Here is a 46,514-nt window from a genome sequence, read left to right as displayed (position 1 = left end):
CCATCTGTATGAAATCCCGAGCGGCAGCCTCGTTTTCGAGGAAAAGGGCATGCAGGTCGCGGTCGTGGATGCCACCAGCCATGTCCATTACGTCAATGTGCAGGTTGGGCGCATGGCGGACAGCTCGACGGAAATCCTGAGCGGTCTCAAGCCTACCGACCGGCTCATCAACAATCCGCCTGCCGACCTGCTGGAAGGCGATGTGGTGCATGTCGTGACCCCGGCGCGGGGCTATAATGAAAGCGGCTTCGCGTCCGACGCGGACTCCTCCGACAATGACGGGGACGAATGATGATCCCAGCCACCTTCCGACGCCTCGTCCTCACCGGTGGATCAGCCCTTGCGCTGATCAGCCTCTCGGCCTGCGATCTGGCCCCGACTTACAAAACCCCGAACTTTGTCGTCCCCTCAAGCTGGCAGGGACAGGCGCCTTTTGCCGTGGCGACGCCTGCGGATACGGCCCTGCCTGCTGACTGGTGGACCATGTTTCAGGACCCGCTGCTGAATAATCTTGAAGCGCGGGCCACGGCTGATAACGGCGATATCCAGGCGGCAGCCGAACGCTTCATTCAGGCGCGCTCGCTCGTTGTGGCAGCACGGTCCGAACTGCTGCCCCATGCCAGTCTGGATGCGGGAGCTTCGGACAACAAGCAGTCCGCCGACCGGCTGTTCCGCAATGGCGCAACCCTGACGCAGACCAGCGAGGATTATGGGGGGCTGGTGTCGTGGGAGCCTGATTTCTGGTCGTCCATCCGCAACCGCGTGCGGGCGCAGAAGCAGTTTGCCCAGCAGCGTGCCGCCGATTTCGCCATGGCGCGTCTGAGCACGCAGGCCGAACTGGCCCGCGATTATATCCAGCTGCGCGGTTATGACGCGCAGGATGCGATTTATGAGCAGTCCATCGGGTATTATGAGCGTGCCGTCAGGATTACGGAAAATCAGGTCCAGAACCAGGCGGCCCCTCGCCTTGATCTGGCGCGGGCGCAGGCGCAGCTCTACACCACGCAGGCTGCACGGCTGGATATTCAGGCGGCGCGGCAGGTCATGGAACATGCGATCGCGGTGCTGACCAATACGTCGCCGTCGAGCTTCCATATTCCTGCCAGTCCGGAATTCCATTTCATCCAGCCGACGATCCCGACGAACGTGCCTTCAACCCTGCTTCAGCGTCGCCCGGACATTGCGGCGTCCGAGCGTGAAATGGCGCAGGCCAACCGGGAGATCGGCATTGCGCGTGCGGCGTTCTATCCGCATATCGCGCTCAGGCTGAATGGCGGGTTTGAAGCCAACGGGTTTGATCTGGCCAATCTTGCCAACTCGCTGTGGACCTATGGAGCGAGCCTGCACATGCCGCTGTTCGATGGCGGGCTGCGCCGGGCGGAGCTTCAGAGAACATGGTCGGCCTATCGCGAGACCCGCGATACGTATCGGATGAAGGTTCTGTCAGCGTTTCGCGAAGTGGAGGACGGTCTGTCCCTCACCGAGCGTCTGACGAAGGAAAACGCGGCGCTGGAGCAGGCGGTGAAGGCCAATCTCGCCACGCAGAACATGACCATGACGCTCTATCAGGGCGGTGTTGGCACCTATCTTGAGGCCATCGTCAGCCAGGAAAACACGCTGGAAAGCCGCATCCATCAGGTTGAGGTCGCAACCCGGCTGTATCACGCGGATGTGGACCTGATCCGCAGCCTTGGGGGCGGCTGGAACGTGAAGGATCTGCCGACCATGGACCAGACCCTCTCGATCACTCCGCTGCAATACGACAACCTGCACCACCCGAAACCGGTTGGAGACGTCACGGCGTCCCAGCATCCGGAACAGTTCGAAAACCTGACGCTCCCTGCCGAGACCTCCGGTTTTCAGCCCCGAGACCGGATTCAGACTCCCTGATTTATTGAACCAGACCGCGCACCCGGCTTTCCTTTTTTCAATGGAACGCCGGGGCGACAGGACTTTTTGGGGAAATAGTCCCGCCAACTATCCCCCCTACTGGTACAGGCCCGGTGTGGGGTTCCAGCCGGTCAGGAGGTGGCGGCCGATTTCTTCGTGTTTCCATTCCACGGGATCGTGCAGCGAGAGTGTTCTTGCGTCGCGCCAGTAGCGGTCGAACCCGTACGTCGCATCCGTTACGCGCGCACCGAGGGCTGACATGAGGTCTGATCCTGCCCGCAGGGAGGCCCGGGATGCCGAGGAGCGCGCGGCGTAGACGGGGATGGCCACATCCGTCCGCGAGCAGCCGCCATGTTCGAAAACATCCAGCAGTCCGGCTGCTGTCCGCGCACTTGCGCAGGCCGCGGCCAGTTCCGCGCCGATCTCTCCGAACAGGCGACGGGCCAGAAGATCATCCGCAGCTTCATTCACCCCGGCAGACGCCCAGGGGCGGCTGTGTTCGCGCACGAAGGCCGCCGCCGCCTCCAGCGCGGCCAGTCCGATCCCCACGAGGATCATCGAAAATCCGTTCTGATAGCGCAGGGGCGCATGGACCTGGGGCGCGGACCGGGCGGTCAGTACCGACCATTCCGGTCTGGTCTGGACACGGTCCAGAACGACGCTGCCGGATTCCGTTGCCCGCTGTCCCAGCCGGTTCCAGTCTTCCTCGAAGCTTACGCCCGGCGTTCCGGCGGGCAGAAGGTCCAGACGCATCGACTGCGCGACCACGTCATAGGACGACACCAGCAGCAGGTCCGCGCCCACGGCACCTGTGGCATAGATCTTGCGGCCGTCGATGAGGTGGCCTTCGCCTTCGGGTCGCGACACGACATGCCCGAAATCGACCGCCCGCTTTCCGTTTTCCGCCAGCGCCATGCCGATCATGGCCTGATCCGTACAGATCCGCTCTGCCAGATGGCGGCACATTTCCGGCGTGGCCACGGACAGCAGTTCCCGCACTGCGTCGTCATGCACCTTGTAAATCTGCGCCACGGATGGGTCCGCCATGCCGAGTTCCAGAAAAATCTCCTGTGAGAGCGCCTGCGACAGACCGAGGCCTCCGAGCGCCATGGACAGGGGCGCTTTCATCAGGCCGCAGTTTTTCAGCGCCTGAATGGAGGCGCGGGGATAGCGTCCGAGCCGGTCGTTTTCCGCAGCACGGGGGGTAATTTCGGATCGGACCACGTCTCTGAGGGTTCGGAAAAACGCTTCCAGAGCGGGCGGGATGGAGCAGACCGGCACAAGACTGCGCAGTCCGCCAAAAACATTCTCACAGGAGTGTCGCATCAGTCCGTCTCCGTTTCTGGCTGTTTCGCCGGGCCATCATGCACCCTGCATGGCGTCCGTTCCAGCCGGGCTGGTCGCGGTGCAATCTTCACAGAACTGACGCGCCTCTCTGGACATCGACCCGGATACAAGTTTTCCTGCCCGAACGACGCGCCCCGACCGGGCGTTCATGCGTTACGGCCGTTAACCGACGGCAATGCCCAATGGCGAATGCAAGGATTTTGAAGTAATGGCCCATCTCAGCCCCCTGGCCGGCAAAACGCTTCCCTCCGACCAGCTGACCGATATTCCCGCCCTGATCGCGGCTTATTATGACCGCAAGCCCGACCCTTCGATTGCCACGCAGCGCGTTTCGTTCGGCACTTCCGGCCACCGGGGCTCTTCGTTCCATACCAGCTTCAATGAAAACCATATCCTCGCCATCTGCGAAGCCATCTGCCGCCATCGCAAGGCCGAGGGCATCGACGGTCCGCTCTTCATCGGCATGGACAGCCATGCCCTGTCCGGCCCGGCGCAGAAATCCGCCATCGAGGTTTTTGCAGCCCACGGGATCGACGCCCGGATTGACGAAAATGGCGGCTACACGCCGACCCCCGTCATTTCCCATGCCATCCTGACCTACAACAAAGGCCGCACCACGGGTCTGGCCGATGGTGTGGTCATCACGCCGTCGCATAATCCGCCGTCCGATGGTGGGTTCAAATACAACCCGACCAATGGTGGACCGGCTGATACGGCCATCACCAAGGCCATTCAGGACATGGCCAATGACTTCCTCGCCAACGATCTGAAGGACGTCAAACGCCTGCCTTACGAGCAGGCACGGCAGGAAGCCTGCATCAAGGGCTATGATTTCATCACGCCTTATGTGAACGATCTGGACTCGGTCATCGACATGAAGGCGATCCGCGATGCTGGCGTGAAGATCGGCATTGATCCACTGGGCGGGGCTGCCGTGGCTTACTGGAAGCCCATCATTGATCGCTACGGCCTGAATGCCACCGTCGTCAGCGACGTGGTGGACCCGACCTTCTCCTTCATGACCGCTGACTGGGACGGGCAGATCCGCATGGACTGTTCTTCGCCTTACGCCATGGCGCGTCTGATCGAGATGGGCGACCGTTTCGACGTTGCTTTTGCCAATGACACCGACGCGGACCGTCACGGCATCGTTGCCATGCCCGACGGGCTGATGAACCCGAACCACTATCTTGCCGTGGCGATTTCCTACCTGTTCCGGAACCGCCCGGACTGGAGCCCGGAACTCGGAGTTGGCAAGACGCTCGTCAGCAGTGGCCTGATTGACCGCGTGGCAAAGGACATGGGCCGCAAGCTCGTTGAAGTGCCGGTCGGGCTGAAATGGTTCGTCCCGGGCCTGATGGATGGCTCGCTGGGCTTTGGCGGTGAGGAAAGCGCGGGCGCCACGTTCCTGCGTCGCGACGGCACCGTCTGGACCACCGACAAGGATGGCCTGATCCTGGGTCTGCTGGCAGCGGAAATTACGGCCAAGACCGGCAAGAACCCGAGCGCCCATTATCACGAGATCATCGCTCGCCTCGGCACGCCCTATTACGAGCGCATCGACGCCGCCGCCAATCCGGAGCAGAAGGCCAAGCTCAGCAAGCTCACGCCCGAACAGTTCCCGCTGGAGACGCTAGCGGGCGACAAGATCATCAGCAAGCTGACCCGTGCGCCGGGCAATGACGCGCCGATCGGCGGCCTGAAGGTCGTGACCGAGAACGGCTGGTTCGCCGCCCGTCCGTCCGGCACGGAAGATGTTTACAAGATCTACGCCGAAAGCTTCGTCAGCGAGGAGCATCTGCGCGCCATCCAGCAGGAAGCGCAGGACGCCATCTCCAAGGTTTTTGCTTCTTAAATCACGCCTCTCCCCGGGACATGACGCATGTCCCGGGTCACACCTGCCTGATCGCGCGCCTGCGTCTCCGCAGACCGGCGACTCCCCTTTTCGACTCTGAAAACCTGTCCTGCGCCCTCTGAAGGCGCGACCCGATCCTCTCCTGCGGTGAGAAAATCCCGCATGGCTGGACGATCGGATTTTCTGCGCATTTTCAGCGGTCTTGCATTTCCTGCCCCCCCTCCCGGTCCCCGGTTCTGCCGCTGAGCCTCACACCCATGTGATGCTCGCGCTCTGGTCATCATCCGCGATTTGGATAATACCCGTTTCTGGCACTCGGTGTCATATCTTGACAACAACCTGTTTCTCGACAGTCTATCTGTTTTCAATCCGGATAAAGGACGAAATGGATGTTGAAGATCGGCCATAATCCCGTGGGGTACTTTTCCCCACGACATGATCTTCGTCGCTCCATTATTCCATCCGGGGCCGCGTATACTGTCCTTTTCCAGCATAAAATCCAGAAACAGAGCCTCTCACGCCCGGACGCCCTGCGCCCTGTCGCCTTCTCCCAATCGGTAACGAGGTAAAAATGGCCTACGCAACGACAAATCCCCTTACTGGCGAAGTCCTCAAGACCTTCCCCAACGCAACGGATGAAGAAGTCCAGGCAGCCCTCTCCGAAGCGCATGCGGCTTTCGAAAGCTGGCGCGACACCCTCTTTGCCGAGCGGGCAAAGATCATGAATGCCGCCGCTGCCATCCTGCGCCGCGACATCGACAAATACGCCCGCCTCGGCACGCTGGAAATGGGCAAGCTGTTCACAGAGTCGAAACTGGAGATCATTCTCTCCGCCGAGATCTTTGAATATTACGCCAAATATGCCGAAGAACTGCTGAAGCCCGAGACGCTTCCGGTCGCCAATCCGGCCGAGGGCAAGGCTACGCTGGTTCACGAACCTCTCGGGATCGTGCTGGCCATCGAGCCCTGGAACTTCCCGTTCTATCAGGTCGTGCGCATCATCGCGCCGCAGCTTTCGGCCGGTAATGCCGTGCTGCTCAAGCATGCATCCAACCTGCCGCAGTGTGCCGCCATCTGCGAGGACCTGATGAACGAGGCCGGACTGCCCAAGGGCCTGTTCCGCAACCTCTATCTTGCCCGTCCCCATACGGAAATGATCCTGAACGATCCGCGCGTCTGCGGCGTGGCGCTGACGGGGTCCGAAGGGGCTGGCGTCATCATCGCAGGCACGGCCGGCAAGGCGCTGAAGAAGGCTACGATGGAACTCGGCGGCGCCGATGCCTTCATCGTGCTGGATGATGCGGACGTTGAGAAGGCCGCGAAATGGGCCGTCATGGGCCGCCACTGGAATGCCGGTCAGGTCTGCGTTTCGGCCAAGCGCATCATTGTCGCGGATGCGATCTATGACCGCTTCCTGGAGCTCTACAAGAAGGGCGTTTCCGAGCTGAAGGCCGGTGATCCGATGGACCCGTCCACCACGCTTGCCCCGCTCTGCTCGCAGGGTGCGGCGGATGATCTGCGCAGGCAGGTCGAGGAAGCCAAGAAGCATGGCGCGACGGTCGAACCCATCGGCGCTCCGGTTCCCACGAAGGGTTCCTTCTTCCAGCCGCTGCTGATGACCAACCTGCACGAGAATAATGAAGCCCGTCACTGGGAATTCTTCGGCCCGGTCACACAGCTCTATCGCGCCAAGGACGAGGCCGATGCCATCCGCATCGCCAATGACTCCCCCTATGGTCTGGGTGGTGCGGTCTTCACGAAGGACGAGAGCCGCGGTGCGCGGGTGGCGTCGAAGATCCGCACGGGCATGGTCTACATCAACCATCCCCTGATCCCGAAGGCCGATCTTCCGTTCGGCGGCATCGCCCGTTCCGGCTATGGCCGCGAGCTGGTGGGGCTGGGGATCAAGGAGTTCGTGAACCACAAGCTCATCAACATCGTGGATATCGACGCCCCGATCTGAGGACAGCGGGGATGTGCCGGGAGACTCCTTCCCGGCACATCCCGCCCCTGGCACATCACGTTCATTTGAGTTCTTTACTGAATTCCGGAAAGAATTCGCCGGTCTTTATTACAGTCACCTGAATATGATTTTCGGCATATCCGGAATTCCCATAACAGTCTGTGCGGACTCTGCCGTTTAATAAGCGCGTTTACTACCGCCATGCGCGGTAAACGTCTCTTCCCTCGTGTCTTTTTCTGTTGCCCACCCCCTGAACGGAGGCCTGAAAACCGATGGCGTCTCGATCTGAAATTCTGATTGTCGGTGGCGGTGTTGCCGGTCTTTCCCTTGCAACCCGCCTCGGCAAGTCGATGGGAAAATCCGGAAAGGCGCGCATCACGCTGATCGACAAGAGCTTTTCCCATGTCTGGAAACCGATGCTGCACTGCTTTGCCTCCGGCACGGTCAGCAACGAAAACGACAAGGTGAACTTCATCTCCCAGGCCAGCGGACACCATTTCGAGTTCTGGCCCGGCGAGGTTGCCTCCATTGACCGCGAGAACCGCGAGGTCGTTCTCAGCCCGCTTCTGGAAACCGACGGCACCGTCATTCTGGAAAGCCGGCGCATGAAATACGACACGATCGTCATCGCGATCGGCAGTACCGCCAATGATTTCGGCACGCCCGGCGTCAAGGAACACTGCATGTCCATCGACAATCTCGTGGACGCCAATGCGTTCAACGAGAAGTTCCGGATGGAGCTGCTCCGCGCCTTCGCCAACAATTCCGAACTGGACATCGCGATCGTCGGCGGCGGGGCCACCGGTGTGCAGCTCGCCGCCGAGCTTCACAAGGCGCTGGAAATCGTGGGGCCATACAACCTGCATGCTTTCGGCAAGGCCCCGCCCAAACTGCATGTCACGCTGTTGCAGTCCGGCCCGCGCATCCTGCCCGCTTTTCCGGAATCCGTCTCGGCGGCAGCCCAGCAGGAACTCGAACATATCGGCGTTACCGTCCGCACCAATGCGCGCGTCGCGGCGGCCGATGAGCATGGTTTCACGCTCAAGGACGGGTCCTATGTTTCGGCCAAGCTGCGCGTCTGGGCGGCTGGCGTCCGAGCCCCTGAGGTCACGACTGCCTATGGTGGCCTGACGATCAACAAAACCGGTCAGATCCTCGTCAATCCGAACCTGTCCTCCATTGATGACGAGCGGATTTTCGCCATGGGAGACTGCTCCTTCATCCAGGACGATCCCCTGCCCGCCACGGCGCAGGTTGCCCGGCAGCAGGCCCGGCATCTGGCGCGCCATCTGCCGGCCTGGATCGAGCATGGCCAGAAGGTTCCGGGCTGTATTTTCCACAACAAGGGCGCGATCGTGGCTCTGGGAAAATACAATGGCTGGGCGGCTCTTCCGGGCGGTACGGTCTGGGGGGGAGGCATTTCGCACGGCTTCTCGGCGCGGATGGCCCATCTCATGCTCTATCGCCAGCACCAGATCGAACTGTTCGGCTATTACCGGGGGCTGATGTCCTTTTATTCCGACTGGGTCGAGACCTTCGTCCGGCCTTCCGTGCGGCTGGACTGAGCATCATCCGCGCCTGAGGAACCCGCCTGACAGCAAAAAAAGCCCGCGGCCTACGCCACGGGCTTTTTGTCCTAGAAGTCCGCCCGTACGCTGCCGAAGAACATCCGGGGTGCTCCGATCTGCATGGACTGGTCCGTCAGCGCGCCCGAGGCGATATCCGCCGGGTTACCGTTCTGACCCATCGTGGAAATGTAGCGCTTGTTCGTCAGGTTGGAGCCATTGAACGCGACCGTCAGGTTTTTGATGGCGCCCAGATAGCGATTGTACTGCTTCATGTTTCCGAAGCTGTACTGCACGCCCACATTTGTCAGCCAGTAGCCGGGGCTTTTGACGTCTCCCATGTAGCTGTAATTGCGCGTTCCGGTATAGCTTCCATCGGCATAGGCCGTCATGCCGTGCCATTCGTAAGACACGCGCCCCTTGTACATGAAGCGCGGATAATTGACGATCTGCTGGCCTTTCGTCGCGTAGACCGTGGAGCCGCTGACAAGGTTCTGATCATAGACGCCATGGTTGTAGCTGACGGAGTTGGTCAGCGCGAAACCGCGGAACGGCATCAGCGTCAGGCCCGCATCCACACCGTTCATCGTCACCCCGCCCACGTTCGAGACGGCCGAGATCGGGTTGACGACCGGCCCTTCCGTGATCTGCTGCAGGCGGTTGTTGTAGTTCGTGCAATAGGCATAAACCGTCGCGGCGACCAGTTTGCCCGTGTAGCGATAGCCGATCGCATAGGTCCAGGCCGTCTCGGGGCGGATCGAAGACTTCGTATCGTCATAGGCGGTCTGGGAGACGGCAAAGGGCGAATTCGAGAGCTTGTAGCCGGACTGCGGATAGGTCCGGGCATTTTCCGAAATATCGAAATACAGCTCGTGATCCTTCAGGAAGTGCCAGTCCGCGCTGATATGCGGCAGGAACGGCTTGGCCACAGTGAGGCTCTCCCCGCTCGTGATGGCAGCACCGGCGCCGTAATAGTCCTGGTTCAGATAACCGTCGCCCACGCGCGTCGTGCTCAGCAGGGACTTGAAGCCGAAATGCAGGGCCAGGTTCGGCAGCACGTTGTACGTGTCCTGCACGAAGGCCGTGAACGTGTTGGTGTTGTAGTTCTGGTTGAAGATCTGTGCGAACGGATCGCGCCACTGGGTCAGCGGATCATGCACCTTTCCCTGAACCACACCATTCACGACCGCCGGCTGCGCATAGGCGTTCATGGGCGACATGTAGCTGTTGTTCTCGTACCAGACACCCGCGCCGATATGATTGCGCGCGATATCGTAATGCAGTGCCGAGACGATACCGAAACGTCGGATTTCCGGCTCTTTCAGCAGTTCGCTGACCGGCGATCCCGTAGGTGACGGATAATATGGCGTCGCCCAGGAGGTCTGGTTTCGCTCGCCATGCCCGTAAGCCGTGGTGTTCCAGGTCAGACGGTCTGTCAGGCGCAGATCGGCCTTGATGCCGCCGAACGTATCGACCGTATTCGCGCTGCCATCATAATAGGCTGCATCCTCCGGATCATCGAGCGTGCCGATCTTTCCCGAATAGATCCCGTTCGCCGCGTTTACGGCTGCGATATAGCCGGAATTGCTGCCGTTCTCGTAGCTCGGCAGGCCATAGCCCACCCGGTTGATGATCTGCGGCGAGACATCCGGGTAGGTGTTCTGGTGCAGGTCGCTCCAGTCGAAGAACGCAGAAATCGAGCTGTCATGGCCGATTGGCTGCACGAGTTTGGCGTTCACCTGCTGCATGAACTGCTCGCCATAGCCCTTCCACATCCCGCTGTCGTTGCGCATGTAGGACGTGTAGAACTTCGTACCGCTGGAATTGAGCTTCCCGCTCTCGAAGCGCAGGAAGGTGTGATAGGTGCTGTAGCTGCCGAAACCCGCCGCAGCCGTGCCGCCCATCTTGTCCGACGGGGTCATCGAGACATAGCTCAGCCCGCCGCCCAGATTGTTGCTCGCGGCCATGCTTTCCGCACCGGCTGACTGCGACACGTCAATGCGCGCCACGTTCTCCGACGAGATCGCCATGATCGGGTTCAGACCGTTATAGTTTCGGAACGTCATTTCCCCGAGCGGCATTCCGTCGAGCGTCATGCCGATTTCCTGCTGCTGGAAGCCGTGCATGAAGACCTGCATGCTCCATGTGTCGAGGCCCTGGGCATCGCCGGACTGGAACACGACGCCCGGAAGCTGGGCGATGACCTTCATCGGATTGGTCCCGGCCGGTGCTTCCGCCAGCATTTTCTGGCTGACCGTCTCGACCGTGCCCCGTGGTGGATGCTGCGCCACGACGGCCATGTTTTCCGCACTCTGGCTGACATAGGGCCCGGCCTGACGATGCACGTGTGGAGCCGGAGCCGCGGCCCGGGGGGCATGTTTATGCGCAACGGCCGGATGACGGGTCGCGGCCATGAGGGACGGAGAAAAAACGGCAGACAGCATCGTCGTCACCGAAAGTGCGAAGTGCAGGACGCCGGATCGTTTACACATAGACAGTCCACCTGAGCGGGCTAGCAGGGATGGCGCGGAAACGGGTTCGGATCAGTATCGGAAGTCGGAAGTTGATCGTTCCGGGACAACACCGGGCCCGATCCCGGAGGCGGCACGATATGCGCTGCGCAACCGGACGGCAAGCGTCCTGATAAACCCGGCCTTCAGGCGGGCTGGCTCTCGCGGATCAGGCGATGGATGAAGGCCAGCTTGTGCATGATCCCGGCGGTCAGCACGAACGGATAGAAATCCGCCAGCCCCATGGAGCGGTTCAGACTGTTTACCGCATAGGTCAGCGGCAGCCAGGCCTGCATGATGTCTTCGAAGGGGGCTTGCGTGTACGGGTCACCCAGTGTGCGGCCCGAGGCATGGCCGATCCCGGGCACCCGCGGATCCACGCTCACGCCGAACGCACAGGCTGTCTCCAGCGTGGAGACGATATGCAGGTAATGCGCCCAGGTCTCGGCAAAGTCCTCCCAGGGGTGGGACGTGGCGTAGACGCTGACATGGCTGTCCTGCCAGTCGGGCGGTGTGGGGCTGTCGTAATAGACCTGGAGCGCCTTCTGGTAATCCGCGCGGTCATCGCCGAACACCGCCCGGCACTCGTCGAGGCGTCCGGCGTCGCGCACCAGCACATTCCAGTAATAATGCCCGATTTCGTGCCGGAAATGCCCCAGAAGGGTGCGGTAATACTCCCCCATCTCAACGCGCATGCGCTCACGCGACGCATCATCGGCTTCGCGCATGGCGATGGTGATGACGCCGTTGGCATGTCCGGTCATGACGGAGGATGAGCCGTCCGGCGCATCGTCGAGGAAATCGAACACCAGTCCGTTTTCGGGGTCCTGACGCCGGTCCTTCAGCGGCAGTTTCAGGCGCAGCAGCGTGTAGAACAGGCGGTGCTTGGCGACCTCGATCTTCCGCCAGCGCTCAAGATTTCCGGGGATGTCGAGGTTCGGGATCGTCCGGTTGAACCGGCAGGCCAGACAGAACGACCTGCCCCCTGTCGCATCCGGCGTCGTCAGCCAGTTGCAGACGTCATCGTCATGATTGGAACAGTACAGGACCTGTTCGTGTTTCACCGATGGCTCCAGCGGATGCCACAACCGGTCCCCGGCCGGGTCCAGCGCCGTCAGCAGCGACTGCTCGGGCAGATATCCGACTGCACGGCGGCAATGCTCGCAGACCGTATTTTCAAAAAAGAGGATCTGGCCGCAGGACTGGCACTCAAAGAGCTTCATGGGATCGCATTACACCGGGTTGCCCGATCATCGCCAGTTCCGGGGCCAGTTCCGGGGCCTCGCGCCCGGACAGAAGGGGCTCCGCGCGCATCGTCACGTCGAACGTGGCGCGGCAGCGGTCCAGCATTCCGGAAATGGGCGCGGCTTCCTCGGGCCGGCCAGCCACCGCCAGCGGAATGTGACGCTGCGCCACCACCAGCCCCGAGGTCGTATCAAAGCCGATCCAGCCCTCTCCGGGGATCCAGGCTTCGGCCCAGGCATGCAGATCGCAGTTCAGACCCTCGGCGGCATCCGACTGGATCAGGTAGCCGGACACGAAGCGCGCCGAAAATCCCAGATGGCGCAGAACCGTCACCAGCAGCCACGCACTGTCCCGGCACGATCCGCTTTGCCGCTGCAGCGTCTCTTCGGGTGTCCAGACTCCCGGCTCAAGCCGGCGCTGATAGGTCAGGTGCTCCGCCACGGCGCGGTTGAGATCCGCCACGGCTTCCGAGGTCTTTTCCGCTCCCGCCATCCGCCAGGATTCGACGAAGCGCGACACCTGCGCGCCGGCCGCGTCCACATCGCGATAGGCGGTACAGACCGGCGCTTCCGCAAGCGCGGACAGGGTTGGCCGGGCGCCCAGATCCACGTCCATGCGGACCGAAACGTCGAAGCCCGTCACACGCTCCGGGACCCGCACTTCCGCCACCCGGTTGCCATAGGCATCCTGCCGCCAGGTTACGTCCACGTTCTCCGGGGAGACCTCGAGCGCGTAATCGCGGATCGCGGATCGCACCCGCGGCACCGGGCACAGGCGCACGGTCTGACGCCCCAGGAAGACGGGCCGGTCATACTGATATCGGGTCTGGTGGCGCAGTATGACGCGGGAATTCATGCTCAGGCGGCCCTGTGGAAACGGTTTCAGATACTCGTATTCAGACACGTGATTTTCGGGCCATCCCGTTCCGGCAACCATTGGGTCTGACAGCAGTCGAAACATTACCCTATCAGTCTTCCCGGGAACCGCAACAATTTCCGCCGGACTTTTCCCGGTCCGTCCAAATGGAAAATTTCACGCTTGGCAAAGCGCTGGAATCTTGCTCCGTTAATAAAATATCGTAATGAACCGGCACGGCTGATCGGGTTTTCCATCGGCACAGGGCCGGCGATGAACAGGGTTGTGAGGCAGAGAATGAACAGGCCGGTTTTGCAGTCTCCCAGTCCCGCTTCTGCCAGCGCTTCTCCGGCCAGTGCTGCTCCCAAAAGTGCGGCCGGGATGTTCGCTGCCTATGACACGCCGGATTTTTTCTGCGAACTCATGAACCGGACAGATGCGCTCCCCTCGAGCCTTCAGACCGTTCGTGACCGTCTCGCGGGGTTCGATCTTGCCGAACTGCGCCATCGCACAAACACTGCGGAAGCGCAGCTCTATCGTCTGGGCATTACTTTTACGGTCTATTCCGACCGCGAAGCGATCGACCGCATCCTGCCTTTCGACATAATCCCCCGTGTCCTTACGGCTGCGGAATGGGACCATATCGACCGTGGCGTGCAGCAGCGCGTCAAAGCGCTCAATCTGTTCCTGCGGGACATCTATCATGAGCGCCATGTCCTGCGGGACGGCATCATCCCCGCCGATCTGGTGCTCAACAATCCGAATTACTGCGAAGCCATGGTCGGCGTGCGCGTGCCTGGCGACGTCTATGTCCATATCAACGGGACCGATCTGATCCGCGACCGCAGCGGGCGTTTCATGGTGCTTGAAGACAATGCCCGCACGCCATCGGGTGTGTCTTATGTCATCGAGAACCGGCACATGATGCTGCGGCTGATGCCGGATCTGGCGTCGGGCATGCCTCTGCGATCGGTCGAAGAATATGGGCTGAGGCTGCACCAGACGCTGTGCGAGGTCGCACCCGAGGGCGTGAGTGATCCGCAGGTCGTGCTGTTCTCGCCGGGTATCTATAATTCCGCCTATTTCGAGCATGTTTTTCTGGCGCGCGAGATGGGAGTGCCGCTTGTTGAAGGGCGGGATCTGATCGTTGAGAACCATCGCGTCTATATGCGGACCGTGGCAGGACTTCGCCCGGTCCATTCGATCTACCGCCGCCTGAACGACGAGTTTCTGGACCCGCTGGCCTTCAACCCCGACAGCATGCTCGGCGTGCCGGGGCTTGTGGAAGCCTATCGGCGCGGGAATGTCACGCTGGCCAATGCGCTCGGAACCGGTGTGGCGGATGACAAGGCCGTTTATGCCTATATGCCGCGTCTTATCCGTTACTATCTGGGCGAAGATCCCATTCTCGACAGCGTACAGACCAATATCTGCGCCGAGGAGGAAGGTCTGGCCTATACGCTGGCCAATATGGACAAGCTGGTCATCAAGCCGGTTGGCGAGTCCGGCGGCTATGGTCTGCTGATCGGCTCGCAGGCCACGCAGACCGAACTGGACGAGTTCCGCGCCAAGCTGCTGGAGGACCCGTCCAACTATATCAGCCAGCCCGTCATCGATCTGTCCGTCTCCCCGACGCTGTGTCCCAGCGGGGTCGAGGCGCGGCATGTGGATCTCCGGCCGTTCGCCCTGACCGGACACAACACATGGGTTCTCCCCGGCGGACTGTCCCGCGTGGCCCTGCGCAAGGGCTCGCTGGTCGTCAATTCCTCTCAGGGCGGCGGCTCGAAAGATACATGGGTGATGGCCCGATGACACAGACCGGCACACGTTTTCCCGCCATGCTCGCCAATCTGAACATGCTGCTGTCGCGCTATGGCGAAAGCATGATGTGGCTTGCCCGCTACATGGAGCGGATCGAGAACCTCGCGCGTCTTCTGGAAGTCACGGAAGCCTTTGTCCGCAACCCCGATGGCAGCCCTGGCTGGGATTCGATCCTTCAGATCAATTCGGACGAGGAGTGCTACGCCGCGATCTATCCCCTGCCCGCGACGGAAGAGAACATCCTCGCCTTCTACATTACCGAAAGCGCGAACCCGACCTCCATCCGCGCCATGGCGCACATGGTCCGCGAGAATGCACGCTCGGCGAGGCCGCTGATTTCCACCGAGATGTGGATGCAGCTCAACGTCTTCACCCGGAGCATGATGGAGCTTTCCACCCCGGACATCCGGCGCCATGGCCTATCTGGGCTATGCAACCGCCTCAAACAGGACTGCCAGACCCATTTCGGCATTACCGAAGGCACGCTCTACCGCGATCAGGCCTGGCTGTTCTATCTGCTCGGGAAATATCTGGAGCGCTCCGATCAGATCACCCGCCTGATCGACATCCGTTATCATACGCTCCTCCCCAGCGGGGAGACCTCCGGCTCGCAGATGGACATCACACAGTGGGGTTCCGTCCTGCGCTCGGCAGCGGCGTATCACGCGTTCCGACGCCTACAACCCGTCACGACCACACCGGCCAATGTCGTAGGTTTCCTGCTCAAAAACGAAGGCTTTCCCCGCTCCCTGATGCTCAACCTGCGTCAGGTGGACAATACGCTCTCCGCGCTCTCCACCCATTACAATCTGCGCCATCAGTGCAGCCCGCTTCAGGAGCGCATCATCAATCTGCGGGCCACGCTTGAGGACCAGACGGCCGAGGACATCATTTCCCGCGGGGTGCATGAATACATGACCTATATCCAGGACCAGCTGGCGGCCCTGCAGGCGGAAGTTTCGGTCACATTCTGGCCCGCGGCCCCGGTCATGACGCGTGAGGAGACGCTCACCCCGCAGTAAGAGCACTCTCCACAGGCGGGGACACGGCCGCGATCTTCAGCGTTACGCCCGCGTCGCGCAGCATTGCGGCGTAAGCGGGATCAATGCCGTCATCGGTGATCACCACGTCGAACTCGGAAAGTAACGCCAGCCGGCTCATGGCCGAGTTGCCGAACTTTCCGCTGTCCACCAGAAGCACGCGGGCGTCCGCCACCGCCATCAGGGCCTGCTTGGCGCGGATGACTTCCTCGACCTGATGATAGGCCGTCAGGCCGTGGATGGCAGCAGCGGAGACGAAGGCCAGGTCGATGCGCATGGACATCACGCTCTGTTCGCAGACCATCCCCACGAAGGCTTCGAATGTCGGGCTGTACCGTCCGCCCAGACCGATCAGGCCGAGCGTCTCGCAGGCTCCCAGACGCGTGCCGAGCCCCAGGCTGTTGGTCACGACCGTCAGCGGCGCGATGGCGGAGAGGCTGTCTGCCATCGCCCGTACCGTTGTGGAATCATCGAGCGCCACCGTATCGCCCGGACTGATCAGGGAGGCTGCGAGCGCGGCGATGGCCTGTTTCTGCGCAACGGCCTGCCGCGCGCGGTACACCACGCTCCCCGATGAGCTTGCGCTCGGCAGGGCCGTGATGTCCGGCCCGATCCGGCGGAGCAGGCCCTGCGCGGACAGGGCCAGAAGGTCCCGGTTGATCGAGGCCCGGCTTAGCGAAAACCGCTCCAGAAGATCTCCGACCGGCACCACGCCCCGCTCCGTGACATAGTCAAGGATCCCGCGCCGGCGGCCAGACAGAACCTGCCCTTCCACGAGCACGGCATTCATCAGGCATCCACCCTGGCAGAGACCAGCGTGCTGACGCTGTCGATCAGTTTCATGAAATCCGCAGGCTCCCAGCCTGCGCGGCCGATCAGCACGCCATCCACATCCGGCAGGGCGACATAGTCGCGGATATTGGCCTGCGACACGCTGCCGCCATAGAGCAGCGGGATCCGCACGGTGCTGTCGGGGCCGGTGATGTCCTGCATCACGGCGCGCAGTTTCGTATGGATCTGCGACACGAACGGGGCTTCTGCCGGGCGGCCTGCCGCACCAATGGCCCAGACCGGCTCATAGGCGATCAGAACCCGGGCGAAATCCTCCTGCGACAGCCCGTGCAGTGCGATTTTCGCCTGCCGGGCCAGCGTTTCCTGCGAGACCCCGAATTCGAACTCGTCCAGCGTATCGCCGATGCAGACCAGCGGCTGCAGACCGTGCTTCAGAGCCGCGCGGACCTTGAGGTTCACCGTCCAGTCCGTCTCGCCGAAATGCTGCCGGCGTTCCGAATGGCCGATCACCACCATGGACGCGCCGCATTCGGCGATCATCGGCGCGGAAATTTCCCCGGTCCAGGCGCCGCTGTCTTCCCAGAACATGTTCTGCGCGCCCACGATCATGGGGCTGTCCTGAAGGACCGCGCTCACGTCTTTCAGAGACGTGAACGGCGGATTCACGAAGGTCCGAACGCCCTCGGGGGGACGAAAAGCCGCAAGGGCCCGGGCCGCCGCAACGGCTTCGGCGGGGCCCTTGTTCATTTTCCAGTTCGTCCCGATCCAGACGGTTTTCTGATCCACGGTTAACCTCACGACAGGGTTTCAACTGGCCGGGCACTCATGCCGATTCTCCCGGATCCCGACTTCTCCGGAATATCTTTACCGCTAAACCATAACAGAAAAAATGGCACCCGTCCCATGAATAACGATACATCTCTCCGCCCCTGAAACAGGGCCCGGGGCGTGGACGCTTCTCAAGTAAAGCGTCGTGTTGCCAATCGGGTTCCAGGCCTCCATATAGATGTCAGAATATTGCAGGTCCTGCCGGGACTGATCCTGACCGGTGTCAGCCGCCCGGCCCGTGGAGACCTGTTTCTGGCAACGGAGCGCTCACATGACCCGCGAAACAGCTGCAACGGCCTTTCTGGCAGCGAAAAACATTCCCTTCAGCGTGCATGATTACGAATACGCCCCCAATGGCGGGCTGATCGGGATGCAGGCGGCCGAGGCCATCGGCGTAGCACCCGAAGACGTGCTCAAGACGCTGGTGGTCGAAGTGGACAAGAAGCAGCCGGTCTGCGTGGTGGCCCCGGCTCATCAGCGGATGAACCTGAAGAAGGTTGCGGCGCTGTTCGACGGGCGCAATGCGCGGATGATGAACCCCGAGAAGGCGCAGGAACTGACAGGGTTCCAGTCCGGCGGGACCAGCCCGTTCGGTTCGAAAACGCTGATCCCCGTGGTCATCTCGCAGGACGCGATGCCGCGCGAGCATGTCTATATCAATGCGGGCGGTCAGGGTTTTGTCGTGCGGATCACGCCGGCGGATGCCCAGCGCGCCACGGATGCCAAAGTGGCTGATATCGCCGCGGACTGAGCGGCGTGACCGCTTCTCCCATGGCGCTGGACAATGCCGCGACGCACAAGCTCTCCCCTGAGCTTGCGCTGTCCGGGCCGCAGACGGAGCTGCTACATCGGGTGGTGTCGTTCTGTGAGCGGCATCAGGCGGATGACAGCGCGCTCTTCGTGATCGAAGGTGCGGCGGGGACGGGGAAGAGCGTGGTCCTGAACGCGATCTTCAATACGCTCCAGACCCGGGCGCGGAGTGGCGTGGCGGATGATCCGCTGCGCGGTCTGCGGAACATGGTGATCGTCAACCATCCGGAGATGCTCAAGCTCTACCGCAATATCGCGGCCACCATGCCCAATCTGCGCAAGAGCGATTACGAGCGCCCGACGACGTTCATCAACAAATCGGCCAAAACCGGCAAGCGCGCGGATATCGTTCTGGTGGACGAGGCGCATCTGCTGCTGACGCGGCCGGACCGTTACAACCATTTCGCGCAGCAGAACCATCTGGAAGAAATCCTGCGCTGGGCGCGGATCGTGGTGGTGGTGTTCGATCCGTTGCAGGTCCTGAAGTTCAAGAGCCACTGGTCCACCGATCTTCTGGAGAGTTTCCGCAAGGGGCGCCCTTCGGAGACGTTCCATCTCGACACGCAGTTTCGCGTTTCGGCCAGTCCCGCAACATGTTCGTGGATTGATGCGCTGGGCCAGGGCGAGATCCTGCCGCGGCCGGAAGATCCTTCTTTTGATCTTCGCATCTATGATGACTGCGCGAAGCTCTATGCGGATCTGTGCGCGTGCAATTCGAAATACGGTCTGTGTCGCCTGCTTTCGACCTATGATTATCCCTACACGCTCAACGGTGAGGATCATTTCATCACCGAAGGCGATTTCCGTCTGCGCTGGGACCGCTCCCTGCCGAGCGAGAAACTGCCTTGGGCCGAGCGTCCGGATACGATCGACGAGGTGGGGTCCGTCTATACGATCCAGGGGTTCGATCTGAATTATGCAGGCGTCATTCTCGGGCCGTCGCTGTTCTATGACGCGAAGAACGACCGGATCGGGGTGCGGCCGGAGCGTTACGAGGACAGCGCGGCGTTTCAGGGGCGCGACGGGATTGCGACACCGGAAGAGGCGAAGAAGCGCGTCATTCTCAATGCGCTGAACGTCATCCTTACACGCGGCATCCACGGGCTGTTCCTGTATGCCCATGATCCCGCCCTGCGGGAGCGGCTGCTGCGAACCTGACCTCTGTGCTCGCGTTTGCGTGAGTTGTCATCATGCGGCCGCTCTGGTCCTGTGCGGCAAAGGAGATTTCAACCATGCCCCGTCAGACACTTCTGGCCCTCACTTTCAGCGCCGGTCTCGCCGCGCTGTCCGCTGCGTCCCCTGCCCTCGCCGCCCAGACGGTGGACAAGGGCACGCTCCCTTCGGGCAATGTGCAGATCATCGGGCGGTTTTCCAACGCCCAGCCGTCCGGCATTGCGGTCCTGCCCGATGGCCGTCTGGTGCTGGGCTTTCCGCGCAGTGCGCATGAACATTCCGGGCCGCGTCTGGCGCTCTATGCAAACGGAAAGCTGACGCCCTTCCCCGATGCGGCCGCGCAGGAGCAGTTTGTCTCCCCGCTTGGCATGACGGTTGATGCGAAGGGGCAGCTCTGGGTTCTGGATGAAGGTATGCTCGCGGGAACGGGGACTGTTGCGGGCGCGCAGAAGCTCTTCCGGATCGATCCCGCCAGCGGGAAGATCGCTCAGGTCATTCCGCTGGGGGCGCCGGCCCTGCTGCCGGACAGTCACGTCAATGACGTGCGCATCGATCTGACGCATGGTGCGGCGGGGACGGCGTTCATCACCGATACGTCCACGGATGTGCATCCGGCGCTGGTCGTCGTTGATCTGGCGACGGGCCATCAGAGGCGTATTCTGGCCGATACGGTGTCCGTGATGCCGGTGCAGGGTTTTGTAGCCGTCATGGATGGTGTGGCCGGGCGTTATGATCCGAACCATGCCGTCGTGCCGCAGGGTGGTGTGAACGGTATTGCCATCAGTACCGACCAGCAGACGCTTTACTGGCAGCCACAGACCAGCCGACGCCTCTATTCCGCCCCGACCGCCGTGTTGTCCGATCCGAAAGCCAGCGAGGCGACGCTGGAGCGGGCCGTGAAGGATGAAGGCGAAACCGGTATGGGCGATGGCATGGCGACCGGGCCGGACGGGTCGCTCTACATCACGGATGACGAGCGTCATGCCATCCTGCGCCGCAAGCCGGATGGCGAAATCTCCGTCGTGGCCCATGATCCGCGCATGACAGAGCCTGATGGCCTGACTTACGCCAATGGCGCGCTGTATGGCACGATCGGGCAGTGGGCACGACTGCCGGTTTTCCATGGTGGCAAGGACCTTGAAGTCATGCCGTATATCGTTGTGAAGATCGCCCCTCTGAACTGAGGGCGCGCAACGTCGGGGGCTTTACCAGCCTTCCGGCGTCAGCCCCATTCCGCCCGTACCGGTGCCGGTCATGGTCCCCAGACCGGACTGCAAGCCGGACTGGGGGCCAAGGCCGTAATTTCCCCCGCCGCCGAAACCTGTTCCGACGCTGACAGCGCCATGGATCTTGTGGTCCGGCCTGGTGGTGTCTTTCTGGTTGTCCGAACCGCTGGTCGCGAGGGGGCGCAGCAACGCCGAGCGGCTGTCGGCCGGTTGCGGGCGCGGATGGGAACATCCCGCCAGACCTGCCAGAATCATCACGACAAAAATCCGCTGTGTCACACGCTGCTCCTTCCCGGACCGGGGCTGATACGGGGCGTCTGTCATAACCGACATGAACCGTTGGCACAGCAACGAACAATGACACAGCTTTACGGCAACAGATCTCCCGGCGTCAGAAACCATGCCGGAACGTGACACACAGGATCATATATTTGAAATACAAAGTCACATAATGAAGGTTATGTGATTCCTTTCGTATTTTAAATGAAACATATTGACTCTTTACTTCACATTCCTCCGAATGGGCGTTTACCGTTTCGTAACAATTACGGAAAACCCCTTTCGTCAGGATGATGTGCAATGGCGTCAAAGCTTCTCATAAATGAGTTCATGTTCAACCCAAGTGTAGCCGGTGATCCTGACGAATTTATTGAAGTAAAGGGCGACGCCAGCACGGATTACAGCGCCTGGTCCCTGATTGTCGTCGATGGTGACGGCACGGCGGCGGGCAAGATCGACAATGTCTTTACACTGGGCGTTACGAACAGCGACGGTTACTGGGTCACGCCTTTCCAGACGAACACGCTGCAGAACGGCACGCAGACTGTTCTTCTCGTCAAGGATTTCACCGGCAAGGTCGGCGATGACCTCGATACGGCCAATGCGGGGACGTTCACATCCACCCCCTGGTCCGAAATCGGGGACACGATCGCCGTGTCCGATGGCGGCAAGGGTGATCCGACCTATGCCGGCGCGCCGGTCCTGACGGGTTCGATTATCAACGGCGCCTCGCGCATCCCCGACGGGACGGATACGGACAGCACCTCGGACTGGGTTGCGGATGATCCGTCCCTCGCCGGGATCGACGGCTATGGCACCGTTGCCGCGGCAGGCAAGGTTCTGGTCACGCCGGGTGCGGCAAATGACGGAACCTCTTCGGGGGGCAGCACCGGTGGATCGGGCGGTTCGGATACGGGTGGCAGCGGTTCTGGCGGCAGCGACACGGGGGGAAGTGACACTGGGGGAAGCGGGTCCGGATCGGGCAGTGATACGACGACGCCGCAGGACCTGACGATCCAGCAGATCAATGGCACCGGCTATTACAGCCCGTATGCCAACACCTCCGTCATGACCACGGGTGTTGTGACGGCTGTGGACACGAATGGCAGCATCGGTTTCTGGATCCAGCAGACGAATGCCGACAAGAACACGGTCGGCAGTGCGGGCATCTTCATCTATGCGGGCAAGACAGCGACGCTGCCAACGGTGGGCGAGACCGTGTCCGTCACGGGGACGGTCACGAACTATTCCGGCACGTCGTGGAGCAAGTCCCTCACCCTGCCGGAAATCAACCTCGTCTCCTATACCGATACCGGCGCGGCCTATGTGAACGTCACGCCGACGGTTGTTGGCCAGGGCGGTCTGATGGTGCCGGCGGCGTCCTATCTGGGCGATCTGACGCAGGCGATCGATCTGAACAAGAGCACGGCCTCCCTCAGCCCCGACACCAATGCGCTCGATTTCTACCGCAACCTGATTGGTCAGGTCATCACGATCCATGATGCCGTGGCCGTCGGTGCCACGGCCTCGAACGCGACCTGGGTCGTGCCCGATGGTGGCGATGGTCTGCTGACGCCGACCGGCGCGCTTCAGGAAACGGCCGACAGCGTCAATACGCAGCGGATCGAGCTTTATTACGACAGCGGTGTCACGCCGGGCTCTGCCATCAGCGCGGAAGTCGGAGACAAGCTCGGCGACATTACGGGTGTGCTGACCTACTATAATGGCGTTTATGAGCTGGTCCCGACCACGCAGGTCACGGTCGTGCATACCGACACGCCGGCACCGGTCACGTCCCTGCACAAGGACGACCAGAACCTGCTGGTCAGCGACTACAACATCGAGAATTTCAACGCGCTGGACCCTGCGAATGCGGACCGTCTGACGCAGGTCGCGCAGATCATCGTCAACAATCTCGACAGCCCGGACGTTCTGGCGCTTCAGGAAATCCAGGACGACAGCGGCACGACCAATGACGGGACCGTCAGCGCGGAACAGAACCTGGCGGCCATCGTCAAGGCCATCGCGGATGCGGGCGGTCCGACCTATTCCTGGGCGGAGGTGGACCCGACCAACAATGCCTCGGGCGGCGTTTCTGGCGGCAATATCCGCAGCGTCTTTCTGTACAATCCCGAGCGCGTCACCCTTGCCGCGCCCGTCACGACCATCGGTGACGAGGAACTGGCCAGCGGCACTTTCAAGAATACCCGTCTGCCGCTGGTCGGCACGTTCGAGTTCAATGGCCAGTCGGTCACGCTCGTCAATGTGCATCTGTCCTCGCAGGCTGGAAGCAGCGAGCTTTATGGTTCGACGCAGCCGCCCGTGAACCATGGCGGCACGACGGGGACGGTCAACAACCGGATCGCCCAGGCGCAGTACATCACGAACTACGTCAACGGACTGCTGACCAGTGACCCGACCGCCAAGGTGGGTATCCTCGGGGATTTCAACGACACCGAATGGAGCGATGCCCAGCAGGTCTATGCCAATGCCGGCCTGACAGACATGAGCACCACGGAAGATCCGTCCAACCGCTACACCTATATCTTTGAAGGCAATGCGGAATCGCTGGATCACACGATCGGCAGTTCGGCTTTTGCCAGCGCCGGGAAGTTCGAGACGATCCACGTCAACACGGGGTCGCTGACGGGCGAGTCCGATCATGATCCGTCCGTTACCCTGCTGGAAATGACGGATTACAGCGCAACGAACGGTGCGGCCCTGTCGAATGTCAGCCTGACTTCCGGGCAGACTGCCGCCGTTCACAGCGGCAGCACGGCGTCCGGGATCACGGTCGGGGATGGCAGCCGCCTTGCCCTGTATGCGGGCAGCACTGCCAGCGGCATCAGCCTTGCCAGCGGAGCAAAGATCGACCTGCCGGAGATGGCCTGGTACAGCGATGCCACCGCGACCCTGACGGATGCGTCAACACTCACCGTCACGAGCGGAAGCAGCACGTATGCGATCAGCCTCGACGGTTCGTATGACGCCGATTTCTTCAGCCTGGCCGCCGATGGGTCCGGTGGTACGATGCTGCTGGCGGAAGGCACGCCCTGCTATTGCCGGGGAACGCTGATCCTGACAGATCGTGGCGAAGTGCCTGTCGAGACGCTGCAGATCGGCGATCTGGTTCAGACTGCCACCAATGGTCTGCGCCCGATCCGCTGGATTGGCCGCCGCAGCTATTCCGGCACGTTCGCGAACGGCAACCGCGATATCCTGCCGGTCGTGTTCCGTCGCGGATCGCTCGGGCATGGTCTGCCGCATCAGGATCTGTCGGTTTCGCCGCTGCATGCGATGTATCTGGATGGCGTGCTGGTTCCGGCTGTCCTGCTGGTCAATGGCAGCACCATCGGGCAGGCCGAGCGCATGGATGAAGTGGCCTATTTCCATGTCGAGCTGGCACAGCACGACATCATCATCGCCAACGGCACGCAGTCCGAAACTTTCGTGGACGATCATTCGCGCGGCATGTTCCACAATGCCGGCGAATATGACGTCCTCTATCCGGATGCCGGTACGGTGGCGGCCCGCTACTGTGCGCCGCGCGTCGAGGAAGGGGCACAGCTTGAGGCCATCCGCCGCCGTCTGAACCCTGCGACCCGGAAAAGCGCGGCATTGGCACCGCTTGAAGGGTATCTGGACGTCGCCACGCACAGCCATGTCAGGGGCTGGGCCCGCGTGCCCGGCAGTGACCGGCCCGTGCGGCTGCAGATCGTCGATAACGGTGTGGTTCTGGGCGAGGTTCTGGCCGATCGCATGCGGGACGATGTCGGCAGTGCCTGCGGTTTTCATTTCGACATTCCGGGTGGCCTGTCCGCTGTGGAGCGTCACGTTCTGGAAATCCGCCGGGCCGATGATCATGCCGTGCTCGGCCATTGCCCCTGGATGATGGATCAGGCCGCGCAGCAGCCGCGCCAGGCCATTGTCGCGACCGTCCCCGCCGTACCGCTGGACGGCTGCATCGATATCGCAACGCGCAACCGTATCGCAGGCTGGGTCTGCAACCCGGCAGCGCCCCATGAGGCCGTGACGCTGCAGATCGTTGATAACGGTGCCGTTCTCGCTTCGGTTGTCGCCAACGGGCGTCGTCCGGACGTGGCACGCACCGGGCGGCCGGTGCTGTGCGGCTTCGATGTTCTGCTGCCTGGTGGCCTGTCGCCGATGACCCGCCATGTTCTGGAGATCCGACGCAGTTCTGACGGTGCGCTTCTTGGCGAGCCGCAGGTCATCGAACCAGCCAACGCTTTCGACGCCGATATGAGCCGCAGCATCGCGCGTGCCGTGGCTGCCGCTGCGGAAGATCAGGACGGGGATCAGGTTCTGTCCTTCCTGCTCGCACAGGTGGACAAACTCCGTCAGGCGCGCTCGGATGCCGCGAGTGGCACGGCGACGGCCACGTTCGATGCGGCTCTGCGTCGCCGTGGCCTGTCCACGAAAGGCTCTGTCACGCGCAAACGGGCGCTGGTCATCGACGGGCAGCATCCGGATGCGAAACGCGATGCCGGATCACAGGCCATCCTGTCGCACATGACAGCTCTTGAAGCACTCGGCTACGACGTCTGCTTCGTCGCCGCAGACCAGATGGACCGGACGTTCCCACTGGAGGCGCTGCCCGGCGTCTCCGTGCTCGGGCAGCCGTTCTTTGCGTCGGTGGAAGACGTGCTGCGGCGTCAGGCCAACAGCTTCGACGTCGTGTATCTGCATCGCGAGGACATCGCGACGCGCTACATGGCGCTGGTGCGCCGTAACCAGCGCAGGGCCCGCGTACTGTACAGCGTCGCGGATCTGCACTTCCTGCGTCTTGCCCGTCAGGCCGCCGTTCAGGGACGGCCCGAACTGATGGCGCAGGCCAATCAGATCCGTGTTGCCGAATACAGGGCTGCCCTTCAGGCGGATGCTGTCCTGACGCATTCCGAAGCCGAGGCCGCACAGCTCCGCAAGGATCTGCCGCAGGCGAATGTGCATGTCGTGCCCTGGGCCATTCCTGCGCAGAACGGTTCTTCCGGCCGTCGCGATGGCGTGGTGTTCGTTGGCAATTATGCCCATGCGCCCAACGCCGATGCGGCCCGCTGGCTGGTGGACGAGATCATGCCGGCCGTCTGGGCGGCTGATCCGACCATCTGCTGCACGCTGGTCGGCGCGGAGATGCCCGAGAGCCTCCATGCGCTCGCGGATGAACGCATCCGGGTTCTCGGACATGCGCAGGATCTCGGCGCGGTTCTGGCGGCTCATCGCCTGAGCGTCGCTCCGCTGCGTTTCGGGGCGGGCATCAAGGGCAAGGTGATTGAAAGCCTCGCCTCCGGCCTGCCCTGCGTCATGACGCCGGTCGCTGCCGAAGGGCTCGCCCTTCCGGGTGCGCTTGAGGACCTCGTGCAAGGGGATGCGGCGGCTCTGGCCGCGCAGATTGTGGCCCTGCACAACCGCCCGGACCTGTCCGGACTGGTCGAAGCCGGTCAGGCCTTTGCGGACGAAGGCTATTCCAGCCGGGCTGTTACCACGGCGCTCGAACTGGCTCTCAGCGAGAGGCCGGCCCTGCAGAAAGCCGGCTGAATCCGGCTGATCCGGACGGGTTTTTCCGTCCGGACCACGGCTCAGCGCGTTCCGGTCAGGGCGCTTTGGGAGTGCCCAGTTTTCCGTTCAGGAACTGGGCCTCCCCGTTGCCGAAGGACCAGTCGGCATCCGTGTTTTCGACGTAATTCACCATCACGTCGCTGGGGGCGATGCCGCATTTTTCGGACAGTGCTTCGGTCAGGATGCGGAAGAAGGCGGTCTTTTCCTCCACGCTGCGCGGGCGCGTCGTAATCGAGAGGATCATGACGTCATCGGTGCGGGGAATGCCCAGCCCCGTATCCTCGATCCGCACCCGGCTTTTCCTGTGTTCGTAAACAATCTGGTAGCGGTCACGGGGTGGCACGTGAAACGCGTCGAGGACGGCCTGATGGGCCGTATCGAGGATTGCGGCCAGTTCCGTTTCGGAACGGCCTTCCAGCAGGTCAAAGCGGATGAGAGGCATGGGGTGTCTCCTGTCTTCAGGCAATGAAAACCGGAATCCAGAATGACGACGCACCGGCTTGGTCAGGAAGTAAATTCATCCTGATCGTCCCGGGTGCGATTATTTGGGAACTACATCCGGCAGGTGCCGCAGAAATCTACCGGTTCATGCCGTGATTTGCGCAGACTGATCCTGTTTCAGTCTTTTGTCTCTTTCGGTGGAATGAGCATACTGGTCCCCCCATGTCTTGAGGGCCTGGATGACGGGTTTCAGGGTCTTTCCCAGATCCGTCAGCCGGTATTCGACATGCGGGGGGACGACCGGGAACACGGTCCGGGAGAGGAGACCGTCCGCTTCCAGTTCACGAAGCTGATTGGTCAGCATGCGCTGCGTGACATTGGGCAGGCGGTGGCGGAATTCTCCGAAGCGCAGCACCGGTTCTTCGAACAGATGATACAGGATCAGGGCTTTCCACTTCCCGCCAAACAGTTCGAGCGTGGCTTCGACTGTGCAGCCCGGACTACAGTTGAGGGTCGTGTGACGTGTTCGCGGCATGGTATCATTCCTGACACTAATGGCGGTTTATGTGCGTTCTTGCGCGGCAAAGTCAACGGGACAATCCTGAGTGACAGGACCAATAGCGTATTTCTATTTTCAACCCGGCCTGATCACCTGCTTTCTTTGCCCTGATCACACGTATTAGTGAAGAAGCGCCTGGCTACAGTTCCAGTTATTTCATGGCAAGGAAAAGCCGACATGATCGTCTATCAGACTCTTAATCCAACGACGGAAACCGTCGAACGCAGCTTTGACCTGCACACGCCGGCGCAGATGAAGGACATTACGGACCGTGCCGAGCATGTCTGGAAGACGGACTGGAAGCTTCGGAGCATTGCTCAACGCAAGGAGATCGTGTCCAGAGCCGCTGATCTGCTGCGCCGGGACCGGCAGCATCATGCCAGCCTGATCGCCACGGAAATGGGCAAGGCCCTGCCCGACGCGCTTGAGGAAATCGACGTCACGGCTGATATCCTGTCGTTCTATGCAAACGGCGCGGAAGAGTTTCTTGCTCCCACGCCTCTCAAGGTGAAGACCGGCCAGGCGAAGATCATCAACCAGCCGCTCGGGATCATTTACTGTATCGAGCCATGGAATTTCCCGTATTACCAGCTGGCGCGTGTCGCTGGTCCCAATCTCATGGCGGGCAATGTCGTCATTGCCAAACATGCGCCCAATGTGCCGCAATGCGCCCTGGCGTTTGAGAAACTGTTTCACGACGCAGGCGCGCCCGTCGGGGCCTATGCCAATATTTTTCTGGATAATGACCAGTCCGCAGAGCTCATCAAAGATGAGCGGATCCGTGGTGTGGCACTGACGGGAAGTGAACGCGCCGGTCAGGCGGTGGCGGCCCAGGCGGGAGCTGCGCTCAAGAAGGACACGATGGAACTGGGCGGCAGCGATGCGTTCATCGTGCTTGACGATGCTGATCTTGATCTGGCCGTGAAATGGGCTGTCTGGGGGCGGTTTGCCAATAACGGACAGGTCTGCACGGCCGCCAAGCGCATGATCGTGCATGAGAAGGTTTACGATGCCTTTCTCGATGGCCTCAAAACCGCCATCACCCGTTTCCGGATCGGGAACCCGCTCGACAGGGACACCACCCATGGTCCGATGAGCAGTCTGCGGGCAATGGAACTGGCGCTCGATCAGACGGCGGAAGCGGTCAAGGGCGGCGCGACGCTTGTGGCCGGCGGCAAGCGGATGGACCGCAAGGGGTTCTTCATGGAGCCGACCATCCTGACGGATGTGTCAAAGGACAATCCGGTCTTTTATCAGGAGATCTTCGGCCCGGTGGCAGTCGTCCATAAGGTCGCATCGGAGCAGGCCGCGATCGATCTGGCCAATGATTCGCCTTACGGGCTGGGCGGTGCAGTTTTCTCACGGGATATCGCGCGTGCGGAAAAGGTCGCCGAACAGGTCGAGACCGGCATGGTCTTCATCAACACGGCCACCGCAGCCGCACCGGAACTCCCCTTCGGCGGGATCAAGAACTCCGGCTTCGGACGGGAACTGTCCTTCCTCGGCATCGAGGAATTCATCAACCGCAAGCTTGTCCGGATCGGATAAGCCACTTCGGGCATCTGTCATGTCAGACAGGTGCCCGACAAGCCGTCCCTGTCCGGGAGTTCCGGAAAGGCAGCTAAAGGACACTGATTTTAAAGAATGAGGGGACCTGGTGGAGAGAGTTGGATTCGAACCAACGTAGGCGTACGCCAGCGGATTTACAGTCCGCCCCCTTTAGCCACTCGGGCACCTCTCCGGGTCGGCGGTTGGGATATGGCGGATTGACGGCTATGTCAATTGCCAGTTGTCGATTATATGCTTTTTTATGGCCAGAAGATCTCCCTCCCGTTCCGCTCCCGATCGTTCCACGGACCGATCCGCTCCTCACGCCGGCAATGCCGAGCACGGCTCTTCCCCGTCTGGTGGTCGCACCAGGGAACGGGGCGGGCGTTCCGGTCGTGGCCATGCGGCCAGCTCCGGCCCCGGCTACTGGATTTACGGTCATCATGCCGTGCAGGCCGCTCTCGCCAATCCCGAGCGTGTGATTCACGATTTTCTGGCGACGCGCGAAGCTGCGGCGTCTTTTGAGAATGCGTCCCGCAAGCCGCAGATCGTGGACCGTGAGCGTCTCGACCGACTGTGTGAGCGCGATGCCGTGCATCAGGGTGTCTGCCTGCGGGTCGAACCGCTGGAAACGCTGGCCATTCCCGATATCGTCGAGCGCAAGGGGCCGGTTCTGGTGCTGGATCAGGTGACGGATCCGCGCAATATCGGCGCCATTCTGCGTTCCGCCGCGGCATTCGGTGCGGCGGCGCTTCTCGTGCAGGATCGCAATGCGCCGCAGGAAAGCGGTGCGATGGCGAAGGCGGCTTCGGGTGCGCTGGACGTTGTGCCGATCCTGCGTGAGGTCAATCTCTCCCGCGCGCTTCAGGCGCTTCAGGCCGAAAATTTCTGGGTTGTCGGACTGGATGCCGGGGGCACGCGACTGGATGGCAAGAGCTTTGCCGGACGTCGTGTGGCGCTGGTTCTGGGTGCCGAAGGGGCGGGTCTGCGTCGTCTGACGCGCGAGACCTGTGACGAGATCGCCAGCGTCTATATGCCGGGCGACATGGAGAGCCTGAACGTCTCCAATGCCGCGGCCGTCGCACTTTACGAGCTGGTTCGCCCGGTCTGAGCCACGTTCCGGGAGCACTGGATGCTCCCGGAAATCTGACGGTCAGTTGGGGCCGGAGGTGGCGGACGGGTAGTCCGTGTATCCTTCGGGGCCCTGACTGTACCAGGTTTTCATATCATCCGGCTGCAGGGCGATGCCGCGGGCGAAGCGCTCCGGCAGGTCGGGGTTCGAGATGAACTTGCGACCGAAGGCGATCGCATCAGCCTTCCCTTCTGCCAGCGCGGTCTGTGCTGCCTCGAACGTATAGTCCTGATTGAGCACCAGCGGGCGCAGGAACACCTTGCGGATCTGCGGGGACAGTTTGGGCTGGTCCGTCTTGCCGAAGGTGCCGTTCGGGCCGGGTTCGCGCAGTTCGAGCCAGGCCACGCCCAGATCCTGAAGCAGCTTTGCCGCCGGGACAAAGACCGTCTCAGGTGCGCTGTCGATGCAGCCCTGCGTATCGCCGTTGGGGGACAGGCGCACGCCTGTGCGGTCGGCACCGATGGCAGCGATCACGCGCTCGGTGACTTCCTTCAGGAAACGGATGCGGTTTTCGGGGACGCCGCCGTATTCATCTGTGCGGTGATTCGTACCGTTTCGCAGGAACTCGTCGATGAGGTAGCCATTGGCGGCGTGGATCTGCACCCCGTCGAAGCCGGCGCGGATCGCATTGCGGGCGGCGTTCTCATAGTCGTTCAGAATACGGCTGATATCCGCGGCATCGATTGCGCGGGCCTGCTCGAACGGCTTCTTGCCTTCATAGGTATGGACCTCGCCGGGGGCCGTGGTGGCGGAGGACGAGACGGGCTGCGTTCCGGTCACGGACGAGTGGACCATGCGGCCCATGTGCCAGAGCTGGCAGACGATCTTTCCGCCCTTTGCATGCACACCGGCCACGATCGGCTTCCAGGCTTCGACCTGCGCATCGGACCAGATTCCCGGTGCGAACGGCCAGCCCAGACCTTCGCGGGAGATACCCGTGGCTTCCGTGATGATCAGCCCGGCACTGGCGCGCTGGGCGTAGTATTCCGCCATGATGGGGGTCGGAACGGCCTCCTTGTCAGCACGTCCGCGCGTCAGCGGGGACATCACGATCCGGTTTTTCGCGTGAATGGGACCGAAATCAATGGGATCGAACAGGGTTGGCATCAGTTGTCTCCTCTGGACAGGCCCTCATATTGTTCGACACAACTCGAACAAGGCAAGCTTTTTGTTTGATGCGAGTCGAACAAAGCAGGTGTTGCGATAAAATCTCAGGAAAGGGATAAGACCCCCATGGCTGCCTACGACCATCCTGATCCCGCGACGTTTGAACTGACTGTGGTGCTGCGCGCTCTGGCCGATCCCGCGCGTCTGGAGATCGTGCGGCATCTGGCGCGGGTCGGGGAAGCGAACTGCGCCACGCTGATCGGAACGCGGCCCAAATCCAGCATGTCGCATCATTTTCAGGTTCTGAGGGACAGCGGGATCCTGCGGACGCGCATCGAGGGCGCCCAGCATCGCAATTCCCTGCGCCGCGAGGAACTCGACACACGGTTCCCCGGGCTTCTGACGGCTGTCCTCAACGCCCCCTGAAGACGACGCGGAGGCCGGATTTCAGTTCCGGCGCCAGATCTGTTCGTGGATGCAGGTTGCGAAAATCAGCCAGACGAAGAAGGGCACCTGCATGGCGGCGGCCTTGCAGTCCACCTTGTGCGCCGTACGGATCGAGGCGCCGGACATCATGATCAGGCCGAGGCAGATTGCCAGGCCCGTGCCGAGCTGGCGCTTGCGGAACACGAAGAACGGAAAGCCCGCCACGCCCGCGACACACAGCGCCCATAATGTCAGCGCCGTCGTGCGGGCGCAGGACTTCTCGGCCCGCAGGAGCCGGTAGCCCGACCAGGCCAGCAGCCCGTCAAGCATCGTCCAGATCACGGCATAGGCCGGGCCGCGCGGATTGAAATGCGGCTTGTTCAGATGTTCGTACCAGCGGCGGGTCGCCTTGTCGTCAGCCGGGCTGATTTCCCGGGCAGCGTACTGAACTCCGAAAACCGTGCCGGCGGCGATGACCGCATCAACCAGACGTCCCATAATCATTGATCCTTCATAAATCCTGCTGCCTTAACGCGGCAGCAGGGCTCACGGTTCAGCGAGCTTCAGGGGCAGATCAGGGCGTGGACGGCGCAGGCGTTCCGAAATCGAGCTCGGCAGCGATCTTTCCGGCTTCCGGATTCCACAGCAGAACACGATCACTTCCCGCACCACTCAACGTCACGGCCATCAGACCATCCGGACGGGATGTGACTGCCGTGATGTGCTCGCCCGGACCCAGTGGAAGCGCCAGACGCGAAAAGCCGCCCTCAGCCAGCGGCACAGTGGCCGTCACGCTCGGGCGCGGATGCAGAAAACGATAGGCAATCACGCCGATCAGCCCGAAGACGGCCGCGATGATCAGCACGCCCATCAAAATCACGGCGGCCAGAAGCGCTTTTGGTGTCTGCGACTCGCTGTTCGCCATTTCCTCGGCTACACCCTGTGTCATGTCTGATCCTGTTTCCCCATTCCGTCTTGTTGTCGATGCGTCCACGGCTGGCCAGAGGGCCGACCGGGCGCTGGCGGACGCCATCGGCACGGTTTCCCGCTCCCGGGTCAAGGCCCTGATTGAAAGCGGCAATCTTTCCGTCAATGGAAAGACGGTCTGCGAGCCCGCGGAAACGCTGCGCGATGGCATGGAAATGGTGCTCACCTTCCCGGCCCCCACCCCTGCCCGACCGGTCGCCGAGCAGATCCCGCTCAATATCCTGTACGAGGACGACGATCTGATCGTGCTCGACAAGCAGGCCGGACTTGTTACCCACCCCGCGCCGGGCAACGAGACCGGCACGCTGGTCAATGCGCTGCTCGGGCATTGCGGGGAAGGATTCGAGGGCATTGGCGGCGAGAAGCGTCCGGGAATCGTGCATCGTCTGGACAAGGATACGTCCGGGTTGATGGTCGTAGCCAAGACGGCGATGGTCCATAACGCGCTGTCCGAAGCCTTTGCCGCCCGTGACATCGACCGCGCCTATCTGGCGCTCGCCTGGGGGCTGCTGCCCGCCGAGGGCGAGTTCGACGGCAGTATCGGTCGCGACAAGCGGGACCGTAAGCGCATGGCCGTTGTTGGCAGTGGGGGCAAGGTCGCGCTGACACGATTTAAACTGATCGAACCCTATCAGGCCGCCGTCTCCCTGATCGAATGTCGTCTGGCCACTGGACGGACCCATCAGATCCGTGTTCACCTTTCGAATGCGGGCCACCCCCTGCTCGGAGACCCGGTCTATCTGCGCCGGATTCCCGCAGCAGCGCGCGGTCTGTCGCAGGATGCGAAGGAAGCGGCCCTTGATTTCCCCCGTCAGGCGCTCCATGCGACCCGACTCGGATTCATCCATCCGCGGACGAAAAAGCAGCTTTCTTTCGAAACCGCTCCTCCCGAAGACTTCCAGGCCTTGAAAAAGCGACTGATCGGCTAAACCTTCAAAGGCCATTGACTTTTTTGGCTGAGCCTGTCATAAACAGCTCATCCGACGAGCTGACGCGCCGCCGGAATGGATCGTACCACCAGAGGTCGCCCAGTCCGGGGGCTGACGGTCGGGGACGTGAAAGTCCTTCCCAATGCGTCACCTGGGTCAGACGGAACTATCCCGTCGCCGGTCCGTATGAGTCTCCATCTCATCCGGATGCGGGTTAAGCCCCGGGCGAAAGGAGTCGAAGATCATGGCATCCCCAGCCGTCATTTCAGTGGGTCCCGAAAACAACCTGACCCGCTACCTTCAGGAAATCCGCAAGTTCCCGCTGCTGACGCCGCAGGAAGAGCTCGATCTCTCCCGGCGCTGGCGCAAGGACGAAGATACGAGCGCGGCACACCGCCTCGTCACCTCCCATCTGCGTCTCGTGGCCAAGATCGCCATGGGCTACCGTGGCTATGGCCTGCCGGTGAACGAACTCATCAGCGAGGGCAATATCGGCATGATGCAGGCCGTGCGCCGGTTCGATCCGGAGCGTGGCTTCCGTCTTGCCACCTACGCCATGTGGTGGATCCGTGCCGCCATGCAGGAATACATCCTGCACAGCTGGTCGCTGGTGAAGATGGGCACGACCGCCGCGCAGAAGAAGCTGTTCTTCAACCTGCGTCGCCTCAAGGGGCAGATGCAGGCCATTGATGATGGCGATCTAAAGCCGGAACAGGTCAATTCCATTGCCACCACCCTCGGCGTGCCGGAGCAGGACGTGGTTTCGATGAACCAGCGTCTGGCAGCCCCGGACCACAGCCTCAACGCGCCGCTGCGCATTGATGGTGAAGGCGAATGGCAGGACTGGCTCGTGGACGATCACGAGAATCAGGAACAGACCTACGCCGCATCCGAAGAGTTCACGGGCCGCAAGGCGCTGCTGGATCAGGCCCTGATGACGCTGAACGAGCGTGAGCGTCACATCCTGAGCGAGCGTCGCCTGAAGGAAGAGCCTTCCACGCTGGAAGAGCTGTCCCATCATTACAACGTCTCGCGGGAGCGTATCCGCCAGATCGAGGCCCGTGCGATGGAGAAGCTTCAGAAGGCCATGGCCGCTGAAGTCGAGCATCGCCGCCGCGAAAACGGGCTTCAGGCCTGAGGAAACGTCTTTCACGAAAAACCCCGCCGGAGCCATGCTCCAGCGGGGTTTTTTAGTATTGGAACACCAGTCGGACTCCGATGCAGGTCGGAACGCCGGGGTCAGAAGCCGTGGTTCTGGCTTCCGTCAGCGTTGAACCGGTCGGAATAACTGGATTGCGATTCCCATTTTGGAGGAGACAGCAGCATTCCCTCCGGACGACCGCTCAGGACAGGTTCTCCAGTCGAAGGCGCAGCGGGTGGTGTCGGGGCGCGGTCATAGGCCTGACAGGCGGCGAGACCACAGAGCAGAAACCAGCCCGACACAAATTTCCGCAACATCCAACGCCCTCTCTTACAGCGCATAAAAAAAGCCGGGGAAGTCACCTTCCCCGGCTTTTGTCTTATTCGAGCCCCAGATCGTGGCCCGCGGAGCGAAGGACCTCGATGCCAGGAAGGATCTTGCCTTCCAGCCATTCGAGGAAGGCCCCGCCTGCCGTGGAGACATAGGTCATCTCGTTCGCGACGCCTGCATGACGCAGAGCCGAGACCGTGTCACCACCGCCGGCGATCGTCTTGAGCTTGCCTTCTTCCGTAAGCTGCGCGGCATACTGCGCGACCTCGACCGTTGCCTTGTCGAACGGTGCGATCTCGAACGCACCGAGCGGGCCGTTCCAGACCAGCGTCTTGAGCGTGTCCAGACGGTCCCGGATCAGCTCGACCGTACGCGGACCGGCATCAAGGATCATGGCATCGTCCGGGACTTCGCCGATCAGGCAGGTCTCGGTCGGGACATTGGCCTTGAACTCACGCGCCACGACGGCATCGACCGGCAGGACGATCTCGCAGCCTTTTTCCTGTGCGAGATGGGCGATCTTGCGCGCCGTCTCATGCATCTCGGCTTCCTGCAGGGACTTGCCCACATTCATGCCTTCAGCCGCAAGGAACGTGTTGGCCATCGCGCCCGTGATGAAGAGCGTGTCCACCTTCTCGATGACATTCCCGATCAGGTCGAGCTTCGTCGAGATCTTGGAGCCGCCGATGATCGCACCGACGGGGCGCTCCGGGTTTTCCAGAGCGGCGGACAGGGCGCTCAGCTCGGCCTGCATCAGACGTCCGGCAAAAGACGGCAGATCGCGGGCCACGCCTTCGGTCGAGGCATGGGCGCGGTGCGCGGCCGAGAACGCGTCGTTGACGAAGATGTCGCCATTCTGCGCCAGAGCCTTGGCGAACTCGGGATCATTGGCCTCTTCACCCGCATGGAAGCGCGTATTTTCGAGGACGATGATATCGCCGTCGGCCATGGCACCCACAGCGGCTTCCACGGTCGGGCCGACGCATTCAGCCACGAAGCCAACCGGCTGGCCCAGGATCTGACCGAGCTTCAGCGCGATCGGACGCAGGGACATGGCCGGGACAACCTGCCCCTTCGGGCGGTCGAAATGGCTGAACACCACGACGCGCGCGCCCTTGTCGACCAGCTCGCGGATGGTGGGGGCAACCCGCTGCAGACGGGTGTCATCGGTGATGACGCCGTCATGCATCGGAACGTTGAGGTCGGCGCGGACCAGCACGCGCTTGCCGCGTGCGTCCACACCATCAAGGGTGCGGAAGGCCATCACTCAGAGGCTCCCGAACAGGGCGGCCGTGTCGGCCATGCGGTTGGAGAAGCCCCACTCGTTGTCGTACCACGAGCAGACGCGCACCATCTTGCCGCCATCGACGAGGACCGTCTGCGTCGCATCGAAGATCGAGGACGCCTTGTCATGGTTGAAGTCGGAGCTGACGAGCGGCGCCGTGTTGTATTCGAGGATACCCTTCAGGGGGCCTTCGAGCGAGGCGGCACGGATGGCTTCGTTGACGGCTTCGGCGGAGGCCGGCGTGCGCGTCGGGACGAAATCCAGCGAGACGACCGAGACATTCGGCGTCGGGACGCGGATGGAGGTTCCGTCCAGCTTGCCCTTCAGATGCGGCAGGACCAGACCGACGGCCTTGGCGGCACCCGTGGAGGTCGGGATCATGTTCAGGGCGGCGGCGCGGGCGCGGCGCGGATCCTTGTGCAGGGTGTCCACCGTACGCTGGTCGCCCGTGTAGGAATGGATCGTGACCATGTAGCCACATTCGATTCCGAAGGCCTTGTCCAGAACGGATGCCACGGGGGCAAGGCAGTTCGTGGTGCAGGACGCGTTGGAGATGATCTTCATGTCCGGCGTCAGGACGTCGTTGTTCACGCCGTAAACGATCGTCGCATCGACGTCCGTGGCCGGAGCGGAAATCACGACGCGCTTGGCACCGGCTTCCAGCAGGGCAGACGCCTTCTCGCGGGAGGTGAACAGGCCCGTGCATTCCATCGCCACATCGACGCCCTGGAAGGGGACCTGTGCCGGGTTGCGCTCGGCGGACACCTTGATCGGACCATAGGTACGGCCATTGGCTTCGATGATCAGGCTGTTGCCTTCAGCGCGGACAGTTCCCGGAAGGCGGCCATGCGTGCTGTCATAGGCCAGCAGGTGCGCGTTGGCCTCGACCGAACCCAGATCGTTGATGGCGACAACTTCGACATCCGTACGTCCGCTTTCGATGATGCCACGCAGCACCAGCCGTCCGATCCGTCCGAAACCGTTGATCGCGATTTTTACAGCCATGACCTGCCCTACTCCGTTCCTTGAAAACTCGGGCATCTTCCATAGCACCGCCACAGCGGAGCAACAGGGGGCATCAACAGTTTTTCATGAAGTTGACTCTATAATCTTGCTCAAAGCCTCCGTTCCTGCGACGGTTCCGCGCGATATGGCACCTTTTGTCCGACATTTCCGTTCGCCGCGGGGTCCTGTGCCCCGGTCCGCCCTCCTGATGGGAGGGCTGCTGCTGGCTGCGCCCCTGCTCTCGGGGTGCAAGCTGCTGGACCAGCGCACGTTCAACCCGAATGCGGGCAAGCCGCCTCACCCCTATATTCCTCCCGCGCCGCCTGCGCCGCCGCCGCATGCGCCGTTCCTCGCGATCGCAGGGGGAACGGCGGAATCCGAATACGGCCCTGTCGTGGAGCGCGCCGCGAAGGCCGCCCTGTCGCGCAAGGCGAACGTGCTTTTCATCGTGCAGGCCTTTGCCCCGCCGCAGCCCACCCCCGATGCCCAGGCTCAGGCCCTGACGGACGTGACCAATCATCTGGCGGCGGTTGTGGCGTCCCATCTTGAGAAGGCTGGCGCGCAGCCCATCCAGATCGAAATGCACGCCATCACCGATCCGTCGGCCACAAAACCGTCCGTCCGCGTCGACGTCCGCTGATCTCCGACGGCGTGGGCAGCGGTCCTTTCCGGACGGCTGGCACTGGATCAGGACCGTAGGTATGGGCGCCTCGGTCTGTGCCTGTTTCCTGGCGCCATGGCCCCTCGCTGTCCTGCGGATGCCCGGAACACTTCGGGAAACGTCTGTTCCTTAAAGCAGCCGGGTCAGAAGCAGCCCCAGCGCCACGCCAATCGCGAGCAGGATCAGCCCGTTGCGCAGACGTGTTCCGATCGGGGTCCGCTCGGGCACGACAGTCTGCGTCACGCTGTCGCGCAGCGCAGCCATTTCTTCCTGCTGCGCGCGGGCTTCTTCCTGTTCCTGCCAGACCCGGCCGCTCATGCGCCGGATGTAATGTCCCGCATCGGCGGGCGTTGTTGCGGCATGGTCCACGACGCGCTCGGCCAGGGTCCGGTTTGCCGTATGGCCCAGACCGAGCACGCGATGCGCGGGACAGACGGCCAGCGCTTCCAGCACCAGCGGGTTTTCGAAGACCACGAAATCGGACACGTCCCCGCCCCCGCGGATCAGGACGATGATGTCTTCCCGGCAGGTGCGGATTGCCTCCGCCAGACGGCCGGGATCGTTCATGGCCGTAGGCAGGCTTCGCACACGTTCCGGACGCCAGGCGCCGCCGAGGGCCTGAAGAAAATCCTCGGCTACCAATGCGCTGGACGCAGCCGAGTGGATCAGCAGGAGCCGCGCATCAGGCCGCGTGGGATAGGGATGAAACGCGCAGGGCAGTCCGCGCAGGACGTCCAGAACGGAACGCTCGACGCGCTCGACTTTCTGGCGGCCGGGATCGTGAAGTTCCACAGCCACGACCTCAAAACGCAGCACGACCTGCCCGCGATACTGCCGGGCACGCAGCATGCCGGTGACATGGACATGATCGCCGGGGCCGACTTCCGCCCGCGCAAGAATGGATTTCTGCACCTCAAGGGCCAGGGTGGTTCCGAACTGCGGATCGGTCAGGGGGAGCTGGTAATATTTGGGATAGGCATTGGGCGCGGCGTCGCCGAGTTGTCCCGCCACGACCAGCGGAAAGCCCCATTCATCGAAAGCGGCGCAGATCTCATCCAGCCGGGCAGAGAACAGGTCCTGCACCTGAAGCGGAGAGAGGACTGTCAGTGTTGTTGTATCTCCCGCCGCGGAAGATGAGCGGGAGCGTCTCGGAAAAGCGTCCATTCGTTACCATATGGAGAAAGAACAAATGTTCTTACAGGGGGCTGAGGCCCTCTCACGCGATTTTTTGCCTGTTTTTCAGAAGGTTGTGGGCTGGTGAGCCGATTTGATCCCGAAGAGCTGTTCGAACGTCTTGCCCGGTCCCGGTTCCGCACCCGCTTTCATCTGGACGATCAGGCCCGACTCTATCTCGAAAGCCGGGGCCTTGATGCCGTCATGGAGCATGGAGCGGCCTTTATTGCCGAACGTCTGGCTCCGGCCCATCCGCCCCGCGATGGCAAGCAGACGCCCATGCGCGGTCATCCGGTCTTTATCGCGCAGCATGCCACCGGTGCGTGCTGCCGGAGTTGCCTGTCCAAATGGCATGGCATGGCGCCGGGAAAGGCGCTGACGGCGGAGCAGCAGGCGCAGATCCTGCTTGTGCTGCGAAGCTGGATCGAGCGGGATTTTGGACGGACCGTGCCCAGCAGCCCGGCGCAGGGCGCGCTTTTCTGAGGGGTCAGTCTGGCTGACGGCGCGGCACGAACCGTTCCGCCAGGAAGATCAGCAGAAGTGCCGCCGCACCCAGCACGATCTGCGAGCGCGTTTCGGGCTGGATCAGCATGGCGACCAGCGTGCATCCGATCAGGACCAGAGCCGCATAAGCCTTCCAGGGCGATTCCGGCACGAGTTTCAGGCGCCCCGCCACGATCATGGTGTTGTTGAACACCATGAACCCGCCCGTGAGACTGACCAGCAGGCCGAAAATCAGCGTCGGCGAGAGCACGGCCACGGCGGCGACCAGAATGGACGCAAACGCACTGACCAGAATGGCGCGGCGGGGGAGTTTCGTGGATGCATCCACCGTCAGAAACAATCCCGGCGCGGAGCCGGATTCCGCGAGTTCGTACAGGATGCGGGACGTCACATAGATCCCGGAATTGAGGCTGGAGAGCGCCGCCGTCATGACCACGACCGCCAGCGCCACATCCGCGAACGGGACATGCAGCCGGTGCAGCACGAGCAGGAACGGCGAATAGCCGGACACGACATCGCTCCACGGCACCAGACACAGCACGAGCGCGATGGAGACGAGATAGAACCCGCCGATCCGCAGCGCGATGGAGCGCGTGGCGCGGACGATGTTCTGCTCGGTGTTGTCGGATTCAACGGCCGCGACGGTGGAAATTTCGCTGCCCCCCATGGAGAACAGGATGGTCGGGATCACGGCCAGAAGCGCCAGCCAGCCATGCGGCAGAAGGCCACCATGTGCGAACAGGTTGTCATGCACGGGAATGGGACGGCTCAGCAGCGCCCAGACGCCGATCCCGATGAAGCAGACGATTGCCAGAACCTTGATGGCCGAAAACCAGTATTCGAACTCGCCATAGCCTTTGACGGACATGAGGTTTACGCCGGTCATCAGCGCCATGATGAGGATTTCGAGCACGGCATAGGGCAGCGGGATATAGGGGGCGAGCATCGTCGCCACCGCAATGACTTCCACGGCAATCGCGATGATCCAGGTCAACCAGTACGCCCAGCCGGCGACGAAGGCCGCGCGGTTGCCGAGCGCATACTGGATCTGCCGCAGGAAGGACGCGCGGCCCGGCACCTTCAGTGCCAGATCGCGCATCATCAGATTGACCAGGAACACCAGCGTTCCGGCGAGCGCATAGGACAGCAGCACCGCAGGGCCACCCAGCGAGAGTGCCGCGGACGCCCCGATGAAATATCCCGCCCCGATCACCCCTCCCAGGGCGATCATGACGACATGGCGCGTACGCAGACTGTGGGCAAGCTGGTCGGGCTGGCTCATGGACAAGAAATTTCCTGCTGTGGACGGGAGAGGCGTTTTGGAAGAAGGACGCTTCAGACCGGAAGGTCCCTGTTGTCCGCCAGGGTTTCCATGGTCATGTACGAGGTGATGGCATCAAGCTCCACCTTGCTGATGATCTGCTGATAGACACGATCGAAATCGTTCATGTCGCAGGCCACCACCTTCAGAAGATAATCGTATTCACCCGCGATCCGATAAAAATCAACTATGTTCGGTATCGAACCGACCACCTTGCGGAATGTCTCGAACCATTCGCGCGAATGATGGCGTGTGCGCATCAGCACAAAGACCGTCAGGGTCAGGCCCAGAGCGGAGGCGTTGAGCCGCACCGTGTCATGGGCGATTACACCGTCCTCGCGCAGGGCATTCAGCCGCCGCCAGCAGGCATTCTGCGACAGACCGACCTTCTCGGCGAGTTCACGCTGGGAGGGTGTGCCCTGCTTTTGCAGGATTCTCAGGATCGCCCTGTCCGTTTGATCGAGTTTTCTGGCCATATCTCTTTATATGACCACAAAAAGGATTTTTCATCCTCAAAAAAGGAGCGGTTTTCACTCTTTCCGTCGGTCTATCGTCTTTTCATCACGAGGGTCATCACGCAGGGCCATCACGGACGGGGAAACATCGCGCCATGGAAACGATCGGCAATCTCGACAACAGCACCGCCATTCTCGAACAGTTTGAGCAGACGCTGCGCAATAACGGGCTGGCCGCGCTTGCCAAGGGTGTGATCGGGGATGGCGCGAAGTTCTCGACGCCGTTCGGCACGCAGTCCCTGCTCTATGCCGATTACGTCGCCTCAGGCCGTGCGCTGAAGCAGATCGAGACGTTCATCATGGACGAGATCCTGCCATTCTACGCCAACAGCCATACCGAAGCGTCTTTCTGCGGCGCCTACATGACGCGCCTGCGCAACAGCGCCCGCGCCATGATCGCCCAGTTCTGCCATGCCCCCTCTCCCGATTTTACGACCATCTTCATGGGCAATGGCGCCACGGCCGGACTGAACCGCCTTGTCCATCTGCTGGAAATCCCGGCCCTGTGCGAAGCCGGAAAGCGCCCGACTGTTTTCATCGGCCCTTACGAGCATCACTCCAACATCCTGCCCTGGCGTGAGAGCGGTGCGGAGATCGTCGAGATCCCCGAGGCGGCCGAAGGTGGGCCGGATCTAGGCATTCTGGAACAGGCGCTGAAGGCCTGCCCGGCGGATCGGCTGAAGATCGGTTCCTTCTCGGCTGCGTCCAACGTGACGGGCATCCTGACGGATGTGAATGCGGTCACGGCCCTGCTCAAGCGTTACGGAGCGCTGTCCATCTGGGATTATGCCGGGGCCGGCCCGTACTGTCCGATCGACATGCAGCCCGGCACGCCGTTTGAAAAGGATGCGGTCGTCGTGTCCTGCCACAAGTTCATCGGCGGTCCGGCAGCGTCCGGCGTGCTGATCGTACGCAATGCCGCCATGCCCCGCACGACGCCTGTCCTTCCAGGCGGCGGCACAGTGCGCTTTGTTTCGCCCTGGAACCACGATTACACCGCGAACCTCGCCGCACGCGAAGAGAGCGGCACGCCGAACGTGATCGGGGATATCCGCGCGGCGCTGGCCTTCATCGTCAAGGACGTCATCGGTGAGGCCTATATGGCCCAGCGCAATGCCGAACTGCGCGCGCGTGCCGTGAAGGCCTGGGGCACCAATCCGGCCATCGAGATCCTCGGCCATCCGACGGCCGACGCCCTTCCAATCTTCTCGTTCCGCATCCGCGATGTGAAGAATGGTGGTTTCATTCACCAGCAGCTTTTCACGCGCATGCTGTCGGACCGTTACGGCATTCAGGTCCGCGGCGGCTGTGCCTGCGCGGGGCCGTATGCACATCGGCTTCTGGGAATTGGCGAGGATGAATCCGGCCTGATCCGCAGCGCTATTCTCTCGGGTCAGGAAATTGAGAAACCCGGTTGGACGCGCCTGAACTTCAGCGTGCTGATGGATGACGGCAAGGTCGAGCGCATCCTGAACGCTGTCAATGAACTCGCCAGCAATCCCTGCGAGACAGCGGCACAGTATGACTGCGACATCACCACGGCGCGTTTTCGCCCGAAGGCAGCGGCCTGAAACAGGCCGCGGAAACGCCCTCAGAACAGATAGGCGATCTTCATATAATAGGCGTTCGTCTCCGCCACGTTGCGCCCTTCCACGGAATGGGAATAACGCGGCGTGATCGACAGGCGTTTGGTGACGTAAATCATCGCACCCACACCCAGCGCGGTCTCGCGGCTGCTCGAATTGGCGACCCAGAGATTGGACGTGTTGTCATGCATGCCGCCGCTGTTCTGCCAGTCGAGCGAGAAGAACGGCTCAAAGCGTGACGAGGCTTTCCAGCTGAAACGCAGGTTTGTGTAGAACACATTGCCGGCTGAATAGCTGTGCTCGCCGTTGCGGTGTTTGGTGGAGCTTACGACGCTGCCCAGATCGCCGTCGAAGCTGAAATGCTTCCATTCGTAATCGAAAATGATGCTCGACAGGTTGGCCCAGTAATGCATCGCCATGGAATCCCGTGTGCCTGACGGGGTTTCCATAAAGGTCTGGATGCCGAGCGTGCTATGCTTGTTGGGCTTGAACCAGGCTGCCGGTCCGACGATCGTCGTGCCCAGACCGCCCCAGTTCTGCCCGTTGGCCAGCGTATAGGCCTCGGACTGGATCAGCTCGAAGGCGAAGCTGACATGTGGGATCGCGTCGAAACTGCGGAAATGCACGTATTTCGTCATGCCGCTCCAGGTATGACTACCGCCCCGCGCCCGGCGCTGTCCGCCACTGTCATAGACCGAACCGGCGGCGTTTCCGTCACCGTACTGCACGACCACGTTGAACGGCTTGAAGTCCACCGGAAGGTCGTATTCGTGCGGTCCGATAATGGCCAGGGGGATATCGGCGGCATGCGCGGCAACGCCCGGAACGAGGGCAACAGCAGGCATGCAGGCTGCCAGGGCACCGAGGCGCACTCCGAGCGTGAATTTGCGACGCATGACGTGAATTTCCATAGAAATTAATGAGGATGTGGAGCGTGCCCTCAGGGGGCACGCTCCATCCATGACCCGGCGATCAGTGCGCGGCTGCGCCCTGTTCCCCGTTCAGGGTATAAGCGATGATATAATCACCGCTGCGGGTGCCAAGGCCCCCATGACCGCCTGCGGCGATCACAACATACTGCTTCCCGTCAATTTGATAGGACATTGGAGTAGCCTGTCCGCCTGCGGGCAGACGGTCACGCCAGATGACCTTGCCATTCGACATGTCAAAGCCACGCAGATAGTCGTCGGCCGTAGCCCCCATGAAGGCGACGCCGCCCTTGGTCACGACACTGCCGCCGATGTTGTACATGCCGGTCGGAAGCGGAAGGTTGTTGTGCGTCCGGAAAGGACCCGTGTCGCGCGTGGTGCCGACGGGGTGCTGCCAGACGATCTTCTTGGTCACCAGATCGATGGCCGTGATCTTGCCCCAGACCGGTCCCTTGCAGGGGATCTCGAGCGGGTTCAGCCACGGGCTGGTGTAGGCGATATACGGCGTACCGTAATCCGGGGACACGCTCAGAGCGTCGCCCTTGGCTTCCGGCTTGTCGCCCTGGCCGTTCCACTTCGGCAGGATGCCGGCGTTTTCGCCCTTCTGACGGTGCTCCAGACGGATCCGGAACGGCAGATAGCTCGCATTGGCGATCAGCAGTTTGCGCTGCGGATCGATGGAAGCGCCCTGCCAGTCAACCACACCATAGAATGCCGGATAGACGATCGTCGTCTTGCCAACATGCGGCGGGGTGAACTGACCTTCGTAAGCGGACTGGCGGAACTGGATGCGGCAGATCATCTGATCCAGCAGCGTCGCGCCCCACATGTCGCTTTCCTTGAGGTCCGGCGGCGTCAGGGACGGCAGACCGACAGCGAAAGGCTGCGTCGGGGAGACATGGTCATCCGCTGCAACACCTGCGGTCGGAACCGGACGTTCCTCAACCGGGTAACCCGGAACCGGCTTGCCGGTGCGACGGTCCAGAACGAAGAACTCACCGCGCTTCGTGCTCTGGATCAGAGCCGGAATGTTCTCGCCATTCGGGCCCGGCAGATCGACCATGGACGGTCCGATGGCCAGATCCATGTCCCACAGATCGTGATGCACGGTCTGGAAGGTCCAGCGGCGTTCACCCGTCTCGATGTCGAGAGCGATCGTGGCACTGGAGGTTGCGTCGTCGAACGGACGGCGCGAGCCACCCCAGTTGTCCGGCGGAGAGTTGCCGGTCGGGATGTAGAGCAGACCCAGATCCGGATCAGCCGTGTAAACGCCCCAGGCGTTCGGCGTGTCACGCGTCAGCTCGTCGTTCGGGCCGGGCTTCCAGTTTTCCGGGTTGTGACCGGCATCCCAGGCCCATTCGATTTCGCCCGTGATCGGGTTGAACGCACGGATTGCACCGGAGGGCTCGAAATTCGCCTGGTTGTCGAAGATCCAGCCGCCCAGAACCACACGATCCTTCACCACCAGCGGCGGCGACGTCACGAAGTGGAAACCATGCGGAACATGACCGAGATACTGGCGCAGGGAGATGAAGCCGTGCTCGCCGAAGTCTTCGCAGGGCTTGCCGGTTTCGGCATCGACAGCCAGCAGGCGCACGTCGCCAACGGGGGAGAAGATGCGCTTCTGGCAGGCCTTGGACCCGTCCGGAGCCTGATAGTCGTCAGCGGCCTTGTAGTAGGAGACGCCACGGCAGGCCAGATAGACGTTCGCGGCCAGATCGGCAGCGGCCGGCTTGGGATCGAACTTCCACTTCACCTTGCCGGTCCGGGCATCGAGCGCCATGACCCAGTTATGCGGCGTGCAGAGATAGAGCGTGTCATCGACCTTGATCGGGGTGACTTCGAGGTTGAACTCGTGGCCCTGATCTGGTCCGGCAACCACACCTTCGTCGGCCTTCTGGACGTCACCCGTGCGGGTTACCCAGGCGCGCTTGAGGCTGCTGACATTCGCCGGCGTGATCTGTGCCAGCGGGCTGTAGCGGTCACCGCCCACCGTACGGCCATAGGCCGGCCAGTCGGCTTCCGGAGTGTCCTTGGCCGTCAGGTCGGACTGACCTGTCGCCGCCATGCGGTCCGCGGGAAGCGTGCCGTTGATGGAATAGGACGTGAAGCAGCTCGCAATGATCGCAACCATTGCGATGGCGGCAGAGCCGAGCAGTTCG

General features: G+C 61.9%; 37 protein-coding genes, 1 tRNA gene and 1 pseudogene (1 of these 39 cut by a window edge). 19 read left to right on the top strand and 20 right to left on the bottom strand.

Annotation, left to right across the window (positions count from 1 at the left end; translation table 11 throughout):
* Nucleotides 1–292: pseudogene (locus GOX01_RS00905) on the top strand (efflux RND transporter periplasmic adaptor subunit); the annotation flags it as partial.
* On the top strand, nt 292–1,890 hold the full coding sequence (locus tag GOX01_RS00900; RefSeq protein WP_062269328.1) for an efflux transporter outer membrane subunit: 1,599 nt from the start codon (nt 292–294) through the stop codon (nt 1,888–1,890). The pseudogene GOX01_RS00905 and the gene GOX01_RS00900, both read left to right, overlap by 1 nt.
* Before the next feature lie 96 nt (nt 1,891–1,986).
* Here GOX01_RS00900 and GOX01_RS00895 read toward each other — a convergent pair whose 3' ends face one another.
* A complete protein-coding gene (locus GOX01_RS00895) occupies nt 1,987–3,216 on the bottom strand; it encodes an acyl-CoA dehydrogenase family protein (protein WP_024716545.1) in 1,230 nt (409 codons plus the stop codon).
* Between the two features lie 229 nt (nt 3,217–3,445).
* Between GOX01_RS00895 and pgm the strand changes: the two genes are divergently transcribed.
* The 3 genes from pgm (at nt 3,446) to GOX01_RS00880 (ending at nt 8,620) form a co-directional block, all read left to right on the top strand.
* A complete protein-coding gene (gene pgm, locus GOX01_RS00890) occupies nt 3,446–5,092 on the top strand; it encodes a phosphoglucomutase (alpha-D-glucose-1,6-bisphosphate-dependent) (protein ID WP_131973769.1) in 1,647 nt (548 codons plus the stop codon).
* Between the two features lie 571 nt (nt 5,093–5,663).
* Nucleotides 5,664–7,055 (top strand): NAD-dependent succinate-semialdehyde dehydrogenase, encoded by a 1,392-nt coding sequence (locus tag GOX01_RS00885; RefSeq protein ID WP_024716546.1) that lies wholly within the window; start codon nt 5,664–5,666, stop codon nt 7,053–7,055.
* Between the two features lie 272 nt (nt 7,056–7,327).
* Nucleotides 7,328–8,620: an NAD(P)/FAD-dependent oxidoreductase gene (locus GOX01_RS00880; RefSeq protein WP_024716547.1), complete on the top strand. Its 1,293-nt coding sequence runs from the start codon at nt 7,328–7,330 to the stop codon at nt 8,618–8,620.
* A 71-nt stretch (nt 8,621–8,691) separates the two neighbouring features.
* On the opposite strand, the gene GOX01_RS00875 is transcribed toward GOX01_RS00880, so the two are convergent.
* The 3 genes from GOX01_RS00875 to GOX01_RS00865 all read right to left on the bottom strand — a co-directional run bounded on the left by GOX01_RS00875 (nt 8,692) and on the right by GOX01_RS00865 (nt 13,230).
* A complete protein-coding gene (locus GOX01_RS00875; protein ID WP_081107051.1) occupies nt 8,692–11,112 on the bottom strand; it encodes a TonB-dependent receptor in 2,421 nt (806 codons plus the stop codon).
* 164 nt (nt 11,113–11,276) lie between these two features.
* Nucleotides 11,277–12,353 (bottom strand): zinc-binding metallopeptidase family protein, encoded by a 1,077-nt coding sequence (locus tag GOX01_RS00870; protein WP_024716549.1) that lies wholly within the window; start codon nt 12,351–12,353, stop codon nt 11,277–11,279.
* The gene (locus GOX01_RS00865; RefSeq protein ID WP_024716550.1) at nt 12,340–13,230 is read right to left on the bottom strand and encodes a transglutaminase family protein; all 891 of its coding nucleotides are present in this window, start codon (nt 13,228–13,230) and stop codon (nt 12,340–12,342) included. The genes GOX01_RS00870 and GOX01_RS00865 overlap by 14 nt, the downstream gene beginning before the upstream one ends.
* A gap of 381 nt (nt 13,231–13,611) precedes the next feature.
* Between GOX01_RS00865 and GOX01_RS00860 the strand changes: the two genes are divergently transcribed.
* Complete coding sequence (locus tag GOX01_RS00860) at nt 13,612–15,042, top strand: circularly permuted type 2 ATP-grasp protein (RefSeq protein WP_062269325.1); 1,431 nt, start codon at nt 13,612–13,614, stop codon at nt 15,040–15,042.
* Nucleotides 15,024–16,073, top strand: a complete 1,050-nt coding sequence (locus GOX01_RS00855; RefSeq protein ID WP_174787464.1) for an alpha-E domain-containing protein — start codon at nt 15,024–15,026, stop codon at nt 16,071–16,073. Before GOX01_RS00860 ends, GOX01_RS00855 begins: the two co-directional genes overlap by 19 nt.
* Here the strand turns inward: GOX01_RS00855 and GOX01_RS00850 are convergent.
* Both GOX01_RS00850 and GOX01_RS00845 read right to left on the bottom strand, forming a co-directional pair.
* Entirely contained in the window at nt 16,060–16,881 is an 822-nt protein-coding gene (locus GOX01_RS00850; RefSeq protein ID WP_024716552.1) for a DeoR/GlpR family DNA-binding transcription regulator, read from the bottom strand. The two genes, GOX01_RS00855 and GOX01_RS00850, sit on opposite strands and share 14 nt — an antisense overlap.
* A complete protein-coding gene (locus GOX01_RS00845; RefSeq protein ID WP_024716553.1) occupies nt 16,881–17,669 on the bottom strand; it encodes a triose-phosphate isomerase in 789 nt (262 codons plus the stop codon). The genes GOX01_RS00850 and GOX01_RS00845 overlap by 1 nt, the downstream gene beginning before the upstream one ends.
* 313 nt (nt 17,670–17,982) lie before the next feature.
* Between GOX01_RS00845 and ybaK the strand changes: the two genes are divergently transcribed.
* The 3 genes from ybaK (at nt 17,983) to GOX01_RS00830 (ending at nt 20,878) form a co-directional block, all read left to right on the top strand.
* Entirely contained in the window at nt 17,983–18,462 is a 480-nt protein-coding gene (gene ybaK, locus GOX01_RS00840) for a Cys-tRNA(Pro) deacylase (protein WP_024716554.1), read from the top strand.
* Nucleotides 18,463–18,482: 20 nt separating this feature from the next.
* Nucleotides 18,483–19,679 carry a DUF2075 domain-containing protein gene (locus GOX01_RS00835; protein WP_011252072.1) on the top strand — a complete coding sequence of 399 codons (1,197 nt, stop codon included), beginning with the start codon at nt 18,483–18,485 and terminating at the stop codon, nt 19,677–19,679.
* A gap of 74 nt (nt 19,680–19,753) precedes the next feature.
* Nucleotides 19,754–20,878: an SMP-30/gluconolactonase/LRE family protein gene (locus tag GOX01_RS00830; RefSeq protein WP_024716556.1), complete on the top strand. Its 1,125-nt coding sequence runs from the start codon at nt 19,754–19,756 to the stop codon at nt 20,876–20,878.
* 21 nt (nt 20,879–20,899) lie between these two features.
* Here the strand turns inward: GOX01_RS00830 and GOX01_RS00825 are convergent, their stop codons facing one another.
* Nucleotides 20,900–21,199, bottom strand: a complete 300-nt coding sequence (locus tag GOX01_RS00825) for a hypothetical protein (protein WP_024716557.1) — start codon at nt 21,197–21,199, stop codon at nt 20,900–20,902.
* Between the two features lie 300 nt (nt 21,200–21,499).
* On the opposite strand from GOX01_RS00825, the gene GOX01_RS00820 reads away from it, so the two are divergent.
* Complete coding sequence (locus GOX01_RS00820; RefSeq protein WP_062269327.1) at nt 21,500–26,752, top strand: Hint domain-containing protein; 5,253 nt, start codon at nt 21,500–21,502, stop codon at nt 26,750–26,752.
* 55 nt (nt 26,753–26,807) lie between these two features.
* Here GOX01_RS00820 and GOX01_RS00815 read toward each other — a convergent pair whose 3' ends face one another.
* Complete coding sequence (locus GOX01_RS00815) at nt 26,808–27,215, bottom strand: tautomerase family protein (RefSeq protein WP_011252076.1); 408 nt, start codon at nt 27,213–27,215, stop codon at nt 26,808–26,810.
* A 144-nt stretch (nt 27,216–27,359) separates the two neighbouring features.
* Nucleotides 27,360–27,749 (bottom strand): winged helix-turn-helix transcriptional regulator, encoded by a 390-nt coding sequence (locus GOX01_RS00810; RefSeq protein WP_011252077.1) that lies wholly within the window; start codon nt 27,747–27,749, stop codon nt 27,360–27,362.
* A 201-nt stretch (nt 27,750–27,950) separates the two neighbouring features.
* Between GOX01_RS00810 and GOX01_RS00805 the strand changes: the two genes are divergently transcribed.
* Nucleotides 27,951–29,321, top strand: a complete 1,371-nt coding sequence (locus tag GOX01_RS00805) for an NAD-dependent succinate-semialdehyde dehydrogenase (protein ID WP_011252078.1) — start codon at nt 27,951–27,953, stop codon at nt 29,319–29,321.
* A 107-nt stretch (nt 29,322–29,428) separates the two neighbouring features.
* Here GOX01_RS00805 and GOX01_RS00800 read toward each other — a convergent pair.
* Nucleotides 29,429–29,514: transfer RNA gene (locus GOX01_RS00800), tRNA-Tyr, on the bottom strand.
* A gap of 69 nt (nt 29,515–29,583) precedes the next feature.
* On the opposite strand from GOX01_RS00800, the gene rlmB reads away from it, so the two are divergent.
* Entirely contained in the window at nt 29,584–30,432 is an 849-nt protein-coding gene (gene rlmB / locus GOX01_RS00795) for a 23S rRNA (guanosine(2251)-2'-O)-methyltransferase RlmB (RefSeq protein WP_011252079.1), read from the top strand.
* A 42-nt stretch (nt 30,433–30,474) separates the two neighbouring features.
* On the opposite strand, the gene GOX01_RS00790 is transcribed toward rlmB, so the two are convergent.
* On the bottom strand, nt 30,475–31,560 hold the full coding sequence (locus GOX01_RS00790; protein ID WP_011252080.1) for an alkene reductase: 1,086 nt from the start codon (nt 31,558–31,560) through the stop codon (nt 30,475–30,477).
* Nucleotides 31,561–31,686: 126 nt separating this feature from the next.
* Between GOX01_RS00790 and GOX01_RS00785 the strand changes: the two genes are divergently transcribed.
* Entirely contained in the window at nt 31,687–31,986 is a 300-nt protein-coding gene (locus GOX01_RS00785) for an ArsR/SmtB family transcription factor (protein WP_024716559.1), read from the top strand.
* A 21-nt stretch (nt 31,987–32,007) separates the two neighbouring features.
* Here the strand turns inward: GOX01_RS00785 and GOX01_RS00780 are convergent, their stop codons facing one another.
* Entirely contained in the window at nt 32,008–32,484 is a 477-nt protein-coding gene (locus GOX01_RS00780) for a TspO/MBR family protein (RefSeq protein WP_011252081.1), read from the bottom strand.
* Nucleotides 32,485–32,560: 76 nt separating this feature from the next.
* Entirely contained in the window at nt 32,561–32,935 is a 375-nt protein-coding gene (locus tag GOX01_RS00775) for a hypothetical protein (RefSeq protein WP_024716560.1), read from the bottom strand.
* Here GOX01_RS00775 and GOX01_RS00770 point away from each other — a divergent pair.
* The gene (locus tag GOX01_RS00770; protein ID WP_011252083.1) at nt 32,934–33,902 is read left to right on the top strand and encodes an RluA family pseudouridine synthase; all 969 of its coding nucleotides are present in this window, start codon (nt 32,934–32,936) and stop codon (nt 33,900–33,902) included. The genes GOX01_RS00775 and GOX01_RS00770 overlap by 2 nt on opposite strands.
* A 244-nt stretch (nt 33,903–34,146) precedes the next feature.
* Nucleotides 34,147–35,040, top strand: a complete 894-nt coding sequence (rpoH, locus tag GOX01_RS00765; RefSeq protein ID WP_011252084.1) for an RNA polymerase sigma factor RpoH — start codon at nt 34,147–34,149, stop codon at nt 35,038–35,040.
* Between the two features lie 382 nt (nt 35,041–35,422).
* Here the strand turns inward: rpoH and GOX01_RS00755 are convergent, their stop codons facing one another.
* Together GOX01_RS00755 and gap are read right to left on the bottom strand one after the other, a co-directional pair.
* The gene (locus tag GOX01_RS00755; protein WP_011252085.1) at nt 35,423–36,637 is read right to left on the bottom strand and encodes a phosphoglycerate kinase; all 1,215 of its coding nucleotides are present in this window, start codon (nt 36,635–36,637) and stop codon (nt 35,423–35,425) included.
* Nucleotides 36,638–36,640: 3 nt separating this feature from the next.
* Nucleotides 36,641–37,663, bottom strand: a complete 1,023-nt coding sequence (gene gap, locus GOX01_RS00750; RefSeq protein ID WP_024716561.1) for a type I glyceraldehyde-3-phosphate dehydrogenase — start codon at nt 37,661–37,663, stop codon at nt 36,641–36,643.
* Between the two features lie 187 nt (nt 37,664–37,850).
* On the opposite strand from gap, the gene GOX01_RS00745 reads away from it, so the two are divergent.
* Nucleotides 37,851–38,303, top strand: a complete 453-nt coding sequence (locus GOX01_RS00745) for a hypothetical protein (protein ID WP_255314056.1) — start codon at nt 37,851–37,853, stop codon at nt 38,301–38,303.
* A 150-nt stretch (nt 38,304–38,453) separates the two neighbouring features.
* On the opposite strand, the gene GOX01_RS00740 is transcribed toward GOX01_RS00745, so the two are convergent.
* Nucleotides 38,454–39,488, bottom strand: a complete 1,035-nt coding sequence (locus GOX01_RS00740; protein ID WP_011252088.1) for an exodeoxyribonuclease VII large subunit — start codon at nt 39,486–39,488, stop codon at nt 38,454–38,456.
* Nucleotides 39,489–39,581: 93 nt separating this feature from the next.
* Here GOX01_RS00740 and GOX01_RS00735 point away from each other — a divergent pair, with 93 nt between their 5' ends.
* The gene (locus GOX01_RS00735; RefSeq protein WP_011252089.1) at nt 39,582–39,980 is read left to right on the top strand and encodes a DUF4186 domain-containing protein; all 399 of its coding nucleotides are present in this window, start codon (nt 39,582–39,584) and stop codon (nt 39,978–39,980) included.
* Between the two features lie 4 nt (nt 39,981–39,984).
* On the opposite strand, the gene GOX01_RS00730 is transcribed toward GOX01_RS00735, so the two are convergent.
* Nucleotides 39,985–41,283 carry an amino acid permease gene (locus tag GOX01_RS00730; RefSeq protein WP_024716563.1) on the bottom strand — a complete coding sequence of 433 codons (1,299 nt, stop codon included), beginning with the start codon at nt 41,281–41,283 and terminating at the stop codon, nt 39,985–39,987.
* A gap of 53 nt (nt 41,284–41,336) precedes the next feature.
* Entirely contained in the window at nt 41,337–41,798 is a 462-nt protein-coding gene (locus tag GOX01_RS00725; protein ID WP_011252091.1) for an Lrp/AsnC family transcriptional regulator, read from the bottom strand.
* A 134-nt stretch (nt 41,799–41,932) separates the two neighbouring features.
* Here GOX01_RS00725 and GOX01_RS00720 point away from each other — a divergent pair, with 134 nt between their 5' ends.
* Nucleotides 41,933–43,408, top strand: a complete 1,476-nt coding sequence (locus tag GOX01_RS00720) for an aminotransferase class V-fold PLP-dependent enzyme (RefSeq protein ID WP_011252092.1) — start codon at nt 41,933–41,935, stop codon at nt 43,406–43,408.
* 20 nt (nt 43,409–43,428) lie between these two features.
* Here GOX01_RS00720 and GOX01_RS00715 read toward each other — a convergent pair whose 3' ends face one another.
* Nucleotides 43,429–44,319, bottom strand: a complete 891-nt coding sequence (locus GOX01_RS00715) for a transporter (RefSeq protein WP_011252093.1) — start codon at nt 44,317–44,319, stop codon at nt 43,429–43,431.
* Between the two features lie 76 nt (nt 44,320–44,395).
* Nucleotides 44,396–46,514 carry the 3' portion of a membrane-bound PQQ-dependent dehydrogenase, glucose/quinate/shikimate family gene (locus GOX01_RS00710; protein ID WP_062269614.1) on the bottom strand. Its footprint extends 353 nt past the window's final position, so only the last 2,119 of its 2,472 coding nucleotides appear in the window; its start codon lies beyond the right edge, outside the window; it ends in the stop codon at nt 44,396–44,398.

Origin of the sequence: Gluconobacter oxydans, from assembly GCF_006539685.1 — a bacterium.
Classification (GTDB): domain Bacteria; phylum Pseudomonadota; class Alphaproteobacteria; order Acetobacterales; family Acetobacteraceae; genus Gluconobacter; species Gluconobacter oxydans.
The sequence above is the reverse complement of the archived record's forward strand: the minus strand, read 5'-3'. Positions and strand labels throughout refer to the sequence as shown.

Bases quoted from the DNA above. Each gene is read 5' to 3' on its own strand.
- pgm (WP_131973769.1), top strand. From the start codon at position 3,446: ATGGCCCATCTCAGCCCCCTGGCCGGCAAAACGCTTCCCTCCGACCAG.
- ybaK (WP_024716554.1), top strand. From the start codon at position 17,983: ATGACCCGCGAAACAGCTGCAACGGCCTTTCTGGCAGCGAAAAACATT.
- GOX01_RS00785 (WP_024716559.1), top strand. From the start codon at position 31,687: ATGGCTGCCTACGACCATCCTGATCCCGCGACGTTTGAACTGACTGTG.
- gap (WP_024716561.1), bottom strand. From the start codon at position 37,663: ATGGCTGTAAAAATCGCGATCAACGGTTTCGGACGGATCGGACGGCTG.
- GOX01_RS00755 (WP_011252085.1), bottom strand. From the start codon at position 36,637: ATGGCCTTCCGCACCCTTGATGGTGTGGACGCACGCGGCAAGCGCGTG.
- GOX01_RS00725 (WP_011252091.1), bottom strand. From the start codon at position 41,798: ATGGCCAGAAAACTCGATCAAACGGACAGGGCGATCCTGAGAATCCTG.
- GOX01_RS00885 (WP_024716546.1), top strand. From the start codon at position 5,664: ATGGCCTACGCAACGACAAATCCCCTTACTGGCGAAGTCCTCAAGACC.
- GOX01_RS00875 (WP_081107051.1), bottom strand. From the start codon at position 11,112: ATGTGTAAACGATCCGGCGTCCTGCACTTCGCACTTTCGGTGACGACG.
- GOX01_RS00850 (WP_024716552.1), bottom strand. From the start codon at position 16,881: ATGAATGCCGTGCTCGTGGAAGGGCAGGTTCTGTCTGGCCGCCGGCGC.
- GOX01_RS00805 (WP_011252078.1), top strand. From the start codon at position 27,951: ATGATCGTCTATCAGACTCTTAATCCAACGACGGAAACCGTCGAACGC.
- GOX01_RS00790 (WP_011252080.1), bottom strand. From the start codon at position 31,560: ATGCCAACCCTGTTCGATCCCATTGATTTCGGTCCCATTCACGCGAAA.
- GOX01_RS00835 (WP_011252072.1), top strand. From the start codon at position 18,483: ATGGCGCTGGACAATGCCGCGACGCACAAGCTCTCCCCTGAGCTTGCG.
- GOX01_RS00900 (WP_062269328.1), top strand. From the start codon at position 292: ATGATCCCAGCCACCTTCCGACGCCTCGTCCTCACCGGTGGATCAGCC.
- GOX01_RS00815 (WP_011252076.1), bottom strand. From the start codon at position 27,215: ATGCCTCTCATCCGCTTTGACCTGCTGGAAGGCCGTTCCGAAACGGAA.
- GOX01_RS00810 (WP_011252077.1), bottom strand. From the start codon at position 27,749: ATGCCGCGAACACGTCACACGACCCTCAACTGTAGTCCGGGCTGCACA.
- GOX01_RS00780 (WP_011252081.1), bottom strand. From the start codon at position 32,484: ATGGGACGTCTGGTTGATGCGGTCATCGCCGCCGGCACGGTTTTCGGA.
- GOX01_RS00715 (WP_011252093.1), bottom strand. From the start codon at position 44,319: ATGCGTCGCAAATTCACGCTCGGAGTGCGCCTCGGTGCCCTGGCAGCC.
- GOX01_RS00830 (WP_024716556.1), top strand. From the start codon at position 19,754: ATGCCCCGTCAGACACTTCTGGCCCTCACTTTCAGCGCCGGTCTCGCC.
- GOX01_RS00720 (WP_011252092.1), top strand. From the start codon at position 41,933: ATGGAAACGATCGGCAATCTCGACAACAGCACCGCCATTCTCGAACAG.
- GOX01_RS00770 (WP_011252083.1), top strand. From the start codon at position 32,934: ATGTCTGATCCTGTTTCCCCATTCCGTCTTGTTGTCGATGCGTCCACG.
- rpoH (WP_011252084.1), top strand. From the start codon at position 34,147: ATGGCATCCCCAGCCGTCATTTCAGTGGGTCCCGAAAACAACCTGACC.
- GOX01_RS00820 (WP_062269327.1), top strand. From the start codon at position 21,500: ATGGCGTCAAAGCTTCTCATAAATGAGTTCATGTTCAACCCAAGTGTA.
- rlmB (WP_011252079.1), top strand. From the start codon at position 29,584: ATGGCCAGAAGATCTCCCTCCCGTTCCGCTCCCGATCGTTCCACGGAC.
- GOX01_RS00775 (WP_024716560.1), bottom strand. From the start codon at position 32,935: ATGACACAGGGTGTAGCCGAGGAAATGGCGAACAGCGAGTCGCAGACA.
- GOX01_RS00860 (WP_062269325.1), top strand. From the start codon at position 13,612: ATGTTCGCTGCCTATGACACGCCGGATTTTTTCTGCGAACTCATGAAC.
- GOX01_RS00870 (WP_024716549.1), bottom strand. From the start codon at position 12,353: ATGAAGCTCTTTGAGTGCCAGTCCTGCGGCCAGATCCTCTTTTTTGAA.
- GOX01_RS00880 (WP_024716547.1), top strand. From the start codon at position 7,328: ATGGCGTCTCGATCTGAAATTCTGATTGTCGGTGGCGGTGTTGCCGGT.
- GOX01_RS00865 (WP_024716550.1), bottom strand. From the start codon at position 13,230: ATGAATTCCCGCGTCATACTGCGCCACCAGACCCGATATCAGTATGAC.
- GOX01_RS00740 (WP_011252088.1), bottom strand. From the start codon at position 39,488: ATGGACGCTTTTCCGAGACGCTCCCGCTCATCTTCCGCGGCGGGAGAT.
- GOX01_RS00730 (WP_024716563.1), bottom strand. From the start codon at position 41,283: ATGAGCCAGCCCGACCAGCTTGCCCACAGTCTGCGTACGCGCCATGTC.
- GOX01_RS00855 (WP_174787464.1), top strand. From the start codon at position 15,024: ATGGGTGATGGCCCGATGACACAGACCGGCACACGTTTTCCCGCCATG.
- GOX01_RS00895 (WP_024716545.1), bottom strand. From the start codon at position 3,216: ATGCGACACTCCTGTGAGAATGTTTTTGGCGGACTGCGCAGTCTTGTG.